Genomic DNA, 57671 nt, shown 5'->3' with positions numbered 1-57671 from the left:
TGCTTGCGATAGGTAAAATCTTCAAAGGGTTTGAGCCAGTTTAATAATGCCTGGGTGCTTTCGGGATCCACCGCATATTTGCGGATCAGCAACATGGCAGATTGTGCCGCTTTTAATTCGCAAACCAGATGATCTAACAATACCGTGTGTAAATTTTCAGGTTTAGTGGCTTCGCTCAACCAACTTTGGGGAGTTTCACAGTGTAAAAAAGAGTGAATAGGAGCTAACAACTCCTGATATTTCTCTAGCATGTCTGCCTCAGTTACGACGCTACATCAGGCCAAATTCAAAGGCCGCAACTTTACCCTATGCCCGCCCCAATTTCCACCGAAGGAAATGCACCAAAACCAAGCAACAAGCGGATAAAAATTCACCCAAATCGAATAAACCTGTTGACGATTAAGCTCTGGTCGATGAAAATCTCAACAATCGTTAACATTTTGTTAACGCCATAATAACAAGGGGTTAAAATGGTACTGAATCATTTGTGGGGCATCTACGCTCATCCCAAAGAAGAATGGCATACCATCGAAAAACGCCATGAAAGTCTGAAGTTCAGTCTTTCTCACATCGCCATTATCACATTTATTCCAGCCGTTATGGCCTGGTTTTCTGCAAAGTATTTAGGCTGGAGCATCGGTGTTGGAGACCGCATTTTCTTATCGGCCAATGAATCACTGTTACTGGGCTTTATAATCTATTCGGTGTTGCTCACCGGTATTTTTGGCCTGACTTATATCATCCACTACATGGGTAAGCATTACGACTCCAAACCCACCTGGGCACAATCTTTAGAACTGGCTTCGTATACCGCCACCCCACTATTTATGTCTGGTCTGGCAGCATTTTATCCGGAACTGTGGTTTTTCAGCTTTATTGCCATGGGAGCATTAGCATACTCTATCTATCTGCTGTATGTGGGTACGCCGATTATTATGCGCATCCCGGTTGAAGAAGGGTTTGTCTATGCCAGTTCAATTGTGACAGCCGCTATTTTATTGCTGGTTGCCACCATGATTGCCACTGTCATTGCCTGGGGATGGTTGTTTCACCCTGTCTATTATTAGACAGCTCACACCGGCCACTTTGCATGGCCGGTGGTAGTTTTAATCCAGATAATCTAACAAAGTATCCAGGCCACCAAATCGGATGGCTACACTGGCCTGCTGACGAACTACCGGCTTGGCGTGATATGCCACACCAAAGGCGGCGGCCTGCATCATTACCAAATCATTTGCGCCGTCACCCACTGCAATGGTTTGCGTCGCAGCAATATCAAATTTTTGAGCCAATCTTTGCAGCGTTTGCGCTTTCACATTCGCATCCACCACATCACCAATGACTTCCCCGGTTAATTTGCCGTCTTCCACTTTCAATACATTTGATATGGCATCAACCAGACTCAAACGCTCCTTCAGATAATCGGCAAAAAAGGTAAATCCGCCGGAAGCGATGGCCACTTTCCATTGATGGCGATGCATATAACTAATGAGTTTGGATACTCCGGGCATCAATGGCAAACGATCGCGTATCCCCTCCAGTAAACTCACATCCACACCTTTGAGACAAGCTACCCTGTTGTACAAGCTCTCTTTAAAGTCCAATTTGCCCTGCATGGCCAGCTCGGTGATTTCCGCCACCTTGTCACCCAACCCCGCCAGTTTGGCAATTTCGTCAATACACTCCACCGCAATCAGAGTGCTGTCCATATCCATAACCATTAGCCCGCCCTGGTTTAGCACCGGCGGGTTTTCGACAAAGGCGATTTCAATGTGCAGTTGATTCGCAATGTCATCTAGTTTTGCATTAATATCGGTGGCAGCTTTAGTTGTTACACAGGCCTTAGCAACAACACCTATACCCGTAGCTCTTGGACTGATTTTCCATCCAGCGAACTCAAGTTGCTCTGTCAGCGCTTCTTGCACCTTGAGCAGCTTTTCGACATTCAGCCCTTCCCCCAGCACCACCAACCGGGCAGATTGCTCGGGCAGTTTAGGTAAGATTTCACCGGTAATATCCTGATACTGTAAAGACTCCGCATTAACCGAAGCTTCCGCAGAAAACTTTAATTGAGTGTCGGTCAGGTTAAACAGTGTGGCTCTGACGTTGGCAAAAATCTCCAACAGGTGAAAATCAAAAAGGTTTTGCTGAGACAAATTCGCGAGATACAATTTTTCAGTTCCTGGATAACTTTTTGTGGAATTCTACCCTTTAACCGCACTAAAGTGATACTCTGAGATTCATAATAAATAAACATGACCCAGAACTAATCAGCCAATACACCTATGCCACTGGTAGAAATTCTCAGCGAACAACAACGTAAAAAACGTGTCTGGAAACGGGTATTTAATCTGTTGATCGCCGTCTCATTATTACTTGTAGGCTTTTACTTGTATGTTGTTGAGCGCAATTACCAAACTGAAAAGTGGCATGACTGGGTACATATCACCGGCGAACGCTTGCTCAATCAATACACCGAGCTGTTATCGGTGGCCATCAATGACAAGGATAATGAAGCAATCACCACCTTGCTGAACAGCATTGCAAGCCAACCGGGAATTATTGAAGTGGTATTGTTCGCTCCTGATGGGCAAGCGGTATTTAATGAGCAATGGCAACCGGCACAACGTTTGTTATTCGACAACCAGGCGTTATCGCCTCAGATTTATATTGCCGACCTTGTGGTGAACAACAAACCACAGGGCTTTTTGCGAATAACCCTGAGCCGCAAAACACTGATGGAACAATTACTGCCGGTAATTCAGGCCAACTACCGCCCATTTGGCTTTGCTGCCACCTTGCTGCTTATCATCGGATTTATTGTAGGTCGTAAGTTTACGCTGTGGCGTAACAGAAATTAATAGAAATTAATGACACCCACATTAACCTCGTAAGATGACTCTGTTACCGCAGAAATAATCCCTCAAAATTATCGGTGGTTTGCTTGCTTACTGTGTCGATATCCAGCTTAAACAGCGTAGCCAATGCAGAGGCAATTTCCGGTAGGAATTCGGGTGAATTGCGCTGCCCCTGCTTACCGTGTAAAGGCATGGAAGGCGCATCGGTTTCCAGCAACAAATGCTCCAGTCCCACGGCCAGCAAGGCGTTTCGGGTTTTATTAGCCCGTTCATAGGTGATAGTGCCTCCGACACCTAACATAAAGCCGGCTTTAACATAGCTCTCCGCTTCATAGCTGCTGCCGGAAAAAGCGTGAATAACACCGCTGACATCAGGATAGCGTTTCAGCAAACGCAATATGTCATTGTGAGATTTACGGTGATGCACTATGACTGGCAAGTTAAATTGTTGTGCCAGTGTCAGGTGTTGCTCAAACACCCGTAGTTGCAAAGCTGGTTCAACAGCTATGTGAAAGTCCAGTCCGGTTTCACCGATGGCGATGCGTTTAGGGTCAGTTTGGGTATCTTGCAGCAGCTGCTCCAGCGCATCCAAATCTGTACCGCTTTGCTCATTGAGAAACCAGGGATGTAAACCCAGTGCGTAGTAAAAACCCGCTTGTTGCTGTGCAATTGTTTGTAGATGTGAGAAGCGCGAAGCCTGAATGCCAGGCAGCAATAGTCCTGTCAGACCTTTGGCTTGCGCATTACGCCAAACCTGAGGGCGGTCGGCGTTAAATTCAGCAAAATCCAGGTGACAGTGACTATCAATCATTAGATAGCCGCTATGGCATCAGACGCTGCTTTTGCCAGTTGCCATCCACCAGATTAAAGCAGATTCGGTTGTGCAGACGGTCTGCGCCACCCTGCCAAAATTCGATTTCATGTGCTTTCACCCGATAGCCGCCCCAAAACTTAGGTAAGGTTAAATCGCCCTTAGAGAAGCGTTGTTTGGTTTCTTCCAGTTTTTGCAGCAGCATTTGGCGAGAAGATACAGGTCGACTCTGGGCCGATGCCCAGGCTGCCAGTTGGCTGCCTTTAGGACGGCTCAGAAAATATTTGGTGGCTTCGGCAATGCCGACTTTCTCTGCGACACCACAAATTTTCACCTGACGCTCCATATAGTGCCAGGGAAAGTGCAGACTGATCTTATTATTGTGGGATAGTTCCTGGGCTTTGCGGCTTTCGAGATTCGTATAAAAAACAAAGCCATTGGGACTCATGTCTTTGAGCAACACTATACGCTGTGAAGGTTGTCCACTGCTATCGACTGTCGCGACTGTCATGGCCGTTGGGTCGGGAATACCGGCATCAATGGCATTTTGCAGCCACTGCTCAAAGATCTGAAACGGATCCTCACCCAATTCACTGAGATCAGATTGGTTATTGCAATAATCTCGTCGAATATCAGCCAAAGACATGGTGTTACCTCGGTTTGGAGCAGTTAGTTGTCGTCGTAACCTAAACTACGCAGGGCCCGATCATCATCAGACCAATTAGACTTAACTTTAACCCATAATTCCAAAAATACTTTATTATCGAACAGGGATTCCATATCCTGACGGGCTTCCACCCCAATGCGTTTTAGCTGTTGACCGCCCTTGCCAATTACCATTGGTTTTTGCGAATCCCTTTCCACCAAAATCAGACCATTGATCTGAAATACGCCGTTTTCCGCCATTTTAAACTGTTCAATTTCTACGGTGACAGAATATGGCAGTTCATCACCGGTAAAGCGCATCAGCTTTTCGCGAATGATTTCAGCCGCCATAAAGCGTTGCGAGCGATCTGTAATGTAATCTTCCGGAAAATAGTGCTCTGACTCAGGCAGAGTTTTAAATATTTCGCTTCTCAATTCCTCTACCGCAGTACCTTGTTTGGCAGATACCGGAATAATCTTTTCAAACTTGTACTTTTCTACCAGCTGTTTGAAATGCGGTAGCAGTTCATCTTTGTCTTTGATTTTGTCGGTTTTATTAACGATTAACCAGCATGGTACGAAAGAGTGTTTAATTTTTTCCAACACCATTTCATCGTCTTCAGTCCAGCGTGTACCTTCTACAACGAACAGGATCAGGCCCACGTCCGTCAAAGAACTACTGGCAGCGCGATTCATTAATCGGTTAATGGCGCGTTTTTCATCTTTGTGTAAACCGGGAGTATCCACAAAAACTGCCTGTTTATTACCTTCGGTATCAATCCCCATTATCCGGTGACGGGTTGTTTGTGGCTTTCGCGAAGTAATACTGATTTTTTGGCCCAGTATTTTATTTAGCAGTGTGGATTTTCCGACATTGGGGCGACCTACAATCGCCACCATGCCGCAATAAGTTTCATTCAATTTCGAGCTTCCTGATGACTTTTTGAGCTGCGTCTTGCTCGGCTTTACGTCTGCTGGCTCCCTCGCCTTCTACCAGATAATTCAATTCCTCTACCTTACAGCTGACAAAAAAGCGCTGATTGTGGGATTTGCCTTTTATCTGAGTAACTTCGTATTCCGGCAACGGCATATGTTTGGCCTGCAGATATTCCTGCAATCGGGTTTTGTTGTCTTTGGGGTGATAATTAGGATCCAGCTTCTCCAGCTTTTTCTCCAACCATTTCAACACCACTTCTTCAGACTGCTGCATTCCGGACTCCAGGTATATGGCACCGATCAGTGCTTCAACAGCGTCTGACAAAATAGAATCTCGCGAAAAGCCACCGCTTTTTAGCTCGCCAGGACCTAACAGGATCACTTCTCCCAACTCCATTTGGCGGGCAATATTAGCCAGGGTTTCCCCCTTAACCAGCGTAGAGCGCATTCGGGTTAATTTACCTTCTGGCTGCTCAGGGAAGCGGTTGTACAGGTATTTCGCAACGATAAAGCCTAAAATGGAATCACCCAGGTACTCTAACCGCTCATTGTGTTCATTGGCGGCACTTCTGTGCGTCAACGCCTGCACCAACAAACCGCGATCTTTAAACTGATAACCAATTCTTTTTGTCAGTTGATTAAAACGGATATCATCCATTTACTGAATTCCACCTATCCTTTCAAATCTTACGCCAGTAGGCACAAAACCAGGTAACCAACTGCCTTCCTCACGCTCGAACTCAAAACTAATCCAAATCGCCACCGCTTTACCTACCAGGTTCTCTTCAGGCACAAAGCCCCAGAAACGGCTATCACGGCTGTTGTCGCGATTATCACCTAGTACAAAATAATGTCCTTGGGGCACAATCCATTCATTAATGGCTGTTCCCGCCTGGTCGTAATAAGCCATTTCCATTGACGGACGATCCGGGTTTTGCAGGATCTGGTGTGTCTTGCCATCAATGGTTTCACTGAACTTATTTAAACGACTAAAGTGAAACTCAAATTCACTGTTATTCTCAAACTTTAGATCCACAGGTTTCAAAGTACAAACTTCGCCATCGGCGCAAGCTTGCTGGATATAAACGCGTTTGTTGCGATACACCACGCGATCGCCCGGCAGTGCCACTACCCGCTTAATATAATCCACCATGGGATCTTCCGGGTATTTGAACACCACAACGTCACCGCGCTCAGGTGTGCCTACATCATAAAACTGCTTTCTGGCTACCGGATCTTTCAGACCATAAGTAAACTTTTCCACCAGGATGAAATCGCCCACTAACAGCGTTGGCATCATGGAGCCTGAAGGGATTTGAAAGGGTTCATACAAGAACGAGCGCAATACCAAAACAAAAGCAATCACCGGAAATATCTGCTGAGCAGTATCAACCACCGAAGGAATAGGCGCGATTTGCTTTAAGGTTTCATCGTCGATGGCGTTGCTGGTGTTTGCCCGAGCAATAGCCACTTTTTCTTTGCGCTTTGGTGCCCACAATAGGGCATCCGCCAACCAAATCAGTCCACTGGCTACCGTGAGTATCACCAGGAATATGGAAAAGTAATTCGCCATCTAACTATCAACCTTTAATACCGCCAGGAAGGCATCCTGCGGCAGCTCAACATTACCTACCTGCTTCATACGCTTCTTCCCTTCTTTTTGTTTCTGCAACAGCTTCTTCTTACGGCTGACGTCACCGCCGTAACATTTAGCTGTTACGTTTTTACGTAACTGTTTAACCGTACTTCTGGCCACAATGTGGTTGCCGATCGCCGCCTGAATGGCAATGTCGAACATCTGTCTTGGGATCAGCTCTTTCAGCTTGTCCACCAGATCACGTCCGCGATATTGGGCATTTTCTTTGTGAGTGATAATCGCTAAAGCATCAACACGTTCAGCGTTTACCAGAATATCCAGGCGCACCATGTCTGCTTCCTGGAAGCGTTTGAAGTTGTAATCCAGTGAGGCGAAACCTCGGCTGGTTGATTTCAAACGATCAAAGAAGTCCAGCACTACTTCTGCCATGGGCAAATCATAAGTAACCGCAACCTGATTACCGTGGTACACCATGTTGGTTTGCATACCGCGTTTTTCCACACACAAGGTAATCACGTTACCCAGATACTCTTGTGGCACTAAGATGTTGGCCTCTACGATAGGCTCGCGGATGCTTTGAATATCGTTCACTGCAGGCAATTTAGACGGATTATCCACCTGCAATATCTCGCCTTTGGTGGTCTCTACTTCGTAGATTACCGTTGGCGCAGTGGTGATCAGGTCCAGATCGTATTCACGCTCCAGTCGTTCCTGAACGATTTCCATATGCAACATGCCCAGGAAACCAATACGGAAACCAAAGCCCAAAGCGGTGGAGCTTTCTGGTTCATAGTACAAAGACGCATCATTCAGGCTCAGCTTTGCCAACGCATCGCGAAAATCTTCATAATCATCAGAACTGATAGGGAATACACCGGCGTAAACCTGAGGTTTTACCTTTTTAAAACCCGGTAACGCTTTGTCAGCAGGATTCTTTGCCAGGGTAATGGTATCGCCCACTGGCGCACCGTGAATCTCCTTAATACCGGCTACAACAAACCCTACTTCGCCGGTTCTTAACACATCGGTGTCTGTGGCTTTTGGCGTAAAGATACCCACTCTGTCTAACTGGTGCACCTGACCGTTAGACATAATCTTAATTTTATCGCCTTTTTTCAGCTCACCACTGACAACCCGAATCAAAGACACAACGCCCTGATAGTTATCAAACCAGGAATCAATAATCAGTGCTTTTAGTGGGCTATCAACGTCGCCTTCCGGCGGCGGAATTTGGTTAACAATAACTTCCAAAACTTCGTCGATGCCGATGCCGGTTTTTGCTGAGCAGCGAACCGCGTTCATGGCTTCGATGCCGACGATATCTTCAATTTCTTTGGCGACTCGTTCGGGGTCGGCTTGCGGTAAATCGATTTTATTTAAAACCGGTACCACTTCCATATCCATCTCAATGGCAGTGTAACAATTAGCCAGAGTTTGCGCTTCTACGCCCTGTCCGGCATCCACCACCAGCAAGGCACCTTCACAAGCTGCCAATGAACGAGACACTTCATAAGTAAAGTCCACGTGTCCTGGAGTGTCGATGAAGTTCAACTGATAAGTTTCACCGTCCTGAGCCGTGTAATTCAAAGTTACACTTTGCGCTTTAATGGTAATGCCGCGCTCTCTTTCCAGGTCCATTGAGTCCAGTACCTGAGCCGCCATTTCGCGCTCGGTAAGGCCGCCACAATGTTGGATCAGACGGTCGGATAATGTGGATTTGCCGTGGTCGATATGGGCAATGATCGAAAAGTTACGAATATGCTTTAGCTGCATTGAATAAAATACTACCTACAAAAAACGTCGGTTTCCGGGGAATCACGCAATAATTTTGACAATCTCAACCCGGAAAAAGTCAATATGGATTTTTTCAGGCGGCGATTTTACTAATTTCCGCTCAGGAAAGCGAACTTAACCGCAAATAAAGCGTTAAAAATCGTGTCAAAATTGAACAAATCCAAGATTTCAGGGGGTAGCGATGAATTTCACCGGGGTTTCATCCGCTTCGTACACCTGAATTATCTCAGGCTCTGTGAGTTCAAAGCGCCGTGTACTAATCGCCAGACGCAAAAATGCAAACCAGCCGACACAGGTAATAGCGCATAGCAGCACCAATACGATTTCACTCAGGCCGGGCAACACAGCGGTGAGCAGGGTAGCACTCAGCACCAGAATCAATATAGGCATCACATAGATAGCAAACGCCAGTTTTAATACCAGTGACTCAGGCAAACCGATTTTTACCTGTTGTCCGGGTTGCAATGGCAATTGGGTATGGAGTTTTAGGTTTTCCGGCTTTGGCGCTAAATAGCGGGCCAGTAACCCGGTGCCACAATGACTGCTTTGTTCACAATGATCACAGGTATTCTGAATCTTTGTGGATACCTCAGCGATTCCATTTTGATAACTAACAACCCGCGCGATTTCTTCCTGCATAGTGACACCCTGTTACGAGGAACGCACCGGTCCGACAGAAGAGGCAATCATATTGGCGGTTTCAGGTGGAATTTTACCAATTACCGTCACCATGATGTTGCCATTTGTGATAGACAACAGAGTGTCAGAGCCGTGGAACAGCCAACCGCCTTCTTTTACCGTACCATCATCCTTGCTGATATATACAGAGACATCCACCAGCCCATCACTTAGCATCAGATACTCCACCACTTCCCGCGAAGAAACCAGACGACGGCGATCCTTTTGAATGATCTCCATGCCTTTTGGAATAAAGTTCAGTTGCCAAGAAAATTGTAAATCGGGATTTTCCGGTAAATTGGAGACTTCCGGCAAACGTGATTGCTCGATTTTCTCAAAGTACTCGTCAGGCTCTTCGGTCACGTCCAGTGAAGTAACCTGTAATTGCTCCAGTAAATCCCCCTGGGCATTGTTCACGTCCATTTTTAGCAATAAGCCAGTTTCCTGATCCAACCAAATAGTGGTGTTATAACGGCTGCCATCTTCACTGACTATGCGTATTTGCTGCGCAGCGCGGCCCGATACACGGGTGCGTCCCACCACCACAAAACTGTAGGCCTCTGCCAGTTTAATCGGAGATTCAAAAAAAGTCAGAGGCACCGGACCATTGATATGACTACTCTGCAAGCTGAAAGCAACACTGTTCGGCTCGAAGAAACTAACCTTATCGCCGATGCGGAAGATTTCACTGCCGGGCCCATTTAACTGACTCAGGTGTTCCATGGAGACGCCATCGACAATGCCGTGTCGCCAGATATAGGGACGGGTTTCAGCATTGCCCCGAGTCACCACAAATGACAGGGTAAAATTGAGATTGTGTAAGGCATCACGAAACTTTTGCAGCCAGACTTCAGCGCTGTTGGCCGGGTAACTTACCCCGTCTATCACTCTCCCCTGAAAGGCCATGGATGGCAAAGAAATCAGCAGGGACAGCACCAACAAAACTCGAATTAACATTGATTCTCCAGGGAGTAAAAATAAAAAAGGCCGACAATATCGGCCTTATAGTATATTCGGAAGCAGCAAGCGTTGACTACAGAAACCTTATTTCTGTTCCAGCTCCTTGCTGTCTTTCTCTTTATCTGTATCAGTAACTTTTTCGTCTTCTGCCGTTTTCAACATCATGCGTTGTTGGTGATCTGCCAGTAACGCATTCAGCTTACGACGCTGCTCAGCAACATCAGCCTTAGGTACCGCCCTGTCCTGAGACAAGCTTACCGGTGACATACCACTGGGAATACCCGAAATAGCCTTAACCGGGGCGATATTTAGATCTGAATCTTGCGTGGTTTGATTAAATTGTTGATAACCCAAAATAACGGCCACAGCCACGGAGGCCGCTATGGCAAATTGCCCACCCTGACGGAATAAAGGCACAACATTTCCCCAAATCGGTGACTTTCTGTCTTTTTGGGTTTTTAGTGTAGGAGCAACTATTGCTGGCTCTTTTTCGATTGCTTCAGCCACAGCGTCAGCGATATTCAGATTCAGGGAATCTGGCAACTCGCCTCGCAAACCATCTTTAATAAGATGGTAACTCTGCCACCGGGATGCTAATTCTGCATCGCTTGCCAACTCGTCCAGCAACTTGCTGTCAGTTTGCTCGCCATCCACCAGTGCAGATAAATTTTCAATTTTAGACTGCGTCATATTGCCTCTTCGCTTTTATTTTGCTTCCGATATTCCACTGCGCTTTTTTATTCAGTCGCACAATTCCGCCACACATACTCTAATGAGCATCAAGTAGTGGCTGAATTTCCTTATCTATTGCCTCACGAGCCCGGAAAATTCGCGACCGCACTGTTCCAACCGGACACTGCATTACGCTGGCGATTTCCTCGTAGCTCATGCCTTCAATTTCTCTTAAGGTAATTGCCATTTTTAAATCTTCTGGCAATTGTTCTACCGTACTAAATAAAATCCGTTTAATTTCGTCAGAGAGCATTTCCCGCTCAGGGGTTGAATTCTCTCTCAAGGCGTCACTGCCATCGTAAAAGTCTGCTTCCTCTGCGTCAACATCATTTGCAGGCGGTTTACGCCCCTGCGCCACTAAATAATTCTTGGCGCTGTTTACTGCGATGCGATACAGCCACGTATAAAACGCGCTTTCTCCCCGGAATCCAGGGATGGCTCTGTAGGCTTTGATAAAGGCTTCTTGTGCCACATCCGCAACATCGCCGGAATTCTTCACATATCTGGAGACCAGATTGACGACTTTATGCTGGTATTTCTGAACCAACAAATTAAACGCATTCTTGTCTCCACGCTGGACTCTTTCAACCAACTCTTGGTCTGTTAACTGCTCACTCATTAGAGCCCGGTCTCCTAACTACTCTTTCCGTTACTCGCTGTTGGCTCCAACAAGCACTTAAGTAGACTGCGATGAAATAAAAAAGTTCGAAACATTTTAAAAAAATTTGAAAAAACCTGAAAAATCATCCCCATTAAAGGCTGACAGCCATTAAATTGGGTTAAAAAAGGTATTCTACAAGTTTTATAAGCGAGAAACAGTGCTCCTTCCCGGGCTTTAACTGAAAAATTGTTATTTTTGTCTGTTTAACTTGTAAGATGTTAGTATTTCGTGATTTTTCTTAAAAGAGTTGTTTCGGGTATATGAGCGAAACCAGTCAATACAGTTGTGATGTGTTAATCGTGGGCAGTGGTGCTGCGGGTCTGAGTCTGGCATTAAAGCTCAGCGAAGATCTGAACATCATTCTTGTCAGCAAAAGTAAATTATCTGAAGGCTCCACTAAGTATGCCCAGGGTGGCGTTGCCGCCGTATTTGACGAAAATGACAGCATCGAATCTCACATTCAGGACACCATGATTGCCGGTGGTGGTTTGTGTGACGAAAACACCGTGCGCTACACCGCAGAACACGCCAGAGAGTGTATGGAATGGCTGATTAATACCGGTGTCCCGTTCGACCAGGAAGAAGATTCGCAGGGCAATACCCGTTTTCATCTGACCCGGGAAGGCGGCCATTCTCATCGCCGTATTTTGCATGCCGCCGATGCCACAGGCAAAGCCATTCAAAAAACGCTGGGGCAACAAGTTAAAGAGCATCCCAATATTGAGGTGATGGAACGCTTTAACGTCGTAGATCTGATTAAAAGCAAGCAAAACAGTCAACGGGTTTTGGGTGCTTACGTCTGGAACCGCAATGCGGAGAAGGTTGAAGTGATCAAAAGTCGCTTTGTGGTATTGGCCACCGGCGGTGCCAGCAAGGTTTATCAGTACACTTCTAACCCGGATATTGCCAGCGGTGATGGCATTGCCATGGCCTGGCGTGCCGGTTGTCGGGTGGCGAATATGGAATTTAACCAATTCCACCCTACTTGTTTATATCATCCAGAGGCCAAGAACTTTTTGATCACTGAAGCACTGCGCGGCGAAGGCGCCTGGTTATGCCATAAAGACGGCACTCGCTTTATGCACAAATTCGACGAGCGTCTGGAACTGGCACCTCGGGATATTGTAGCCCGTGCCATCGACTTTGAAATGAAACGCCTGGGTGCCGATTGCATGTACCTGGACATCAGTCACAAACCGGCTGACTTTGTTATTAAGCACTTCCCCACTATTTATCAAAAATGCCGTTCTTTGGGCATAGATATCACCAAACAAGCGATTCCGGTGGTTCCCGCTGCTCACTATAGTTGTGGCGGCGTCATGACCGACCTGAATGCCAAAACTGATCTGGATAATGTTTATGCCATTGGTGAAGTGGCCTATACCGGCTTGCACGGTGCTAATCGCATGGCCAGTAATTCTCTGCTGGAGTGTGTGGTATTTGCCTGGGCTGCGGCGCAATCGATCATGGCGCAAAAACAAATCAGTCTGCCTGACGAACCGATTCAGGCCTGGGATGAAAGCCAGGTGTGTGACTCCGACGAAGAGGTAGTGATTCAGCACAACTGGCACGAATTGCGGTTGTTTATGTGGGATTACATGGGAATAGTGCGCACCGACAAACGACTCGAACGGGCACTGCGCCGCATACAGTTGTTACAACAGGAAATTCAGGAATATTATGCCAACTTCCGGGTCAGCAATAATCAGTTAGAGCTGCGCAATCTGGTGACTGTGGCAGAATTAATGGTGCACTGTGCTCTTGCCCGCAAAGAAAGCCGTGGCCTGCACTATAACGTGGATTGGCCGGACGCGTTACCTGAAGCGATGCCAACAGTTTTAACGCCGGGGCTATTGCCGGAATATCTGAATTAAGCATTTTGGTGCCCGGTTTCTGCCGGGCAACGGTGGTTGAAACCGGCAATTTGTCGGATTAATCAACGACGTTGAAGAAATTCCGTCTTACCAGACCAAAATCGTTATTTGGGCATTAAGGCTAATGCCGCTTGAGGTATTTTATCCGGGTGAATTTCAACGCCATACTTTGCCGCTTCTTTAGCAATGATGGCTCCCACCAAATCAGGCCTTTCTGGGTTTTGCTTTCTTATCTCAGCCACAACACTATCAAAAAACGACGCGAATTTACCGGGCGATACCACCAGCAATAATTTTGCAGCTTGCTCTGAATCATTCCAGAATCCATGTAAAGAGCCTCTGGGCAAAACCACCATGACTGATTAATTTTTCAGCAGCAAGATGGGTTCAGGCATTCTTGTAAGTTCGAATTTATTCGAACAATGCAGGTCGAATTTCACGACGGCGTCGGAATAAATAATATAGGGGCTCCTCTGCGTGACTGCCCCCCTGTTAATCAAGAGGTAATCTGTAAATCCCCAAAAGCATGCACACTATCGCCACTGATTAATCTGAATACAGAGCGATTAGTACTAGTTTCTGAACACAATGCGATATTCGCAGGTAAAAACACCGGTTTACGAAAGGCTATATTTGCCACCACCGGGTCACTGTCGTTATCTTTTAGTAATGTACTCAAGGCCCTGGCTTTTAACAACATACCGTGAGCAATGTGACGACGAAAACCAAAAAGTTTAGCTGCCAAAGGAAACAGATGAATAGGGTTATAGTCCCCCGAGGCCGCAGCATACTCACGCCCCGCCGAAGATATCAGATGCCATTCAGTGTTTGTCATGAGCGAGCCAGCAGCGGTGTCGCTTTCTGCTACCTTTTGCTTTGCTGCTTTTCCCTTTTGCGCAGACTGAACCACCAAATTGCTAGCCTTGCCCTGATAAACCAATTCATTGTTTGACTGTGCCTCCAATACAATATCAAACAGTACACCTTTGGGGTGTTGTCGATAATTGTCCAAACGACACTGCAATTGGTACACCTGATTCACGGGTAAAGGTTGATGTAATGTCACACTATTTTCAACATGCACCAATCCCAGAGGCGAAAAAGGAAATTGCTGATCGGACAAGAGATTCAGGTACATAGGCATCGCAGCCACTTGCAGCCAGGTAGGCGCTAAAAAATGCCGCGATTGCCAGCCAACTACCTGATTAAACAGAGCAATTTTAGTTTGCTCTGGTTGCAGTCGAGCAGTCAGAGATTCACTGGCACTGAGAGTGCTAACATCAGTTACCGGATTGCCCTTAAATAAACTGGTGAGCAGCCGAAAGCGATTTAAGGTCGGCGGAATTAACAAAGAATTATTTTGCGACACGCCGTTATTTCCTGATGAGATGATTAACTATGCGACAGAGGTGTCGCCAGTCGGTTTCACTGACGCTGTCTTTGAACAACATGATATGCTGACGGGATGAAGCCATGGAGCTCTCCAAAACCAACCAATGCCACCAGCCATTAAATCGGGAGCGAGATGATATGCGCCAGCTGATGTCAGATTGAGGTTGCAACCAGATGAGCCGTCCATCTTCTTCAAGTTGTAAAATCTGCTCATCGCCTTTATGACTGAGTTTTGGCCAAAAATAAAGGCCCAGACACAAGGTAAATAATCCCTGTATCCACTGTTGATACACAAAAATATCGGGCTTCCAGCTCCAGACAGAAGCCACTAACAACAGTAAAACCGTTACATGCAAATAACGCCGGTAACGGGAGTCACAAACCTGTATCCTAAACTTTGACACGGTTCAGAATAATACTCACCATACGCGCCAGTTCAGGGTCATCACAGCTCTGATGGCCCATAAACCAGGCATATAAATCGGGATCATCACAGGTTAATAAACGTTCAAACAGTTCTTTGTCCTGGTAGCTTAATTCTTCAAAAGCCTCGTCAGCAAAGGGCATAAATAAGACATCAAGTTCCAACATGCCTCGGCGACAGGCCCACTTCAGACGGGAAAATCGTTTCTTTTCAAATTCCATACTATTCAATATCTAATAACCACTGGCGGGATTCTAACAATTAACGTCAGGAAATGCTTGCATGTTAATACATCATCCCAATATATGATCGCCAGAAAGAACAATTTCAGATTAAGGCATTATGGCGACATTGATTCCACTCAGCACATTCGGCGTTTTAAAATTTGAAGGGCCAGAGGCAAAAACCTATCTTCAGGGTCAGATCACCAGTGATATCAGTAAACTCACCGAGGACAGTGTTCAGTTTAGTTGTCAGTGTGATTCCAAAGGAAAAGTGATCAGCAGCTTTTATCTGTTAGCTCAAGATGACGCCTATTTATTGATTGGATTTACACAAAGCCTGCAGGCCAGTCTGGCAGCATTCAAAAAGTTTGCGGTTTTCGCCAAACTGGACATCACAGATATTAGCGACGAGATTCAGCTCTACGGCCTCGATGCAGAAGGAGCTAAGCAACTGAGCAGCGTTGGTATTGCCGAGCAAATTCCAGCAGAAAAAATGCAGCTTACCCGCAGCAAGGACAACCTTGTTTTTAAACTGCCCGATAACAGTGAAAGGTTTATCTGTCTGACGTCTAAATCACTGCCAGAAGAAAGCCACCAAGGCACGGAACAAGACTGGCTAGTGGCCGATATTCAGGCGGGCATTCCTCATTTGTTGGGTAATGTCAGCGCTGAATACATTCCGCAAATGCTGAATTTGCAGGCACTGGACGCTATCAGTTTTACCAAGGGCTGTTACATGGGCCAGGAAACTGTCGCCAGAGCGAAGTACCTTGGCAAGAATAAACGCGCCGGTTATATATTGCAGGGCCAATTAACGGATAAGGTGCCGCAAGACGACACAATTGAGATGCAATTGGGAGAAAATTGGCGACGAGCCGGCACAATTGCTAATATAGTCAGCAGCGAGCAAGGCGGCACTACCTGGGTATTTGCCGTATTGCCAAATGATATTGAACATGACGCCGTGTTGAGATTTAAGTCTATGCCAGATTCCAGACTCAGCATCCACTCACTCCCCTATTCAGTCGAATAGGATTTATCCTTATAGGATCACAATGAATATTGAAAACAATCATGTAGTTACCATGCATTATCTAGTTTCCACCAGTGACGGCACTGAGCTGGACAGTTCTTTTGATGGCGAGCCATTAGTCTTTATCCACGGTATGGGCTTTTTAATTCCGGGTCTGGAAGATGCTTTAATTGGCAAAACCGCCGGTGAAAAATTCGATGTCGCAGTTGTGGCTGCAGACGCTTATGGCGAGAGACACGACGCACTGGTTCAGGTAGTGCCAAAAACGATGTTCGAAGGTATGGAAGTAGCTCCAGGCCTGCAATTCAGAGCCACCACAGACCAGGGTGAGCAATCGGTAATGGTCATTGATGTTACTGACGAAGGCGTTATTATCGATGGCAACCATCCATTAGCAGGTCAGGACCTGTCTTTCTCAGTTGAAATAGTATCAGTCAGAGAAGCCACTGCCGAAGAACTGGAGCATGGCCATGTTCACGGAGAAGGTGGCTGCGGACACCAGCACTAATCCACACAGTGCAATAATGAGTATAAAAGCCGCATCATTTAATGCGGTTTTTTCATATTAGCCCCGGCTAAATCCAGGTTAATATGAGATTGCCTTTATCAACATAAAAACAAACCGGAACAACAAAATGCGAAAAATAATGAAAAACCGGATCCTGCGATCACTGCCCTTATTACTGGGCATTGGTTTAGCGCCTTTAACGACAGTCGCACAGGAACAAGTCGCCGCTACAGCAGCGGAAGAGAGCAAGGAATGGGACGTATTAAATCCCCCCTTTGAATTACAACAAACCAATGTCAAAACAGACGAAGTCACCTGGTCCAGTCTGGATGTGACTCCGGATGGCAAACGCTTTGTATTCGATATGTTGGGCGATATCTATATATCAGATATTCAGGGCGGTAATGCCACCAGCCTGACTCAGGATTTTGCCTGGAATATTCAACCCAGCGTTTCTCCTGACGGTAAAAAAGTGGCATTTATTTCCGATCGCGGCGGAATTTCCAATCTGTGGACCATGAATATTGATGGTACAGATCTTAAAAAGCTTAGCAACGAAGACGCCAATATCCTGCACTCCCCTAAGTGGAGTCCGGATGGCCAGTATATCGCTGTGATGAAAGGCATCATGTCTTCCCGTAGTATTCCAGCCGGAGAAATCTGGTTGTATCACTACTCGGGTGGCAAAGGTCTGCCTGTTGTTAAGCGTGCCAATGGCAACAAAGAACAGAACAACATTTCCGATCCGGCCTTTTCACCGGATGGCAAATACCTGTATTTCACGCAAAACACCGTGGGTGGTCACGGCTTCTCATATAACCGCGACCCGCTTAAAGGTATTTTTGCTATCAAGCGCTACGACCTGGAAAAAGGGGAAACTGAAACCTATATTTCCGGCACCGGTGGCGCCGTCGTACCAACGCCCTCTCCGGATGGCAAATATGTGGCCTTTATTCGCCGCGTTAAAAACAAAACCGGCCTATTCCTGAAAAACAACAAAGATGGCTCCGAAACCCCATTGTTTTTGAATCTGGAGCGCGATATGCAGGAAGGGTTTGGTTCTGAGGGCTATTTTGCCTATTACGACTGGATGCCTGACAGCAAATCGCTGGTATTCTGGACCGGTGGAAAATTCCATAAAATCAACATTAAAGATCAAGCATTAGAAACCATTCCGGTAAGCGTTGATGCCACATTGCAATACGCTGACGGCATTCGCTTTGATGTGGATGTGGCGCCAGAGCAATTTGAAACCAAGATGCACCGCTGGTCGCAAAAGTCACCGGATGGCAAAAGCATTTTGTTTCAGGCACTGGGCAAACTCTATGTTAAAGACATCGCCTCAGGTAAAACCAAGCGCCTGACGGACCAGGACAGTCACGATGAGTTCTATCCTCGCTACTCTCATGACGGCAAAACCATCGTTTACACCACCTGGAATGACCTTGAATTAGGGTCGGTGCGCACTGTACCTGCCACTGGCGGGCGCAGTAAAGTCATTACTCAATACCCAGGTCACTATGTTGAACCCAGCTTCAGTACTGACGATAAGTTAGTGACCTATCGCAAGTTCACCGGTGGCTATCTGTTATCACCACAATGGTCGGTGGAACCGGGCATCTATGTGCATGATATTGCTGCCAACAGCAGCAAACGTGTCAGCAAGTCCGGTAGCAACCCGCACTTTGCAGGCGATAATAGCAGAGTGTATTTCACCGAGTCTGTCGCTGGCACCGATTATCCGGAACGTCAGTTGGTGAGTGTCAACCTTGATGGCGAAGATAAAAAAGAACACCTGTACGGTGCAGATAACATCCTGGAATACCGTCTGTCACCGGATAAAAAATGGGTGGCCTTTACTCAGCAATATAAGCCTTATGTGGCAGCATTCGCTGATATTGGAATGCGCCTGAGTATTAACGCGGGTACCAAAGATATTCCGGTGAAACAAATTTCTAAGGAAGCCGGTGAGTATTTATCCTGGTCATCAAAAAGTGATGCTGTGGGCTGGTTTCACGGTCCCTGGTACTACGAGCGCAGCCTGGACAGCTCTTTTGACTTCCTGACAGATGCAGAGTTAAGCGGCGAAGAACAAGCCAGCAAAACCAATTTATCCATGTCGCAAAGCAGCTACAAACCCAATGGTCATGTAGCACTGGTTGGTGGCACCGTTGTCACCATGCGCAATGCCGACAATCAAAAAGAGGTTTTAGAAAACGCCACGGTCCTTATCAAAGATAACCGCATTGTGGCGGTGGGCGCAGAAGCCGATGTCATTATTCCTAAAAACGCTTTGCAACTGAACGCAAAGGGAAAAACCATTATTCCTGGTCTGATTGATGCCCACGCCCATGGCAGTCAGGGCAGTGAAGAAATCATTCCACAGCAAAACTGGGAAATGTACTCGCTGTTGGCCTTTGGTGTAACCACTATTCACGATCCATCCAACGACACGACTGAAATTTTCGCGGCTTCCGAATTGCAAAAAGCCGGTAAAATCGTCGCCCCCAGAATCTACTCTACTGGCACTATCTTGTATGGCGCAGAAGCGCTGGGATACAAAGCCATAGTCAACAACTACGAAGATGCCCTGTTCCATCTTCAGCGTTTAAAAGACGTAGGTGCAATTTCAGTAAAGAGTTACAACCAGCCAGCCCGCTCTCAGCGTCAGCAGATACTGGCGGCAGCACAGGAGCTGGGCATGATGGTGGTGCCTGAAGGCGGCGGTAAATTGCAGCAAAACCTCAGCATGATGATAGATGGTCATACCGGACTTGAGCACTCGTTACCTATTGCCCGTGGATACTCTGACCTGACCCAGCTTTGGTCTGCCACTAAATTTGGTTATACCCCCACCTTTGTGGTGTCGTATGGCGGCATGATGGGGGAAGAGTACTTCTACGATCGCACTGAAGTCTGGAAAAACCCGCGCCTGTTGCGTTACACCCCCAGCTATTTGCTGGATGAGCGCTCAATCCGTCGTCCAACAGCACCGGATAATCAATATAACCATGTAGCTGTCGCCGAATATGCCAAAGAGCTACGCGATAACGGTGTGGGTGTGCATATCGGTGCCCACGGTCAGCGCGAAGGTCTGGCAGCTCACTGGGAAATGTGGATCATGAACCAAGGTGGATTCAGTGCCTGGGAAGCCTTGCGCGGTGCGACAATTGACGGTGCAAAGCACCTGGGTATGGATAAGGATATCGGCAGTATCGAAACCGGAAAACTGGCGGATCTAGTGGTCATTGAAGGTGATGTACTGAGTGATATCCGCCTGAGTGAAATGGTGCAATACACCATCATTAATGGTCGGGTTTTTGATGCGGCCACCATGAGTGAGTTTGGCAAAAAAGGTAAACGCAATAAATTCTTCTTTGAAGATGATAATGAAGCCTTTATGCCGGAAGCCACCAGAGCCGCCATCGAAGCCAAATCAGAACGTCATCATTGGGTGCATTAAGCCCAATTTAAGAAAGCTTACTAAACAAAAATCCAGTTCCCAGAGCTGGATTTTTTTATACTCGCATCGAAGTTGGCAACACCTTTATGCCAATCTTCAGGTTTTATTCTGCATTTATCCAGGAGGGCTGTGAGCCGTTTTTAACAACTTGGTATAAACCGGAACCATCGACATTGATAATATGGATATCATATAAACCTTCAACATTATCAGAGACAAAAGCTATTTTCGCGCCGTCAGGAGACCATACAGGATCCCAATCAGACAATTCATTATTGGTCAAACGCCTTTCATTTTCCCCATCAATATCCATTACATAAATTTCTCTATTGCCATCTCTGTCTGACATAAAAGCAACGTGTTTTCCATCAGGGGAAACCTCCGGATGCCAATCTTCAGCATCATTGTTTGTCAGTGTTATGATATTGCTTCCATCTCGATTTGCTATGCTTATTTCACTGGCTCCGGTTTTAGAGTGAAAAACTATTCTCCCATCAGGCATGAAAGACGCTCCTCCCCCGCTCAGCCCCTTAATTTGTTTTTGCTCACTTCCATCGGCATTCATAATCCAAATCTCTTCGTGTGTACTACCACCCTGGCTTTTTTTGTTTCTCGAGAACAGAATATGTCGGCCGTCTGGCGACCACGAAGGGGCAGCATCCCATACGTTTTTATCTGTAGTTAGCCTAACAACATTATTGCCGTCAATATTGGCCGTATGAATAGACCAGGTTTTGTAGCCATCATATTTTCCATAGAAAGCGAACTTGCTTCCATCAGGCGAAACAACCGGGTAACCATCTGACAATGTGTAACTGGCTAATTTGGTTCTCTTTTTTCCAGCAATATCAGTAGAAAAAATCTCACGACTTTTTCCTTCAAAAGACGAGTAAATAAGGGCGTAAGAATCAGCCTCTGATGCTTGAGCCTGGGAGACAAATAAAAACGACAAAGCCACTAACCTCAAAAAACTGTGGTCACGGTGGTCAAATTTGAAAATTTTGTTCATTTTAGTCCTTACGAAACCAGCATTAGTTTTGACAGCTAAGAAATCAAAACTATTACTGTTAAATTAAGCGAAGAGTTTAAATTGTTCGAACCCAAAAAGTCTCTGCTACCTGACGTGAAAAACACGCTACTGGTCTGAATAAAAAGGAAAGCGATGCCGTTGTCTTTTAGGACATTTCATAATTTTCTGTTTTGTAGAATCCAATGCAATCCAATCTATATTGTGCTCCTGCTCTTTAAGGTGAGCGAAGTTTATAAGATAGGTGTCATTGTTTGAGTTTCGAAAGCGTTATAGCTCAATACTCTGGTCTGAGATTCTCAATAACTTGTGCGTCCACCCACATGATTTCCAAATCAGGCATCTTACAGCGGCGACAAAAAAACAAATATTTACCATCAGGGGTGACATTTGCCCCTCCGTCTTCACCTTCGGTGTTAATTTCCGGCCCCAGGTTAATGGCCTCTCCCCAGGAACCATCAGGTTTACGAAAGCTGACATACATGTCACTGGAACCAAAACCACCTTCCCGTTCACTGTCCCACATCAGGTAAGATTCATCCGGGGCAATAAAAGGATGAGCAGTCCATTTTCCAGAGTTAATCTGTTTGCCAAATGGTTTAGGCTCTTCGCGCTTACCATCCACCAGGCGAGAATAGCGAATCTGGCCATCACCGCTTCGGCTCATCTCATCGAACACATAAGTGTCATTGCTTGAGGCAGTCAAACGCATAATACGGAACGCTTCAAAGGCAGGGCCCAGGCTTTGCAATTCTGACCAGCCATCTGCTGTGCGTTGCAGATAGCGGAATCCTGAAAACATGGTGTTCCCATCAGGTGAAATCGACTTACCCATATGGAAATCCACTTCAGAAAGGGTCCACTTATTGTTTTTGGCAGTAAACACAAAGCGCTTGTTTTCGCCAGTTTCCAGCATACGTCTGCCAAAGTAGTACTGCGTCATATCTGGAGTAAAGCTTCCTCCCCAATCACGATATTCATCAGAGGGAACAGCAGGAGCGAACCGTTTTGGCGTTAAACCCGGTGGTGTTTGCCCTACATAGGGGCCTCCTAAAACAGAAGTTGAATCCTCGCAATAACTCTCATGACTAAATGTCATACCTGCAAGAAGAAGTAAAATTGATGTCCCAAGTGTTTTCATTATGCATCCATTTTTATTTTAATTTGACCATCAGTACACTACAGGCCACGGCGAGAGCATGAGCGTTCATTTATTAACCATCTCGTTGCAGCCCGCTAAAAATACGGTTTCCAGATACCTTTCTTCCATCAGGGCCATGCGTGTTTTTCGACGAACACTGGCTTTTCTGCTTTTATCTGCCTTAATCATGTTTTTGGCTATGTGTCTCAGACGAGCCAGGTTTTCTGCACCATTACCTCTGAATATCTGGCAATCGTCCTCTTTCATGGCCGTATCTAAAACCCAATGCAGGCTGGATTCTATTCCCCAGTGACCTCGCACTGCTTTGGCAAACTGCTCTGTAGTCAATGCTGCTGAGCTAATGTAGTAACGATATTCCAATGATGGTTTTTCGTCATTATGCTGATACCTGACAGCCATACCCATGCTTTTTAATCCTGTCCATTGAGAAAAATCCTCCGATAATTCAGAAGCATCAAGAACATGATATTCTCTGGCTTCAATACGCCCATGACCCTTTTCTATCTTAAGTGATTCAGAACCAACTCCGCGAAACGCCAGCTTTAATGCATCGTAAAGCTTTTTTTGATTGCCCTTAACCGCCAAAAGATATTCAGCGCCCTTGTTAACGATGGTCTTCGCTATGGCTTTTTGACAACCCATTGCATCAATCGTAATAAGACAACCTTTAATATCCAGCAGGTTAAGTAATTCGGGGATAGCGGTGATCTCATTGGATTTGGTGTCCGTCTTTATTTGCCCCATCACAACGCCATTTGCTGTCGCAAACGCACTCACCATATGGATCGCGGACTGGCGGTTCTCTCTGTTATAAGAGCTACGCAGTGTTTTTCCGTCTATGGCAACGACTTCACCATCGGTCAGGGTATTAACCTTTTGCATCCAGCCAATAAAGCTACGTTGTAACTGTTCCGGCTCAATACTGGAAATGATACGTGCAATGGTGTCATGAACAGGCAACCCTTCCCTGAATAAACCCAACCCCTGCAACCAGTTTAGTCTGGCATGACCAAAATCCTCAATGTCTTCCCAGCCTTCGCATCCGGTAATAACACCGCAAATGGATAAGAACAAAACATCGTACAAAGGATAGGTCACTTTAGCAGACTGGCGGGGATCGGTGACATCGGAAAAATGGTCAGCGAAAACATCAATATTCATCAAACTGGCTCCCAAAAGGGAGTATAAGATCACAATGATATGAACAGGTCCAGGAACATAAACGAAAACAGACTCAACTGCTCAATTTATGTTCGCGATCTCACCGTGCACTACAGGCAGATCGATAGAGTTAAATGAAAATCAGTTGGTTATACGATAAATTGAGGTGAGTTACAGGCTTTGTGCGCGCTAGTGTGTATTTGGAGTGGGCATATTCAGCTCTTCGCGTGATGGATAAAAAACTAGTAAACGAATACCGAGTTTGTGATGTGGATTTATTCAAAAATACGTATAAAACGAAAATTTCTTTCTCGATCTAAACAGAGATGGAATTTAGATAGTGCCTCGATATTGCTACTTCGAAGGAAAACTCCCCTTCCCCCGATAGCCTTAGACGGAAACAACAGAAGCCTCAAGCGCAGAGCCTGCCGATTCAGCCTATCTCGTGAAAAGGGCCAGATTTGTCCAGACTTTGTACTTAGCTTCGAGTGCCTTAGTACCAAACTTAAGATGACTCTGATTGTCAGAACTTTTGCCGCCCCCTAAAATCCATGTTTCTTTTAACTAAATTATTGTTATTTCCGCTAACTAATACTCAATTTAGTTAATCCATGCATCCAGCATTTTTTATAAAAGTATGAAATATATGGATTTTTTATGGTGGCACATCATATGCTTGTTATTCGCATTTGGGTTTAACGACTGTTTGTAATTTGGGTTTTTGGGAGAAGATCATGCCGGTAATACTAGAAGATAGACCAAGAGAACAGGTCAAAGAGGAAGTAATTGATGTTCTGATTTACAACTACAGTAGAGGAGTTTTTTCGAATGAAGCATTTGAGCGCAGACTCGACGCTGTCATTGATGCCAGCAGCAACACCGAGATGATGAAGGAAATTGAAGACTTAGACGCCGCTCCGGATAACCTGATTAAGCAACAAAGAGAAGAACGTTTTAATGTTAACTATTGCCATGAAGCAACTGAAGATGAAGATTGGATTATCAATGTCATGGGCGGAAGTGATCGAAGTGGGCAATGGGCCGTTCCTAAAAAACTTAATATTGTGAGTATCATGGGGGGCTCGACGATTGATTTTACTGACGCCCAATTCAGCACCCCCAAAGTTACCATCAACTCCATCGCCATAATGGGCGGCGACACCATTTATGTGCCAGAAAACGTCAATGTAGTTTGCAAAATTTTCTGCTTAATGGGGGGAATTGATAATAAGGCGCCTTCCGTTGCAAACAGAAACGCTCCAACCATTACCATAACTGGCTTCGCTCTTTTTGGCGGCTCTACTATTGAAGTTAGAAAAACAATCAAAGAGAAGTTTATTGCCTTTGCCAATCAAATGAAAACAGCGTTTGGCAAGGAACATCGCTGGTAAGATTTTTTGTGGCCTTAATCACAAATGCAACATTAGGTTCACATTCGCAAAAACATTGTTGTTGCCAATCTTCTGGTTGTCTCTGCCCTTTTAGCATATTTCGCAAAAAGGGCCAGATTTGTCCGGACTTCGAACTCAGCATCGAGTGCTTTTGAGCCAAATTAAAGGTGGGTGTCACCTTTAGAAATTCAGATACCTTTAGAAACTCTAAGAGAAAACTACATCAGATCACTTTTGTTTAAGTCCCGCGAATTATGAAAAGTCGCCAGACCCATGTAGGTTGGGCTTCAGTCAGACGGCAGTTGTTGAATCTGTCTACGGCGTCGAAAAAACGACCAACGGGGTTGGATTTGGTATTGCTGTTGGAATAAATTCCAACCTACAATCAACTTTCCAATACTAAAAAACCCGGTTAAAAGAACCGGGTTTTTACAAGCAAATTCGATGATGTTTACATCTTATCCAGGGTTTCTATACCCAGCAAATCCAGGCCGGTTGCAATGGTCTTTGCGGTAGCGGCTGCTAACATCAAACGACTCATCTTCACCTCTTCTGCCACATCAGATTTAAGCATAGGACACGCTTCATAGAAGGACATAAACAAGCTAGCCAACTCATACAAATAGGTACACAGAACATGAGGAGTGGCTTCTGATACAACCTGGTCCAGTGCTTCAACGAACTGACCCAGCTTTAATGCCAATGCCAGCTCTTGCTCTGCCTGCAGATTTACCGGGGCAGAAATCGTTTGCAGCTCGATACCGGCTTTTCTGAATATACTGACAATACGGGTGTAGGCATATTGCAGGTATGGTGCAGTATTCCCTTCAAAACTGAGCATGGTGTCCCAGTTAAAAATGTAGTCGGTGGTACGGTTTTTACTCAGATCAGCATACTTAACCGCGCCGATACCGATTTTGGCAGCAATGTCTTTACACTCATCTGCAGTCAGATCAGAATCGCGTTCAGCCACCAGCTTTTCGGCACGCTCAATGGCTTCATCCAGCAAGTCAGCTAATTTAATAGTGCCACCGGTACGGGTTTTGAACGGCTTACCGTCCTGGCCCAGCATCATGCCAAATGGGCAGTGCTCATAAGTGGTTTCCGGACGGCTAAAGCCCGCTTTGCGTCCCACGATTTCGGTTTGCTTAAAGTGTAGTGCCTGTCTGGCATCAGTGAAAATCAGGTTGCGATCTGCGCCTAAATCAAATGAGCGATAACGCATAGCAGCCAGATCCGTAGTGGAATATAAATAACCACCACCGGATTTTTGTACGATATAAACCGCAGGGTTGCCTTCCTTATCGGCCAGCTCTTCAATAAACACCACAACAGCGCCCTGGTCGTCAACCGCCAGCCCCTGCGCTTTCAGTTTACTAACCACATCAGCCAGTTGATCGTTGTAGGCACTCTCGCCCATAACATCGTCGCGACTTAGCGTAACACCCAGTTTGTGATACACCTCTTCACTGTGCGCGATAGAGATATCGATGAACTGTTGCCACAACGCCATACATTGGTCATCGCCACTTTGCAGCTTTACAACCTGAGAGCGAGCGCGATCTGCAAAACCCTCTTCTTCATCAAAACGCACTTTGGCTTCGCGATAAAAATCTTCCAAATCTGACAGTGCGGTTTCAGCCATTTGGTTGTCTTGCAACTTATCACTGAAGTGCGCCAGCAACATACCAAATTGCGTTCCCCAGTCACCCATGTGGTTTTGACGGATCACTGTGTGGCCTAAAAACTCCAAAGCGCGCACCACGGCATCACCGATAATCGTTGAACGCAGGTGACCTACGTGCATTTCTTTCGCCAGGTTAGGAGAAGAATAATCCACTACCACTTTCTGGGACTCAGGTAATGCAACACCGAGTTTTGCTTCGTTGTTGATGCTGGAGACGCGGCTGGCAATAAAATCCGGGCTTAAATGAATGTTAATAAAACCAGGACCGGCTATTTCCAGCTTTTGAGCAATGCCAGCAAGGTCTACTGCATCCACGATAGACTGAGCGATATCACGAGGCTTTTGTTTCAGGCTTTTGGCCAGCGCCATAGCGCCATTAAACTGATAGTGACCAAATCCGGCGCGGGTACTTTGAGTTAACGGCGCAGGTGCGTCTTCTGGCGCGCCAATGGCAGCAAGCGCAGCTTTAAAACGGGCTAAAAGTTGTTGTTGAATATTCATTTGTTCACTCAGTTCTTAATGTTCACGAGTTTGATGGAAAACCACATCAGGATGACGTTCCTGAGTAATAGACAGGTTGACCATAGTAGGCGCAATGTAAGTCAGGTTATCACCACCATCCAAGGCCAGGTTGGCCTGTGTTTTACGGCGTAACTCTTCCAGGTGCTTCTCTTGTTTCGCTGAAACCCAGCGAGCCGTTGTCACATTAACGTGCTCATACAAGGCGTCCACATTGTATTCCGCTTTAAGACGCGCTACGACCACATCAAACTGCAGCACACCGACTGCACCCACGATTAAGTCATTGTTCATTAGCGGTCGGAATACCTGTACTGCGCCTTCTTCGGACAGCTGAATAAGACCTTTTAACAATTGCTTTTGCTTCAGCGGATCACGCAGACGAATGCGTTTAAACAGTTCCGGAGCAAAGTTGGGAATACCGGTAAACTGTATCTTTTCACCCGAGGTAAAGGTATCCCCTATCTGGATAGTACCGTGATTGTGTAATCCGATTATGTCACCGGCATAGGCTTCTTCCAGTACCGAACGGTCACCCGCCAGGAAGGTTACGGCATCCGAGATGCGCACGTCTTTACCGATGCGGGTGTGGTGCATCTTCATGCCCTTTTCATATTTACCCGACACGATGCGACAGAAGGCAATACGGTCGCGGTGTTTGGGATCCATATTCGCCTGGATCTTAAAAATAAAGCCGGTAAACTTGCTCTCGTCAGAAGACACTTCCCGTTCGTGGGTTTGACGAGACTGTGGCTTAGGAGCCCATTCCGTCAATCCATCCAGCATGTGGTCAACACCAAAGTTACCCAATGCGGTACCGAAGAATACCGGTGATAATTCGCCACGCAAAAACTCTTCCTGATCGAATTCATGGCTGGCCCCTTGCACCAGTTCCAACATTTCTCTTAGTTCTTCGGCGTAACTGCCAATGGCTTCGTCCAGTTCCGGATTGTCCAGCCCCTTAATGATGCGGCTGTCCTGAATAGTATGTCCCTGACCGGTTTTGTACAGAATGGTTTCATCCCGCAACAGGTGATAAACACCTTTAAACTCCTTGCCCATGCCAATCGGCCAGGTGATAGGCGCACATTTAATGTTTAGTACATCTTCTACTTCATCCAACAATTCCAGCGGGTCGCGAATGTCACGGTCCAGCTTGTTCATAAAAGTGATGATGGGAGTAGTACGCAGACGGGTAACTTCCATTAGTTTAATGGTTCTGGCCTCAACACCTTTGGCGGAATCGATAACCATCAGACAGGAATCTACCGCGGTTAATGTGCGATAAGTATCTTCTGAGAAGTCTTCGTGTCCAGGTGTGTCCAGCAGGTTAACCAGGTTGTCACCGTAAGGAAATTGCATTACCGAGGTGGTCACAGAGATACCACGCTCTTTTTCCATTTCCATCCAGTCGGATTTAGCATGCTGACCTGATTTTTTGCCCTTGACCGTACCCGCTGTTTGCAGCGCGTTTCCGAACAACAATACCTTTTCGGTAATGGTGGTTTTACCGGCATCAGGGTGAGAGATAATGGCAAAAGTACGTCGCTTGTCGACTTCTTTTTGATAGGTCATTACAGGTTAACATTCCGAACGGTTAAATTGGCCGGGAAGTATACCGATTTCGCCCTAAAAAGCCAGTTAAGCGGGGGATAAAGGGCTATTTTCCCAGTTCAATTTTCATGATTAAGGCGTCTTCTTTTCCGTCCGCCAGAGGATAGTAGTTTTTGCGGGTTTCGATTGTTTCAAACCCCATGTCTTGATAGAGCGCAATGGCAGGCTTATTGGACACCCGCACTTCCAACCAGGCATCAAGGGCCTGCCTTTTATTACACTCTAACAGAAAGTGCTTAACCAGCTCTCGGCCAAGCCCCTGCCCTCGACTCGTCTGTGCCACTCCGATATCCATCAAGGTAGCTTCAACCGCGGCTAACAAGCCAACATAATAGCCCTGAACCACGTCATTCTCATCCACAAGCTGCCAGGCAAAATAAGGAGCCGTCAGGCAATCTGCAAAGACTTTTCTGGACCAGGGAAAGGCATGACAGGCAGTTTGCAACTTAAAAGCTGCGTCGTAACTTTCCGGTGAAATTTGCTGAAATTGTAGATGGTTCACGACAGATTTTTTTGAGCTTGTGACAAGTGCTGCCAAAGTCGCTTTTTAGCCTCTGGAGATTTGAGCGCTTGTTCCGAATACACCTGCTCTGAAGTCTTTGCGAATTCGGATTTATCGCAAATAACGCCCCTGTACTGCACCGGCTCATCATAAGCTTTAGTAACGTAGGGAATGCCCAACAGATTGAATGCCTGCTCAATATCAGCTTGCAATGTCCTGGAAGTGCATTGCAATAACCATTCGTTCAACACCTTAGGTGCTGGCTCGGCTTGAGGTAGGCTTTGCTCTGTAATTTCAGGTGTATCTTGCTGTACAGGCTTTTGCTTTGTTAAATCCCCGGAGAGCCTTTTCAGTAAATCAGAGGCAGTTTCTTTTGAGGCGGCTGCTGGAGCCGGTGCTGACACTTCCATATTACCAGACTGCGAAGACTCGCTGAGGTCGATGTCCAACGATTCAGCGACTTCAGAACTGAGTGCTGCAGCATCTGACAGACTCCAAGCGTCTATGCCCAATTCTCGCAATGTGTATTTTTGAAACTCTGAATGAGATTGAAAGGATTCTTTGGCCTGGCTCATGCTAGTTGCTCTCCAGTGCTAAAGTTGCTGTTTTAAAGCAGGTCGAGTCGCAAGAAAAGTGGCAGGGGTGGAGGGACTCGAACCCCCAACCATCGGTTTTGGAGACCGCTGTTCTACCAATTGGAACTACACCCCTGTCGTGTTTAAGACGCTGAAAGTGTCCTAACACTGGACGCGGCATTATACTGAGAGTTTTCCAAAGGTAAAGGCTTTTGTGATGCAAGTTAATCTGTTCGCTGACTTATTGTTCAGACATCTTGTCTAACAGTTGTTCTCTCAGGGTTTCAATGTCTGCATCTGTCAAATCGTAACGCTCCAGAATCGCATCTTCCACCGCTTCCCATTCGTTATCTGATGTGGAGTCAGTTTTCTCCACATGGACACCATGACGTGCCAGTTTCAGAATACTCATTAAATCCAATCCGGTGTCAGATAGCTCCCCGGATGTATAAAGCCCTTCAACATCTTGCTGATAGTAAATGGTTTCCACCATGACGGCGGGCAACTTCCATTTCTGCGCTAATACGGCACTCATAGTAGTGTGCGAAGTGCCAAATCTGTTGCGTTCTTCATCAGCGGCGGCAAGCCAGCCTTGCTGCTCGGCCATGGCCATAACTTGGCCATACTCGGGAAACTCCATCAGCATTACCGGGATACCTGCGTTGTGGAATAGCCCCAGCATATAGGCGTGATCTTTTAATGTGGTTTTATCTAACAGGTCTGCGGCGATAGAGGCCCCATTAGCAATTTTTGAGGCCGTATCCCAAAACGCCGCCAACTGCTCAGTCTCACCAACCGCCGTTTTTAACGCCACAGACTTAACCAGCGGCAACAAACGTTTTAATCCCAGCGTCATCACCGCTTGTTGAATAGATTGAATTTCGCGACTGCGACGAAACACCGGGGAGTTCACCACTTGTAACACGGCTGCGGAAATACCTACATCGGCAGTAATGATGGCGGCAATTTTGCTCACATCAGGCTCTGGCTTTTTGCTCTCTTCGCCAATTTTAATCAGGGTTTCCGGCCTGGGCGGAATAGTCACTTTTTGCAGAATAGCTTTTTCTTGAGCAGTAATAGTGATCGCCATAAATCTCAGTCCTGCATAGATTTATTGATGTGATTATAGGCGTTATGCCACAACTCTGCGGTAAAATCTACTACCGCTAACATTTGTTGAGTTCGGGAAATTGTTGTATCAACATCAGACTGAACCTGTCGTGCGTAGTGTTGCAGAAATAAGCTTTGCTCAGTCTCATCAAACCTGTTCACCTGAATACAGGCAGCTAAATCAAAATAGCGATTGCCCAATGCGGCGTATTCCCAGTCCAAAATGGTGAGTCCATCTTGCCGCTGAATCAAATGGGAGGCATGTAAGTCATTGTGACAAAAGCACAACTCGTTGTGCTCTTCAAAAAGTGCCAATAACTCCCTGATTTTACCTGCGTAATCAAAATTATCGAGATTCCCCAACTCCATGTAGCGCTGCCATTCAGCCTTTAAATCGAGGGACTCGCAATCGACTTTTAACGCGTGAATTTGTGCCATGGCCTCAGCAAGCTTTTGACCATCGACGAAATCGTGATTGGGTTTTTCTCGCTGCTCCCCCACCCACTCTTCCAGCCAAAAGGACTCGCAATCTGACAATGCTTCAGGTTTTGGTGCCAGATTTTGTGCAGCTATTTGGCGTTGCAGAAAGAATTGTTTCGGTCTGGAAACCACCTGCAATTGGTTGGTTTGAAATACTTTAAGGAACCATGTTTGCTGCGTATCTACACGGTAGTGCAGATTGGTACCATGGGAAGCGTAAGGAACTAATTGGAATTTGCTGGTATTGAGGGCATTTTCCAGAAATTTTGTAATAGCAGAAACTGACATTAACTTGTCACTGCACGCTCATCAATTTGACGGTAAGAACGCCAGTTAAAGAATCCCCATACAGAAATGATTGCAACGCCAAGGTACATGATGGAGGTTTGCCATAATTGTTCGTCATAAAAGAGTACGCCATTAGCCGCATTCAGTGCTATCCAGTATAACCAGCTTTCTATCTTACGATAAATCGTCAGGATGGTGGCATAGATGCTAAATGCAATCACAATGGCTTCAATAGTGGGTTTGCCGCTCTCAAAATAAGACGGCAGCAACAAACTGATACCACAGGCAAATAGCCCTACAATAATGCTTGAGATTAACAACTTACGTTTATCTGAATAAGTAAAAACACTGATGCCATCGGGCTTTTTTTCTTCCAGCCAGTTGGACCAACCCCAAACAGACATCAACATAAATAATATATTTAACACCACCTGGCCGGGTAAGTGAGCGCCGATTAAAATGAAGGTGTAAAGAAATGAGGTGAGAAACCCCGCTGCCCAACACAAAATAAGGCCTTTGGCACTTAACACCACGTAGGTCAAAAAACAGCATATTGCCAATATTTCGGTAACGGGATGGGTGGCAATATCAATCAGCATGCTTATATTCTTATTGTTATCCGCTTAAGTGGTTTATTGTCAGAATCCGTACCCTTTGCTAATTTCGTTAGCTAACAACCCTGTCTTCTAACCGCCAGTTTAGATAACCTTTTACCGAAAACACAACATAAATTAAAAATAAAACCGTGGTCAGGAACAACTCCTGTTGAAAACACAACCAGGCAGTAAAGCTATTTATGAAAAACCAGTACAACCAATTTTCCAGTATTTTCTGGGTCAGCATATAGGTGACAAAAGCACTGTATACCGCTATGGCCACATCCAGGAACAGGATGGCTTCGGAACTGAGAAACTGTACTATCTGAAATAACAATACCGACACCCAGAACAAGCCTAACATGACTTCAATATTGCGGGTTAGGCCCCACCGTTGAACCTGATTAGGCTCGGTTTGATCCATCTTCCGCCAGGTCAACCAACCATAGACAGCCATTAGCAAGTACCAGGCATTGAGTACTGACTGAAAAAACAAACTGGTTTCCCAAAAAATCCAGGTGTAAAGCGCCGTGCTGGCCAAAGCAAATGGCCAGCACCAGAGCTGTTGTCTGGCAGCAAAATGCACATATAACAACGAGCACAGCACCGCCACAACTTCCGCAAAAGACTGCGCTATTAGCTGTTGCCAAAGCAGCTCCATCACAATTCGAGATCACTGTTTAAAAATTTACAGACAAACACCGCCTTATTGGTTTCCTGAAAGGTTTGCAGTATTTCGGATTTCAACACGGCCATAACCGCATTAAATTCCCCTGTCATTTGTGTGCTCATGGCATTGGTTTTAACCATCACCTGTTGTGCCTGAGCCAGCCGCTCTACCGTGGCTTTAATGATTTCCAGATAACCATCGGCCAATGGGTACAAACTGACTTCCACTGAAATATTCATGACGCCTCCTTAAAAACGATAATCGACTGTGACGCCCAACTGACGCCCGTTGCCAAACTGCAGATAGGGTTCCGGGGTTTCGTAAAAGTCACGCGGATCATTACTGAAACCACCAAACCCTCTGACAAATACCTCTTTGTTGAAAATGTTTTTACCCCAGATGGACAGTGTCCAGTCCTGCCAATCGCGGGTTAAATTAAAGTGCCACAAGGTATAATCGCCCGACTCCACTTCATGACCGTCAGAAAATCGATAGCTGGCTTTGCCATCCGCTTCTACCGTTAAACGCCAGTGTTCAGCAAAGTCCAGATTAAAGCCTATATTATACATATAGCTAGGAGATTGCGCCTGGTCCTGCTCATCGATGTATTCACCTTTCGCGTTGGTATACCCTTCAAAACTGGCATCCAGAAGTCCCAAGTTCGAGAAAATCTCAAAATTTTCCGTCAATTGGTAGTAACTTTCAACTTCCAGACCGAAGTTCTTACCAATATCGGCATTAGCAATAACATCAACAAAGCTCACCGCATTGTTGTCGGTGTTGGGTTCAACTACAAAGTCACTAATTTGGGTGTTTTCTCGTTCCATGTAGAAGAGTGAAAAGCCCACATATGCGGCATCATCAAAGTATTGCTTGGCACCGAACTCATAGTTCCAGGTGTATTCACCTTCGAAGTAGATATCTTCCTGAGGCACCCGAGGGTCGGTATTAAAACCGCCTAACTTGTAGCCGCGATTAACACTGATGTAGGACATTACATCTTTAGTTAACTGGTAATCCAGTACAGCGCGTCCACCTACAAAGGTATCGTCTTTGCTATCGACAAAACCGGCGTTATCACTGTAATCAATGCTGGCCTCTTCAAGTCTTAAACCCAGGGTCAGGGTTAACTTGTCAGTCAACTGAGGGTAAATTTCACCATAGATAGCTTTGTTATCCAAAGCATAATCACTGCTGAAGTCAGTGTCCGCATAAGTATATTCTCTTAGCAAATCCTCATCAGTAGACTTGAAGTAAAGGCCCACTACCCAATCGGTTTCAATACCAGAGAAATTTAAAGGCTCTGCGGACATCAGTCTCAAATCCAGACTATCGGTGTCGCGCTCTCTGAAGTAATGATCGGTAGATGAATATTCCCAGGGATGAAAACCAACATAGGTCCAGTCTTCATCATAGCCGTAGTCTAAATCAGAGTCGCTGGTAGCCAATGTTGTTTCCAGAGTCACCTTGTCCATTTTCCATTGCAGTTTAGTGCTGAATGCCACGGTTTCCTGTCGATCAAACCCAGGTTCATCCGAAATCGTGGTGCGAATGTTATCCAAAGAAAAGGCATCATAGCCATTGTCTACATCGTAATAATGCAGCGCGAAATCAAGGGTAATATCGTCGGTTGGCAAATAGCGCACTTTCAGGCGTGAAGAAAACTCATCAACATTATCGGTGTCGTCGCGATCCAGATAATCATTGCGTATGTAACCATCGCTGACGTAATGCTGCACTGCGGCGCGATATTGCCACTGCTCGTTAATAGCGTTGCCATAAGCAGCAGCCAGATTGTAGCTGTCTTTTTGCGCTACCGAGACACTGGCTTTGCCGCTCTCGATTCCATCCGGGTCGAAGGTTTTTAACTTGATGACGCCCGCCAGTGAAGAAGAGCCGAAAGCAGTACCCTGAGGGCCTTTTAGCACTTCCACCTGTTCAACATCAAATAAAGTTGCAATCGCCATAGTGCCTGAAAAGTCCAGATCATCTACGAAAAAACCTACCGATGGATTATAGGGTTCAGTGAATTGGCTGCGCTCACCAATACCGCGAATTTGCACAAAACGGGCTCTACCGGCACCACTATTAAAATTCACGTTTGGTGCACTGTCTAACATCTCACTTAAAAACTGCGCCTGACGTTGTTCAATATCTTGCGCAGATAAAATGCTGGTACTGGCTGGAAGTTCGTTTTCAGATAATCCGCGAAAGTCAGAGGTAATAACAATATGTTCAATAGATTTGGATAAGAGGTCAGCGTCCTGTGCCCAGGCTGAAGGCCCTGTCGATGCGGCAACGGCTAAACTGACTAATGACGTTTTAAAAAATGTATTCACGGTAGGATCTCTTCCTGTTTAAACATGAAAAGATCCGGCATTTCGGCTATATGATGAGAAACAATATATGTTGTACCATCCCTACGCCGGTATTATCCGGATCAGGTCTGGGGTTTTGATTTGCAAGCAAATCAATCTCAGCGCTTTTTTGCACCCCCTGGCTGCACAAAAATGATCAGAATTTGTACTCTGCATCATAATTTGCAAGCGCATGGTAACACTGAATCAGTGGGATACCAGCCATTTTTTTATGAAGCTAATTTATGATGCCGAACTCATGGGCAATTTTCATACCTATTTTATTTAAAATCTCCTTATTTATTGAATTTTGCAGCATTTTTTTGCTAAAAGATGAACTGTTAGCCTAAAAATGGACTTTACAGCGTCGATACATAACTGAGCTATTAGGCGAAAAAGCCAGAAAATGCTCTTTTCGCCCAAGAGCTACACACCTCTCCGTGTACCTTATACATGTGAACAGGGAGAGTTCAAATCTGATGAAATCGAGGAAATATAGATGAAAATGTTGAGTACAAAAACAGCAATATCATGCTTGGTGTTAGCTTCTTTGGTAGGAAGTGTGAATGCTCAGGAAACAGCAAACTCTACTGCTTCAGTAACCATTCAAAACTCATTTACTTTAGCAGAATCGCAAGCGCTTAACTTCGGTACTATTACGGTACAGGGTGAACAGGATACTGATGCAACATTAGATGGTACCGTTCAGGCACAGGTGACTGTTTTTGCAAACGGCAGTACACCTACTTCAGGCTCTACGGGTACGACTGATACTGACGCCGGTGATAGAGATGCTTCAGCAACTATCATCACAGCGGGTCAGCCTGCTATCTTTGATATCTCTGGTGCAGCGGCCTTTACAACATTAACCATCTCTGTTCCAGCCGATGATTCAGTGACACTTTCGGCGCCTTCAGCACCACCTTCAAACGGCACATTCACCATTACTGGCGCGGATCTCTACGATAACGCCAATGGTACAGACATTACTGTATCTTCTGATGCTGGCACCATAACTACTGATGCCGGCGGTGCGGCTCAGTTTGCCTTTGGAGCAATACTAAACACTGAAGATGCAACGGGTGCAAATACCACTTCGTACATCGATGAAACGTATACCGGCAGTTATGCTATTACGGTTTCATACTAAGTGATTCGGGTGCGAGACCAGTTCTCGCACCTTATCCAGCCCGAATTCACTTGTGACCGACCAGAGCACGATTATGTAGAACAAGTATCGTCAAGCTAAGGTCAACACGCTCTAATTATTAAAAATATAATTATCAATTAATTAGCGAGTCATTGAGTCACCTTTTAATGCGTACCCTGATAATGTTCGGCTTAACATTTTGCATCACCAATGCAGTTGCTTCAGAGCAGAAGCAAGAGCCAGGCTTCTATCAATCACAAAAATTTCGCACCCTGGTAAACAACATTCAGACTAAATATGACGCCATGGTTACTGTGCAGCTGAGGGATGACACAACCGGCAATGAACGATTTGTCGAGGGAGAAGAACTCTTTGTCACTACGCAAATTGGTGATTACCTGTTTGGGGAAATGTTCGCCAAAAAGAATAGTTCCAATGTCAGGTTTGCATTAAGCAGTTTTGTTGAAATTTTAGACTTCCCGATTGAAATTCAGAACAAGCCTTTCAAAGCTGAAGGATGGTATGTCGCTGAAAACAATCACTTTGCCCTGTCCCGGGCGGATCAAAACGAGTTATGGGTCACCATTAATGAAGAAACTTACCTGGTTCCTGATGACGCCTACGAGTTAACTGAAGACGAAATTTACATTGACGCCGACACCCTTTCAGTGTGGTTTGAAATCAAGATGAGTTTTGATTTTATTGACCTGATGGTGGTTTTAGCGCCGAAACAACCCCTTCCCATTCAGCGTCGCCTGGAACGGCAGAATCGCAATCTCAATAGAAATCAGCGGAGCCCTTTGCCTGTCTTACCACCAAAAGAAGATACCGGCTATACCGCAATATCGCCGCAAACACTGGATGCCTTAGTCAGCGTCAGTTATAACAACGACCAGCTCTCAACCTTGTATAGTCTGCAAGGCGGCCGTGACCTGGCCTATTTCCATTCTAACTTTTTTCTCTCCGGCACTGATAATGACCCTCTGACGGACGCCCGTTTGGTGTTTTCCAAAGAATCAAATCAAAAAGATCTGTTAGGTCCGTTGAATGCCGCCAGACTGGAAATCGGGGATATCACGGGCACGAGAGTGGGCGGGGCCACAACCGGCGCGCAATCCAGAGGGGTTGCTATCTCAAATGTGGCTTCCAACGCCTTAAATGACATTGATTTTACCAATCTGGTGGGTGACATTGCGCAAGACTGGGACGTTGAACTATACCGCAATGGTATTTTACTTGATCAACGTTTACGGGTGCAGACTGGCCGATACGAATTTAATGATGTGCCTTTGATTTATGGGGTCAATGATTTTGAGTTGGTGTTTTATGGTCCTCAGGGCCAGGTCAGAACAGAACAAACACAATACATCATTGAAGGCAATCTGCTGGGTAGCAACGAAATTCAATATGACCTGTCGTTAGAAGATGTGGGAAGTTCATTTTTAAATGTCGGAAGCAACGAGAGTGACTCTGCGATAAACCCCGGATACCGGTTGAGTGGAAAATACAGCTTTGGCCTGTCGGATTCCCTTTCAGCCCGAGTGGGCCACACCAATGTGTTCGGTGGCGACAGCGACTCTAATACTTATTCTGCAGGTGGCAGCCTGACTATCAACAATGATTTTTTACTCGGAAGTGATCTAACCTACAATGATGCAGGCACGGCCAATATCAATGTAAGTGCCCGCACCAATGTCTATGATCAGTCTGCCAATCTCAACGTACAATACAGCGAGACAGGCTTAGATACTGATAATAAAGCCACCCAGTCAGATGTCCGTTTCACCGTTGCAGGCCCACTTTGGCAAGGTACAAGTCAACAATTGACCCATTCCACCCGCCTGAACTACAGCAACAAATTTGACGGCGATCAGCTTGCCTCAATCAGTTCCAATCTGGCCTACAGGTTGCCGGGTTACTCCATTAATACCAACCTTGATTATGCCCAAATCAAGACTGCGGAAGAGAATATTGATTCATTACAAGGGGGCATCAGTGCTCAAACTAATTTTGGTGACGTATTTACCCGATTTTTGATCAATTATTCGCTACTGGATGACCCCAAACTGCTGTCCGCAGGCACCCAATTTAGCTGGAGCCTTACCGACAATATCAAAAGCCGGCTAAACCTGGACTACAACTTTGACCAATCAGTAAGCCGAGTTCGCTGGCAAGCCAGCCTCAATCAGGACAGTTACAGTCTGGCAACAAACCTGGCCTGGGATGATCTCAGTAAATTCTCTATGAGTGTGCAAACGCGATTTAGCTTCGGCTATGCCGGCAATGGAACAGGTTATTTTTTGTCCAGTAAACAACTAAGCAGCCGGGGCTCTCTGGTGGTCAGGGTTTTCCATGACGAAAATGCCAATGGTATATATGAAGAAGGAGAACCATTACTGGAAGGCGTATCCGTTAATGCCAAACAGATTTACGGTAAAGCCAGCACCAACGAAACCGGCGTTGCGGTGTTAGCCGCGCTGTCAACAGCCCGCGCGACCGATATTCAGTTGGATGTATCCACATTGCCGGACGCCTTTATGATCCCTGCTATCCCGGGTATTTCCATCACCCCAAGACCCGGGTTTGTTGATACTTTTGACTTTCCGGTAGTTTATGGCAGCGATATCGAGGGCATCGTCAGTATCTATGCTGACGACGACGAAGAAAGCGCCGCCTACGCCACCGTCGAGCTTTTGAATAGTGATGGCGATGTTATTAAACAAATAGACGCGGAATACGACGGGTACTACTTGTTTTCCGAAGTGCACCCAGGCGATTACACTGTGCGGGTATCTCCTACTTATTCTGAAAATAAGAACTTAGTTCAGCCAGACGTGCAAACCGTGACACTGGATCACGAAGGCGACCTTGTCTCAGGTCTCGACTTTGGTTTAGCACGAAAGCAATATGAGACTGGCTACACCATGAACCTTGGACGATTTAATTCGCTCACCATGCTCAAAGTTTTCTGGCAACTAAGGAAAAAGCGTCTCAAGTCATTCATTCAAGGCTTAACCCCCTTTTACTGGCGCGACGATATAACCAATGAATACCAACTCAATGTAGGCTTTTTTGAGTTGATTGATGAACCCGACAACTTATGCAAATTACTCATTACAGCGGATTTAAACTGCCAGCCTATTGACTTACAGGTATTGCAAAAGTGAATTCCATTTCAAACTCAGGTTGCATCCACAACACAAGGCTTTATATTGGAAATCCACTGTTTATGAATAATACAGGGGCGCACTGGCGCATCGTGACGCAACTTCGCAGACAAGGATATCAACAACCGTGAAAAACTATGTCATCAAACTTACTATTTTGGCCTTTGGCTTTTTGAGTCTGGCAATCAGAGCTGATCTGAATTTATTACAGCCTTTAAATTTCGGTACTGTGGCTGTAGTCAATAATGCTACGACACAATCAATCACCATTGATGAATTGGGCAATTACAGTATTTCTTCAGGACTAAGAACCTTAGAGCCCGGTGAGCCGGCCATATTTGAGGCCAGTGGATTCCCTGGCAACCTGCAATTATTCATCAGTTCATTGATTACTCAGGCAAATACGAACTCGGTGATTTATTCACCGGAACAATTTACCCTAACTCAGCTACACACTCAGTCATCGGTGATCACCGCTGGCGACGGTACCGCTGAAATTATTGTTGGTGGCACAATGGTGACATCGGGCTCAGGCACCCTCAACTTCGTTGACACCACCTACACCTCTGATTTACGCATTACAATTAATTACTAAACCCGGAAAACGTTATGAATCCAGTTAACCTGATTACGTCCTTATTATTCATTGTTTCACTGTTAGCCTCCGGCTTTGTTTCTGCGAGTCTACTGATAACACCAACCCGCGTTGCCTTCGAAGAGCGGGACCGAAGCGCCAGGGTAACAATTTTAAACTCCAGCAATAAAGAGCAAAGCTACCGCCTTGAATTGTTTGATCAGAAAGCTTCTGAAAGCGGCCCATACGTGCAACTTACCGAAGACGAGAAAGAGAACTTTCCCTCAGCACAAAGTTTTCTGCGCTTTTCTCCCAGACAGGTCACTCTGAAACCAGGCGAACGTCAAACGGTTAAAGTCATTGCGCGTCGAACCAAGGATTTAATGGATGGCGAATATCGTTCTCATCTGCAATTCACGGCCCTGCCACCCAAAGAAGAAAATGAAAGCTCAGGGCAAATGCAAATCAAGCTCAACTTACTGCTTAGCTATAGTATTCCAATCATTTTGCGTAAGGGAGCAAAAGATGTTCAGGTTGAAATCAATGAAGTAACGCTACTAAGTCCCGGGGAGAACCAAAACAACTGGCAGGCCTCTGTGAATCTTAGCAGAAGCGGTTTACACAGCCCCACCGGGAGATTGCTTGCCTACCTGGTGAACGACAAAGGGGTACACAGACAGGTGGGCGTACTTAACGGTCTGAACATCTTCACAGAATTAAACAAGCGACAGGCAAATATTATTTTGCCGGATTTTAAAGCATCCCGGCAGGATGCGCTGAAAATAATATACGAAGGGCAACAAGAGTATGCAGATACCCAGTTTGCCACCCGACAAATGCCAATTACCGATGTTGTTATTGTGGAATCTAAGTGACCAATAGTATGAGCGTTACTCATAAAATGTATAACGTGGTTCATTTATTGCTTAAACACTAAATAAAATTACAACAACAAAAAATTGACTCATACCAATTCCAGGAACGTCAAGGGATGGTAAAAACATATGTGCGCTAAAAAGGACAATCAAAACCGGACTAAAGGGTACTTAGCTGCCGCGGCCTCCATGTGCCTGTATATAACAGGATGCTCCACTAATGGGGGCCCAAACTCGGATGCCATTAACTCCCAAATCAGCCTGCAAAGTCGTTCGGAAATCAACAAACACATTCAGGAATGGGAAGAACTCAAGCCCGGTATTAAGCGCTTAGTGGCACTGGAATCCGATTTGAAATTTCTGATAGCGGAACTTGCCAAAGCCAACGACATATCAGACTCGCCAGTAAAACAACAGCCTGTGTATTCTCCTGCTGTGGCACTCAATAACAAACCAGAAACACCCGCCAGGGAAAGAGCCCCCGTTGCAGCTGCCAGCTTTTTCATCGATGAACCGTCAGAACAGATAGCAAAGCCAGTGAAAAAAGTTGAAGTGCCGCAACGCAAAGAACCTAAGCCTGTCAGCTCTCCTTTCAGCGAAGATCTGACTGACATAGCACAGACAGAGCCCAAAAGTGAAGTGACTGAGACAGCTCCCCCGCCGCCCACAGTTTCGCGCCCCCAACCCAGCCGGGACTTTGTAGCCAAATCGCCTATTTTTAGCCAAACCACAACGCAGTCATCTTCGATTGGCGGACCAGACAGATGCACACCGCCTGGTAACAGAAAAGTGGAAGGTAATGTTGCGCTACATCTGGCTTCTTACAGTAAAAAAGGGAACTTACAGCAAGGATGGGATTCGCTATACAATAAATTTAAAGAGGTATTGTGTTTGAGAAGCGCACGCTCTGAACTGGTCAATGTGCAGGGTAAAGACTATTACAGCTTGCGGGTTGGTCCTTATGCGTCACAGGATGAGGCCATTAAAGATTGCAGGATTTTAACCAGTAAAGGGCAATATTGTGCCTTGTCGCAATTTTCAGGTACCCGTATTAATTAGCGACTGTTGCACTTTGCTGGCGAACATTACTGTCGACATTGGCCGGCACACACACTGGCAAAAAGTGCCCTGAAAACGCAACCGCCCCGACCTGGTACGACCCAGGACGGCGAACGAGACCAAAACACTGATAACGAAAGCAGAAAGTATTTTCTGCTCTATTATCAGGGCAGATTTAACCTGCTCATTTCTTGTGCTGTGGCTTCTTCCAAATCTTCTAACGTGCGCCCATGAGGAGTAGGCAGTCGGGTTTCCGGGTCCACCATAACAAACACAATATCATCGGCAATACATATAGTTTTCTTTGTGGCTTTGTTGCGTACCAGGCAAGTTACCGTCAGTGAGGTTCTGCCCACTTTTTTGGTAGCGAGTCCAAACTCGACAACGTCACCTACGGCTGCAGAGGATTCGAAGCTGATAGCCCCCATATGTTTGGTTACCAAAAACTTGGTATCCAGCTGACACATAGCATAAATTGCGGCTTCTTCATCAATCCATTCTAACGCTCTTCCACCAAACAAGAAGTTGGCAAAATTCAGATCATTGGGCATCACCAAACGGCGGGAAAAAAATCTCATTCGTATTCCTACACTGAATTAAATACACTAGTCATTATTATACTTAATTTCGCAGTTTTTACATGGACGAACCCCTTACAGAGCTGATAAATAGTCGTTTTCAGGCAATTCATCAGCGCCAGTTACTGGTGATTTCTGGTGATGAGGATTGGTGCCTGCAACAAATGGATATTTTACTCACCCACATTCAACCAAATGCCGGGACATCGTTAGAAGTTTTGACTTGTGGTGTTGAGGGAAACTTGCCATGTACACATACCCAAACCGACAACCAAAAATTTCGCCAACTTCTGGGACAAGAATTTGACTGGTTAATTTACAACGCCTGGCAAGGGACTCGCGCAAGTGCACTGGCAGCTTTATCAGGCACCATAAAGCAAAATGGACTAATGATTTTGTTATGTCCGAACTTTAAACATTGGCCTGGCTACAAAGACAATTATCTGCATAAACGCATCTCTTATGGTGAATTGGAGCAGTTTCAGCACAGTAGTTTTATCTGTCACCTGATTGAGCAAATCCAAGTTTCGCCCGATACTCTGCTCCTCACACCGCAAGGTCTGACTGGCCAAAACGCTATGCTTACTGCCAGCAGTGATGCTGAGAAGGACAGAATCACACAACAGCGCACTGTTATCGAAAAAATAAAAAAAGTGGTTACCGGTCACAGCAAGCGTCCATTGGTTATTACAGCCGATCGCGGCAGAGGTAAAACAGCCGCGTTAGGGATTGCCGCTGCTGAACTGGCGAATGAACGCCAATGCAAAATCCTGGTAACCGCACCACAAAAGGCCTCGGTAGAAACACTATTTCAACATGCGCAACATCTTCAGAACAATACCACAAAGCAGCTGGAGTTTATTGCTGTCGACGATCTGGTATTGAATGAACACGAGGCTGATCTAGTAATTGTGGATGAAGCCGCTGCACTGCCAGTAGAATTGCTAAAACGGCTCACCCGACAATTCGCCAGAATCGTTTTCAGCTCAACTATCCACGGTTATGAAGGAAGTGGGCGCGGCTTTGAGATACGCTTTGCTCCCTGGCTTAAACAGCAGCGTCCCGGCAGTCACTTTATGCAGTTGACTCTGCCATTTCGCTGGCAGCCGAATGATCCCCTGGAGCAGTTCTGGTGGCAAAGCCTGCACCTCAAACGCTTTAGCTCCCCTTCCCTTAAATCTGAACCTGATTACCATGACATCCAGATAAAATTATACTCGGGCGCTGAGCTTATTGCCCATCCGCCACTGCTCAACAGCGTATTTTCAATGCTGATTGAGGCGCACTATCAAACCACACCGGATGATTTTATGGCCATGCTGGATGCCCCCGAACAGCGTCTGTTTTTGGCGTTTTGCGGCGAGCCGGTGGCTGACAACTTATTGGGTGCACTCTGCGGAAATCTGGAAGGAAAGTTGTCGGACTGTGAGCTTAAATCCGGGGTGATACGAGGCCAACGTCGCGTTCAGGGGCACATGTTGGCACAACAGATGGCGTTGGGAATGGGCCAGAGCCAGTATCTTGAATACAGCTATTTTCGGATTATTCGCATTGCGGTAAACAATCATCACCGGCGATGCGGTGTTGGCAAAGCCATGCTGGCGCATTTAGAGCACTGGGCAAGATCACAAAACCTGGACTATCTGGGTAGTTCTTTTGGCGCATCTGCGGCACTGATGGGATTCTGGCAAAACAGTGGGTTTTATCCGGTCCTAACCGGTTTTCACCGCGACAAAGCCACCGCAGAATTTAATCTAACCGTATTAAAACCGGTTTCAACATCAGGCGAATTTCAAACCTTAAAACGACAGCAATTGGCTAATTTGAATCTATTGTTGAGATTCCATGCTTCCCAATTGTATCAATCGCTGGAAAACAGGCTGTTACTCACATTGCTGCAAGCCTGTGGTTCTGAGTCCAAAATACCTGAACTAAATACTGAAACCCTTGCCGCCTGCAAACTTTTTTGTGACGGTAATCGCAGCCTGGAACTCAGTGCACCGCACTTATCGGATTTGCTGGAAACCATGATAATGACAAGGACTCCTTATCACCCAAATCTGGCGTTGTTGATGGATCTGTTGCTTAAACGTTTACCCAACAAAACATTAATAATCCAGCACCAATTGAGCGGTAAAAATCAATTGCTCAACACACTGAAAGACAGAGTAAGCTGGGCTATCAAACTAATAGAAGCTAAAGCTTGCTCTAAATAGCCAACTAGCAATAGTCGCTACGTAATAAGCTGTATAGGTTCATATCGTGAAAGGCGCCGTTCCAAAAGCACTTTTCGCGCATCACACCTTCAAACTTAAAACCCGCCTTTTCAGAAACCGCAATAGAGGGAATGTTGCTGGGCAGAATGAGCGATTCGATACGGTTTACTTTGATGGGAAACTTATTACTGAAAGCATAGTCCAGTATCGTTTTCACCGATTCACTGGCGTAGCCTTTTCCCCAGTATTGAGGCGACAAATCATACCCCAGGATTACACTGGCATCGTACTGGTTCCAACTATTAAATCCGCAGCTCCCAATCAGTTGAATACTGCCCTTTTCCCTGACAGCCCAACGAATACCTGTATTGGTTTCAAATCGCGATTGAAAATAATTGATAAGGTGGTCGGCTTCTTTAATATCTTTGAAACGCTCAACATCATAATGAGCCGTTACCTTGGGGTCGGAAAACATCTCAAACACGGCCTTTCTGTCAGTTTTTTTTAACTCGTTAAGCAGTAATCTGTCACTGGTGAGAATAGGAAATGGTTTTGTGCTCATTTTATCTGTTTTTCTTATATAAGTTGGCGCGCCATAAAGAGCGTGTTGACCTTTGCGGTACAACTTTGCATAAATAAACATGTTCTAACAGCAACCATAGCGCGAGAAAAGAGGATTAACAATAGATACCCCTACCCCATTTCCGCCGTATCACCCTTAATTCGGATTCTTTATTATCCAGCACTGCACACTTGACCAGCAACAAATGTCTTTTGTAAACGGATTGTTAAATGATATATTGAGTTACAAATTGAACGATAAATGCACTATAGTGAGTCCTTCTTTAGTGGTTAAACGAAGCAGGGGGCAGTCATGCGCACCAAAAAACCGATAATAAGAAACAAACAAACGCTGGTTGATAATGAAGAGCAGTACAATGCAGAACAGGAATACGATGTGATCGTTAAATCCCCTGCCAGCACTTCAAGAAACAAAGATACCGCAACAATCCCCACGCAATTTAACTACTACACTGAAAAAGATATCTCCAAGATACTTTCCAATCTCGACTCCCTGCGCAGCAATGTTTACCCTCCGGCAGAAAATGACAATGAAACCGAAGCTAAACTACAAAGTTTCCCCTCGGTGTGTCTGATCGGTTTAGGCCGATGTGGCTCTAATATCGCACTGGAAGTGGCTTCATTAGTGCACAACGCGCGTAACTTCTACATGAATGAATTTAATGTAGAGCTTAAAAAAGCCAAAGAGTCAGATAACAAACCAGTAAAATGGCTGCAAAGAAATTTAAAGCTCAACTCCAAAAATTCCGCCCAGCCCGTGTTCCTGATTGAGCCGCTAGTGATGCTCGGTGATCTGGACAAGGATATTGAAGGCCGTATCCGCTTTTCTTCAAAGGGTGCCGAAAGCAACTTTTTAGATGAATACAAAAAACTAAAAATCATGGACCTTTCCGAAGTACATGCCGGGGGTGCTGGTAATGCCCCAATTCTTGGACAATATCTGGCTAAGATTATTCTCAATAAAGATACCCAGCACTTCTCCAATAACGATTGGAAATTTATTCACTCCTACCTGATTGACTCCTGTGGTATCAAAGCGAATCAATCGAGACTGTATTTTTATATTTTTAGTGCCGGTGGTGGTACCGGATCTGGTATGGCTTCAGAGTTTGGTCTGGCTCAGCAATACTCTTACATGAGTAAAACTTTTGATGTGAAACCAGAGCGGGATATAGCCAGCCAGAATCAGTCCTTTGTATTTGAACCTATTTTCACCAGCGGCATTTGTATTCTGCCCAACATAACAGATAAAAGTATGCAGATGTCCGAGGCATTGCATATCAATGCCGGACGCCTGTTGTGTAAGTATTTATCTGAGGAATGGGACTTTTCCTACAACCTGGATAGCGATGATGGTCATACTTCTGAGGTAATGAACCGCATTCGTCCCTGGAATGCCATGATGCTGATTTCGAACGATATCATGCGTTATGCCGAGGAAAACGATAACGGCGGCACCATTAACGAAATAGACGTTAATGCCATGGAAAAACACGCCAACCAATATATCAGCCAACAGATATTCAATATCCTTACGGCTCAGGCCGTGACCACCGACTACGATGAAAATTATTTCCATCGCGCTGGTATCGATATCGGTGAAACTATTCGCTTGGATGCAAACGACCTGTTTATGAGTCTCGCAGGTCCGGTAGCTATTGCCTATGCAGAATCTGTAGTTGCCCCTGAGGATAGTGATGGCAAGCGTCTGGATATTGATGATTTATTTTATCGCTCCATCGACCTGCCCCACTACAACAAACAGACACAAGCGATAGAAGGGATTAGCTTGTTGCCAATTGAATCGGGCCGCTATAAAAAAGTGCTGAAAGATTATAAAGATGGCAACTTTAATCCGGAGCAAATTAGAAAATTACACTTCTATCAAAACTGTTCTTCAGTGGTGTCCATTGTATCTTTGCCTAAGGACTTTAAGTTGTCCTATATGGATCTCAATAAATTGAAGGTCCACTTAAACTCATTATTCCCCAATACCACTCTAAAACGTTATGCGCTGGTAATTGGTGCATCGGCAAATCTGTCGCTGACCACATTGATTGCTAAGAGCCCTTGTTTAAGTGATGACTTTTTAACTCTGATAGTGGCATACATAAAACGCTGTTTCGCCAAAGACAATTATCGTTATGACGAAACTATCGACAGAGCTATCGTTGACTTTATTCGGGCAGAACACTTTGACGAAGTACGTCTAATGGACATGTTGGTAGAAAATGAAAACCCGGCAAAGATCCTGGATACCAATTGGTATGCTATCAAGCCTATGTACGAGAAAAAATACAAAGAGCTTATTCGGGAACAAAGCAAGTTTACATCCATTAACGACATTCGTCTGACTGCAGATAATGTCAAAAAAGCCATCATGTACTTAAGAGAGATCTACCGTCACCGCATCAGCAAAACACGAATTATTTCTCTTAATGAAGAATTTGAGGAAACTTATACAGCGCCTGTTAAACACAGTCGGCAGGAATCATTTTTTGATGAGCCAGACATTACTGACGTTGAATAAATCCAACTTCATAAATTAACATTAGCCCGCTTTAAGCGGGCTTTTTTATTAACTTGGCAAAGCGATTCGCCAGTTGCTGTAAACCATCTTCGGTAATGACTTCCACATTATCGCTGTCAACCGATTTACCGTCTACAAAAAGTACAGTCCTGGGATAACCATGGCCCCCCAGTTCCTCAACCAATTTCTGATGTTCATCTGACAAGAATTCGCCTTTAACTTCCTGCACCATTAAGCCATAAAGCGTTACCTCATGCTCCTTAAGAAGCTCGGAAAACTGAGGTAAATGATGAACCTGGCGCTCGGTGCAATCCGGGCACCAATTTGCCGTGATGTTTAAGACAAATGTTACCCTGTCTTTTTGTAGCTGTCCTAGCTGTTCAATAGTTATGTTGTTCAATTTTATGCTCTGTGTATGTTTTTCTGGCGATATTATGCTGCAAGTTTTCAGCAGAAGTAATAGGCATGACGTTTATTGCTGCAATATCCGCGTTTTTTGAAGAATCTTTTCTTCACTTGGTGATAAAGTTATCCTGGTGGCAATTAAGGTAAAAACAACATGAAAACAATAAAGTACCTTCTTTCTTTATCACTTTGTTTAAGCTTGCTGACAGCATGCAGCGGGGGCGGTAGTAATGATAACGTTAGCAACAGTCCTGGCAGCAACAACAATCCGGTAAACACCAGCCCGGTTGATAATAGTCCTGTAGATAATAGTCAACCCAATACACCACCCACGGATTACGATATATCGATATTGATGATCGGTAACAGCCATACCAGCACGGCTGACTTACCAGCTTTATTACAAGACTCGTTGCAAGCTTATGCACCGGATGGAAACATTCTGGTTGAAAAGGCTGAAAAATCATTGTTCCTGTCTGAACACGTACAGAATTCTACTACCATGGCTCATTTTGAAAGTCGAAATTGGGATTATGTCATTCTCCAGGCTCAGAAGTATTCCATGAGTCGAAGCTATGAATATTCCACCCAAGCAGCGCAAACCTTGATTAGCAAAACCAAACAACAAGGCGGAACTCCCATTTTGTTTCCTGAATGGGGACAGCTAAATTCTTCAGGCGAAGCTTCTTATGTTTATAGCATTCATAGCGATATTACAGAGCAAAATCCCGCTTGTATCGCCCCGGTTGGCTTTGCCTGGGATTATGCGTTAACTTTTCATCCATCCTTGTCCTTACATGCAAGAGACGGTAATCACGCCAACGAAACAGGCGCGTACTTAACTTCAATGGTACTTTTCCAGAGTATTACCGGGCATCCCGCGGAACTCTTGGGCGAGATGCCAGGTTCCGAAATAGAAAGTAATACACAACTCTTTTTACAACAGATGGCATCTCAGGCAATTGTTGATCATCCACCCTGTGAATCATTAACGGATTAATTGGTTGGCCTAATCTGCAGATTTTCTGACAATCTCCTATACTAATTGGCAGAGCCTTTAAAATTACTGGTTATGAATAAATTCCCCGCTTTTGAGCGTTTCTCGCAGCGTTTAACCATCGCCAGAATTCTGCTTGTGTGTTGTCTTTTTGTATTTTCGGGTACGGTTAAGGCGGAGTTTTCTGCACAAAATATTGTTTGGATGACAGAGGAGTATCCACCCTACAATTATCATAATATTGATGGGGAACTAATTGGCCTGAGCGTTGAACTGTTAGAGGCAATAATGGCTAACATGCACACCCCTTTTGACAAAAATAACGTCTTGGTTATCCCCTGGGCCAGGGCATACAGAGAAGCACTTCAAAACCCCAACGCCGCAATATTTACCATGACTAAGTCGACACACCGAGAGTCACTGTTTCAGTTTTCCAGCCCGATATTAATCTCGAAAATATCTGTTATTACCCTAAAAACACCACAGAATTATGAATCAGTTGAAGAAATAAACTTTATGAATGTTGGTGTAGTACGTAACGATATAGGCGAGCAGTTATTAAAGAAATACGGACTAAACAATCATTCTACAGTGAAGCTACCTACTTCACTGGAACTGATCAGAATGCTGCTGTTAAAACGAGTAGACATAGTGGCGATCGATGAAAACATTGCAAAATTTGAATTTGCTCGTTTGGGTAAAACAGAGAATGACTTAACAATTCACTTTACGATGGAAGAACTCACCACTCATTTTGCATTTAATAAAGCAGTACCAAAAAAATATGTTGATGAATTTTCTGCCAGTTTTGAGCAAATCAACGAAAACGGGCAATTCACTCGAATCGTTAAAAGTTACACGATTTTGTCAGAGTAACCCTCGAATAACTCAGAATGAGCAAAGTAAAAAACTGTTACATTAGCTTCGAACAATTATTAGTGACAATGTCAGTTTTGATCTTTATTATCGTATTACGATAATTTTTTGATTCAAAAGTGGAATTGCTCATGAACAAATTGTTGTTTGCTTCTTTCGTTTTATTAATAACAAGCGGCTGCAGTAACCGCGCTTTATACGACAACCTGCAATCTCAGCAACATCAGAAGTGCATACAAGACTCAACCATACATATCAAGGACTGTGAATCTATAAAAGAACAATCCTATGACGAATACAAACGGCAAAGAGAAGAACAGCTCGGAAAAGATAATTAATAAGATAAGCGTAAATGAAGATTTATAAATCTGAGCTAACTGTGACTGGTATCCTCAGTTAGCTCATTAAGAATTACATAAATGGTTCTTTATATAGAATTATTACAGCGATCACCAATATTGCTAAAGAAATAAAGACCTTGATCGAATCATTCAACACCCTTGAAACTGCATCAGACATGTTTACCTCACATGAAAAAACCGTTTTCAGATCGCAATAATAATCCTAAATATCAATCTCAGCACTAAAATAAATTGGCTAATAATCAACCAGTTACAAACGCAATAAAGATCACGTTAAATAGCTATACGGCAAGTGCCGAAATCCCATCCCTTTACCTTATCGGGAACTATTTTCGTCGCAATAAATTACGACCTACAATCATATGCTGCCCGATGGGTTGTAGGTTCGATTTGAGCTACAGGGAAGTAGTGAATGCCGATTTTGCAGGAGCAAAAATCTGCCAATCTGACAGCGATGGTTGAATCTGGTTCTTTTGTCGCAATAAATTACGACCTCCTCTCACATGGGGGTGAGGCCGGTATCTTTAGGCGCGCAGCGCCGCCCGGCCGAACGACTGCACATGGATGTGCAGGCTGGCAGCCACTTCAGGGACGATTGTTACTCGTACACTAATCAGCAAACAAGACTCAGCATGATACCCGATGGGTTGGGTATCTCTGGTAGATTAGCGCAGCTAATCGCTATTTAGAAAGGAGGCTGCCCGACATGCTTGCCAGGAATGATAAAATTTGAAGCCGCAGAAACGAAAAAAGGCCACCCAATTGGGTAGCCTTCTTTCTAAATAGGAGCCTGGCGGTGTGCTACTCTCACATGGGGAGACCCCACACTACCATCGCCGCTAATACGTTTCACTGCTGAGTTCGGAATGGATTCAGGTGGTTCCGTATCGCTATGGCCGCCAGACAAAAACTGGTAACAAAACTGGGAAAAATCTGATAAATCGTATGAATTCTTTTTGTATTTCTTAAGGTAAGCGCGTTCTACTCTTAACATAGTGCGTCTACATCGTTTGTCGGACTCAAGTCCAACCTACAACACCAAATAATACCGGGTGTTGTATGATTAAGCCTCACGGGCAATTAGTACAGGTTAGCTTAACGCCTTACAACGCTTCCACACCCTGCCTATCAACGTCTTAGTCTTAAACAACCCTTCTGGACAGTTAAACTGTCAGGGATGACTCATCTTGGGGCCGGCTTCCCGCTTAGATGCTTTCAGCGGTTATCCGTTCCGAACTTGGCTACCGGGCAATGCGATTGGCATCACAACCCGAACACCAGCGGTTCGTCCACTCCGGTCCTCTCGTACTAGGAGCAGCTCCCCTCAATCATCCAACGCCCACACCAGATAGGGACCGAACTGTCTCACGACGTTCTAAACCCAGCTCGCGTACCACTTTAAATGGCGAACAGCCATACCCTTGGGACCGACTTCAGCCCCAGGATGTGATGAGCCGACATCGAGGTGCCAAACACCGCCGTCGATATGAACTCTTGGGCGGTATCAGCCTGTTATCCCCGGAGTACCTTTTATCCGTTGAGCGATGGCCCTTCCATTCAGAACCACCGGATCACTATGACCTACTTTCGTATCTGCTCGACGTGTCTGTCTCGCAGTTAAGCCAGCTTATGCCATTGCACTAACCTCACGATGTCCGACCGTGATTAGCTAACCTTCGTGCTCCTCCGTTACTATTTGGGAGGAGACCGCCCCAGTCAAACTACCCACCAGACACTGTCCCACACCCGGATTACGGGTGATGGTTAGAACATCAAACATACAAGGGTGGTATTTCAAGGATGGCTCCACGCTATCTGGCGACAACGCTTCAAAGCCTCCCACCTATCCTACACATGTAGGGTCAATGTTCAGTGCCAAGCTGTAGTAAAGGTTCACGGGGTCTTTCCGTCTAGGTGCGGGTACACAGCATCTTCACTGCGATTTCAATTTCACTGAGTCTCGGGTGGAGACAGCATGGCCATGGTTACACCATTCGTGCAGGTCGGAACTTACCCGACAAGGAATTTCGCTACCTTAGGACCGTTATAGTTACGGCCGCCGTTTACCGGGGCTTCGATCAAGAGCTTCGCTTACGCTAACCCCATCAATTAACCTTCCGGCACCGGGCAGGTGTCACACCGTATACGTCCACTTTCGTGTTAGCACAGTGCTGTGTTTTTAATAAACAGTCCCAGCCATCTGGTCACTGCGGCCTCCAATCGCTTAAAGAGCAAGTCTTATCACAATCAGAGGCGTACCTTCTCCCGAAGTTACGGTACTATTTTGCCGAGTTCCTTCACCCGAGTTCTCTCAAGCGCCTTAGTATTCTCTACCTGACCACCTGTGTCGGTTTGGGGTACGGTTCTTATATACATACGTTTAGAGGTTTTTCCTGGAAGCCGGGCATCAACTGCTTCGCGACCGTAGTCACTCGTCTCGTGTCTCAGCCTTAAGAGTCCGGATTTACCTGAACTCTCAGCCTACACACTTTCACATGGACAACCAACGCCATGCCAGTTTAGCCTTCTCCGTCACCCCATCACTGTATATAAAAGTACGGGAATATTAACCCGTTTCCCATCGACTACGCATTTCTGCCTCGCCTTAGGGGCCGACTTACCCTGCCCTGATTAGCATGGGACAGGAAACCTTGGTCTTCCGGCGTGGGGGTTTTTCACCCCCATTATCGTTACTCATGTCAGCATTCGCACTTGTGATATGTCCAGCAAACCTCTCGATTCACCTTCATCCACTTACACAACGCTCCCCTACCCAGCGTGCATCCTTAAAGCAACTCATCTTTTTCTTCCGACTATTGTTGGAACGCTTTACCAGCGGGCGCTTCGCGCGTCGCTGTTAGCTCTACAGATAAATAACTTTAAGTGATGCACGCTGCCGCAGCTTCGGTATATTGCTTAGCCCCGTTACATCTTCCGCGCAGGCCGACTCGACTAGTGAGCTATTACGCTTTCTTTAAAGGGTGGCTGCTTCTAAGCCAACCTCCTAGCTGTCTTAGCCTTCCCACATCGTTTCCCACTTAGCAATATTTGGGGACCTTAGCTGGCGGTCTGGGTTGTTTCCCTCTCCACGACGGACGTTAGCACCCGCCGTGTGTCTCCCGGATAGTACTCATTGGTATTCGGAGTTTGCATGGGGTTGGTAAGTCGGGATGACCCCCTAGCCCAAACAGTGCTCTACCCCCAATGGTATTCGTCCGAGGCGCTACCTAAATAGCTTTCGGGGAGAACCAGCTATCTCCCGGTTTGATTGGCCTTTCACCCCCAGCCACAGGTCATCCCCTAACTTTTCAACGTTAGTGGGTTCGGTCCTCCAGTTGATGTTACTCAACCTTCAACCTGCCCATGGCTAGATCACCGGGTTTCGGGTCTATACCTTGCAACTAAGCGCCCAGTTAAGACTCGCTTTCGCTACGGCTCCCCTATGCGGTTAACCTCGCTACAAAATATAAGTCGCTGACCCATTATACAAAAGGTACGCAGTCACAGAACAAGTCTGCTCCCACTGCTTGTACGTATACGGTTTCAGGTTCTGTTTCACTCCCCTCGCCGGGGTTCTTTTCGCCTTTCCCTCACGGTACTGGTTCACTATCGGTCAGTCAGGAGTATTTAGCCTTGGAGGATGGTCCCCCCATCTTCAGACAAGATAACACGTGTCCCGTCCTACTTAATATGTGCTTTATGTTGCTTCGTGTACGGGGCTATCACCCTGTATCGCTCAACTTCCCAGAAGATTCCACTACAACATAAACCATCGGCTGTTACCCGTTCGCTCGCCGCTACTAAGGCAATCTCAATTGATTTCTTTTCCTGAGGGTACTTAGATGTTTCAGTTCCCCTCGTTTGCTTCTGCAACCTATGAATTCAGTTACAGATGACCCTAAGGCCGGGTTTCCCCATTCGGACATCGTAGGTTATAACGGGTTTTATCACCTTACCTACGCTTTTCGCAGATTTACACGTCCTTCATCGCCTCTGACTGCCAAGGCATCCACCGTATACGCTTAGTCACTTAATCATACAACCCCTGTATCACTCAATGTTGCCATCAGTAATGCAAGAATTGTTGCTTGACTGTAACTCGCCTATGTCAGATAGAGTAAAACGCTATCGTTTACCCTAAATTTTTAAAAAATACATACTTGGTTGATATTGCATGCGTTATCGAAACAACACATCAATATCGATGATTTATCAGCTTTTCCAGTTTGTTAAAGAACAGTTTAAGGTCGACCCGAGGGTCAAAAAAACCTTAACAGATAAACTTAAAAGTAAACCTATCTGTTAAGGCTTCGTCGGAATGAATTCCGACCTACAGTAAAGAAGAAGTGGTGGAGCTAAGCAGGATCGAACTGCTGACCTCCTGAATGCAAATCAGGCGCTCTCCCAGCTGAGCTATAGCCCCATTTCTTGCTTCGTCCTTAAGCTTTATATCGCGTTTTTCTTCCTCACTCAGTCGGTTACATACTGACAACGTATGCGCCCTCCTTCGCTTGTCGAAAAGCCTTATCTAAAACTTAATGACTGGCAATAAATACGCCGAAGAATGGGATGATCTAAAACTTTTCTAATCGAGGCAAAGGAATGCGTTGTGTGCGAAGCAGCACATGAGCATTTCTTTAACGAAGAGTAGAAAAGTTTTGGTAGGCCTGGGCAGACTTGAACTGCCGACCTCACCCTTATCAGGGGTGCGCTCTAACCAGCTGAGCTACAGGCCTTCATTGCACCTGAGCCAACGGCTTAGGCTTTCTTCGGTCTTCTTTACTTTACTTTTTTAAAGAACAAATTAAGGTCAACCCGAGGGTCAAAAAAACCTTAACAGATAAACTTAAAAGCAAACCTATCTGTTAAGGCTTAGTCGGACTGAAGTCCAACCTACATACAATAAAACAATCTGTGTGAACATCGAATTGAATTCAATTCGACACCTTTACGTAAGGAGGTGATCCAACCCCAGGTTCCCCTAGGGTTACCTTGTTACGACTTCACCCCAGTCATGAAACACAAAGTGGTAATCGCCCTCCCGAAGGTTAGACTAACTACTTCTTTTGCATCCCACTCCCATGGTGTGACGGGCGGTGTGTACAAGGCCCGGGAACGTATTCACCGCAGTATGCTGACCTGCGATTACTAGCGATTCCGACTTCATGGAGTCGAGTTGCAGACTCCAATCCGGACTACGACAGACTTTAAGGGCTCCGCTCCACATCACTGTCTCGCATCCCTCTGTATCTGCCATTGTAGCACGTGTGTAGCCCTACACGTAAGGGCCATGATGACTTGACGTCGTCCCCACCTTCCTCCGGTTTGTCACCGGCAGTCTCCTTAAAGTGCCCAACCAAATGCTGGCAACTAAGGACAAGGGTTGCGCTCGTTGCGGGACTTAACCCAACATCTCACGACACGAGCTGACGACAGCCATGCAGCACCTGTGTCAGAGTTCCCGAAGGCACCTATCCATCTCTGGAAAGTTCTCTGCATGTCAAGTGTAGGTAAGGTTCTTCGCGTTGCATCGAATTAAACCACATGCTCCACCGCTTGTGCGGGCCCCCGTCAATTCATTTGAGTTTTAACCTTGCGGCCGTACTCCCCAGGCGGTCTACTTAGCGCGTTAGCTTCGCTACACACAGAAATGAATCCGCATACAGCTAGTAGACAGCGTTTACGGCGTGGACTACCAGGGTATCTAATCCTGTTCGCTACCCACGCTTTCGCACATGAGCGTCAGTTTTTGGCCAGAGAGCCGCCTTCGCCACTGATGTTCCTCCAGATATCTACGCATTTCACCGCTACACCTGGAATTCCACTCTCCTCTCCAAAACTCTAGCTATACAGTTCCAAATGACTCTCCCAGGTTAAGCCCGGGGCTTTCACATCTGGCTTATATAGCCGCCTGCGTGCGCTTTACGCCCAGTAATTCCGATTAACGCTCGCACCCTCCGTATTACCGCGGCTGCTGGCACGGAGTTAGCCGGTGCTTCTTCTGTGAGTAACGTCACAGCTAAAGGGTATTAACCTTCAACCTTTCCTCCTCACTGAAAGTGCTTTACAACCCGAAGGCCTTCTTCACACACGCGGCATGGCTGCATCAGGGTTTCCCCCATTGTGCAATATTCCCCACTGCTGCCTCCCGTAGGAGTCTGGGCCGTGTCTCAGTCCCAGTGTGGCTGATCTTCCTCTCAGAACAGCTAGAGATCGTCGCCTTGGTGAGCCTTTACCTCACCAACAAGCTAATCTCGCTTAGGTTCATCCCAGGGCGAGAGCCGAAGCCCTCTTTGGTCCATAGACGTTATGCGGTATTAGCCATCGTTTCCAATGGTTGTCCCCCACCCCGGGGCAGATCCCTAAGTATTACTCACCCGTCCGCCACTCGTCAGCGATAGCAAGCTATCCTGTTACCGTTCGACTTGCATGTGTTAGGCCTGCCGCCAGCGTTCAATCTGAGCCATGATCAAACTCTTCAATTAAAATCGAAAATATAAATTTTTTGGGTCGACATCAAAATCAATCGATGCCCACACAGATTGTCTTATTGCTGATTGTTAAAGAACGA

The 57671-nt window shown here is 45.7% G+C and carries 48 protein-coding genes, 3 tRNA genes, 3 rRNA genes and 1 riboswitch (1 of these 55 running past the window's edge); of the genes, 16 read left to right on the top strand and 38 right to left on the bottom strand.

Annotated elements, in window-relative coordinates:
• On the bottom strand, positions 1-251 hold the start of the coding sequence (miaE, locus tag ACXAD8_RS00270) for a tRNA isopentenyl-2-thiomethyl-A-37 hydroxylase MiaE (RefSeq protein ID WP_475223858.1). It extends 538 nt beyond the left edge of the window; 251 of the gene's 789 nt are visible here — the first part of the coding sequence; the start codon lies at positions 249-251; its stop codon lies off the left edge, out of view.
• 219 nt (positions 252-470) lie between these two features.
• Between miaE and ACXAD8_RS00265 the strand changes: the two genes are divergently transcribed.
• Entirely contained in the window at positions 471-1067 is a 597-nt protein-coding gene (locus ACXAD8_RS00265; RefSeq protein WP_475223857.1) for a Yip1 family protein, read from the top strand.
• Positions 1068-1106: 39 nt separating this feature from the next.
• On the opposite strand, the gene serB is transcribed toward ACXAD8_RS00265, so the two are convergent.
• Positions 1107-2171: a phosphoserine phosphatase SerB gene (gene serB / locus ACXAD8_RS00260; protein WP_475223856.1), complete on the bottom strand. Its 1065-nt coding sequence runs from the start codon at positions 2169-2171 to the stop codon at positions 1107-1109.
• A gap of 114 nt (positions 2172-2285) precedes the next feature.
• Here serB and ACXAD8_RS00255 point away from each other — a divergent pair, with 114 nt between their 5' ends.
• The gene (locus tag ACXAD8_RS00255; protein ID WP_475223854.1) at positions 2286-2861 is read left to right on the top strand and encodes an AhpA/YtjB family protein; all 576 of its coding nucleotides are present in this window, start codon (positions 2286-2288) and stop codon (positions 2859-2861) included.
• A 43-nt stretch (positions 2862-2904) separates the two neighbouring features.
• On the opposite strand, the gene ACXAD8_RS00250 is transcribed toward ACXAD8_RS00255, so the two are convergent.
• The 10 genes from ACXAD8_RS00250 to rpoE all read right to left on the bottom strand — a co-directional run bounded on the left by ACXAD8_RS00250 (position 2905) and on the right by rpoE (position 11630).
• Positions 2905-3669 carry a TatD family hydrolase gene (locus ACXAD8_RS00250; RefSeq protein WP_475223853.1) on the bottom strand — a complete coding sequence of 255 codons (765 nt, stop codon included), beginning with the start codon at positions 3667-3669 and terminating at the stop codon, positions 2905-2907.
• A 10-nt stretch (positions 3670-3679) separates the two neighbouring features.
• Positions 3680-4315 carry a pyridoxamine 5'-phosphate oxidase gene (pdxH, locus tag ACXAD8_RS00245; RefSeq protein WP_475223852.1) on the bottom strand — a complete coding sequence of 212 codons (636 nt, stop codon included), beginning with the start codon at positions 4313-4315 and terminating at the stop codon, positions 3680-3682.
• Between the two features lie 23 nt (positions 4316-4338).
• On the bottom strand, positions 4339-5214 hold the full coding sequence (era, locus tag ACXAD8_RS00240) for a GTPase Era (RefSeq protein WP_475232833.1): 876 nt from the start codon (positions 5212-5214) through the stop codon (positions 4339-4341).
• Positions 5215-5227: 13 nt separating this feature from the next.
• On the bottom strand, positions 5228-5908 hold the full coding sequence (gene rnc, locus ACXAD8_RS00235; RefSeq protein ID WP_475223850.1) for a ribonuclease III: 681 nt from the start codon (positions 5906-5908) through the stop codon (positions 5228-5230).
• A complete protein-coding gene (gene lepB / locus ACXAD8_RS00230) occupies positions 5909-6823 on the bottom strand; it encodes a signal peptidase I (RefSeq protein WP_475223849.1) in 915 nt (304 codons plus the stop codon). It abuts the gene before it with no gap.
• Positions 6824-8620: a translation elongation factor 4 gene (gene lepA, locus ACXAD8_RS00225; protein WP_475223847.1), complete on the bottom strand. Its 1797-nt coding sequence runs from the start codon at positions 8618-8620 to the stop codon at positions 6824-6826. It abuts the gene before it with no gap.
• 189 nt (positions 8621-8809) lie between these two features.
• A complete protein-coding gene (locus tag ACXAD8_RS00220; RefSeq protein ID WP_475223845.1) occupies positions 8810-9280 on the bottom strand; it encodes a SoxR reducing system RseC family protein in 471 nt (156 codons plus the stop codon).
• Positions 9281-9292: 12 nt separating this feature from the next.
• A complete protein-coding gene (locus tag ACXAD8_RS00215) occupies positions 9293-10276 on the bottom strand; it encodes a MucB/RseB C-terminal domain-containing protein (RefSeq protein ID WP_475223843.1) in 984 nt (327 codons plus the stop codon).
• 87 nt (positions 10277-10363) lie between these two features.
• Positions 10364-10969, bottom strand: a complete 606-nt coding sequence (locus ACXAD8_RS00210; RefSeq protein WP_475223841.1) for a sigma-E factor negative regulatory protein — start codon at positions 10967-10969, stop codon at positions 10364-10366.
• Between the two features lie 79 nt (positions 10970-11048).
• A complete protein-coding gene (gene rpoE / locus ACXAD8_RS00205; RefSeq protein WP_475223839.1) occupies positions 11049-11630 on the bottom strand; it encodes an RNA polymerase sigma factor RpoE in 582 nt (193 codons plus the stop codon).
• 302 nt (positions 11631-11932) lie between these two features.
• Here rpoE and nadB point away from each other — a divergent pair, with 302 nt between their 5' ends.
• Positions 11933-13546, top strand: coding sequence for an L-aspartate oxidase (nadB, locus tag ACXAD8_RS00200; RefSeq protein WP_475223838.1), 1614 nt, complete (start codon positions 11933-11935; stop codon positions 13544-13546).
• A 104-nt stretch (positions 13547-13650) separates the two neighbouring features.
• Here the strand turns inward: nadB and ACXAD8_RS00195 are convergent, their stop codons facing one another.
• From ACXAD8_RS00195 to ACXAD8_RS00180, 4 genes are all read right to left on the bottom strand, one after another.
• Positions 13651-13902, bottom strand: a complete 252-nt coding sequence (locus ACXAD8_RS00195) for a hypothetical protein (protein WP_475223836.1) — start codon at positions 13900-13902, stop codon at positions 13651-13653.
• Between the two features lie 140 nt (positions 13903-14042).
• The gene (locus tag ACXAD8_RS00190; protein ID WP_475223834.1) at positions 14043-14915 is read right to left on the bottom strand and encodes a MaoC family dehydratase; all 873 of its coding nucleotides are present in this window, start codon (positions 14913-14915) and stop codon (positions 14043-14045) included.
• 4 nt (positions 14916-14919) lie between these two features.
• Positions 14920-15342: a protein YgfX gene (locus ACXAD8_RS00185; RefSeq protein WP_475223832.1), complete on the bottom strand. Its 423-nt coding sequence runs from the start codon at positions 15340-15342 to the stop codon at positions 14920-14922.
• On the bottom strand, positions 15329-15583 hold the full coding sequence (locus ACXAD8_RS00180) for an FAD assembly factor SdhE (protein WP_475223830.1): 255 nt from the start codon (positions 15581-15583) through the stop codon (positions 15329-15331). The genes ACXAD8_RS00185 and ACXAD8_RS00180 overlap by 14 nt, the downstream gene beginning before the upstream one ends.
• Positions 15584-15704: 121 nt before the next feature.
• Between ACXAD8_RS00180 and ygfZ the strand changes: the two genes are divergently transcribed.
• The 3 genes from ygfZ to ACXAD8_RS00165 all read left to right on the top strand — a co-directional run bounded on the left by ygfZ (position 15705) and on the right by ACXAD8_RS00165 (position 20590).
• The gene (gene ygfZ, locus ACXAD8_RS00175; RefSeq protein ID WP_475223828.1) at positions 15705-16619 is read left to right on the top strand and encodes a tRNA-modifying protein YgfZ; all 915 of its coding nucleotides are present in this window, start codon (positions 15705-15707) and stop codon (positions 16617-16619) included.
• Between the two features lie 22 nt (positions 16620-16641).
• Entirely contained in the window at positions 16642-17127 is a 486-nt protein-coding gene (locus tag ACXAD8_RS00170) for an FKBP-type peptidyl-prolyl cis-trans isomerase (protein ID WP_475223826.1), read from the top strand.
• Between the two features lie 127 nt (positions 17128-17254).
• Positions 17255-20590, top strand: a complete 3336-nt coding sequence (locus ACXAD8_RS00165) for an amidohydrolase family protein (protein WP_475223824.1) — start codon at positions 17255-17257, stop codon at positions 20588-20590.
• A gap of 103 nt (positions 20591-20693) precedes the next feature.
• Here the strand turns inward: ACXAD8_RS00165 and ACXAD8_RS00160 are convergent, their stop codons facing one another.
• From ACXAD8_RS00160 to ACXAD8_RS00150, 3 genes are all read right to left on the bottom strand, one after another.
• On the bottom strand, positions 20694-21599 hold the full coding sequence (locus tag ACXAD8_RS00160) for a TolB family protein (RefSeq protein WP_475223822.1): 906 nt from the start codon (positions 21597-21599) through the stop codon (positions 20694-20696).
• A gap of 295 nt (positions 21600-21894) precedes the next feature.
• On the bottom strand, positions 21895-22758 hold the full coding sequence (locus ACXAD8_RS00155; protein WP_475223820.1) for a TolB-like translocation protein: 864 nt from the start codon (positions 22756-22758) through the stop codon (positions 21895-21897).
• 66 nt (positions 22759-22824) lie between these two features.
• The gene (locus tag ACXAD8_RS00150; protein ID WP_475223818.1) at positions 22825-23940 is read right to left on the bottom strand and encodes an ISAs1 family transposase; all 1116 of its coding nucleotides are present in this window, start codon (positions 23938-23940) and stop codon (positions 22825-22827) included.
• Between the two features lie 734 nt (positions 23941-24674).
• Between ACXAD8_RS00150 and ACXAD8_RS00145 the strand changes: the two genes are divergently transcribed.
• Positions 24675-25331: a LiaF domain-containing protein gene (locus ACXAD8_RS00145; protein ID WP_475223817.1), complete on the top strand. Its 657-nt coding sequence runs from the start codon at positions 24675-24677 to the stop codon at positions 25329-25331.
• Positions 25332-25782: 451 nt separating this feature from the next.
• Here ACXAD8_RS00145 and argS read toward each other — a convergent pair whose 3' ends face one another.
• The 11 genes from argS to ACXAD8_RS00090 all read right to left on the bottom strand — a co-directional run bounded on the left by argS (position 25783) and on the right by ACXAD8_RS00090 (position 35711).
• Positions 25783-27519 (bottom strand): arginine--tRNA ligase, encoded by a 1737-nt coding sequence (argS, locus tag ACXAD8_RS00140; protein WP_475223815.1) that lies wholly within the window; start codon positions 27517-27519, stop codon positions 25783-25785.
• Between the two features lie 15 nt (positions 27520-27534).
• Positions 27535-29112: a peptide chain release factor 3 gene (gene prfC, locus ACXAD8_RS00135; protein WP_475223814.1), complete on the bottom strand. Its 1578-nt coding sequence runs from the start codon at positions 29110-29112 to the stop codon at positions 27535-27537.
• Between the two features lie 85 nt (positions 29113-29197).
• Positions 29198-29653 (bottom strand): ribosomal protein S18-alanine N-acetyltransferase, encoded by a 456-nt coding sequence (gene rimI / locus ACXAD8_RS00130; protein ID WP_475223813.1) that lies wholly within the window; start codon positions 29651-29653, stop codon positions 29198-29200.
• A complete protein-coding gene (locus ACXAD8_RS00125) occupies positions 29650-30228 on the bottom strand; it encodes a hypothetical protein (RefSeq protein ID WP_475223811.1) in 579 nt (192 codons plus the stop codon). Before ACXAD8_RS00125 ends, rimI begins: the two co-directional genes overlap by 4 nt.
• Positions 30229-30287: 59 nt before the next feature.
• Positions 30288-30364, bottom strand: a tRNA-Trp gene (locus ACXAD8_RS00120).
• Positions 30365-30469: 105 nt separating this feature from the next.
• Positions 30470-31318, bottom strand: coding sequence for an HDOD domain-containing protein (locus tag ACXAD8_RS00115; RefSeq protein WP_475223809.1), 849 nt, complete (start codon positions 31316-31318; stop codon positions 30470-30472).
• 5 nt (positions 31319-31323) lie between these two features.
• Positions 31324-32106, bottom strand: coding sequence for a phosphotransferase (locus ACXAD8_RS00110; RefSeq protein ID WP_475223808.1), 783 nt, complete (start codon positions 32104-32106; stop codon positions 31324-31326).
• Complete coding sequence (pnuC, locus tag ACXAD8_RS00105; protein ID WP_475223806.1) at positions 32106-32705, bottom strand: nicotinamide riboside transporter PnuC; 600 nt, start codon at positions 32703-32705, stop codon at positions 32106-32108. Before pnuC (ACXAD8_RS00105) ends, ACXAD8_RS00110 begins: the two co-directional genes overlap by 1 nt.
• A 67-nt stretch (positions 32706-32772) precedes the next feature.
• Positions 32773-33363 (bottom strand): nicotinamide riboside transporter PnuC, encoded by a 591-nt coding sequence (gene pnuC, locus ACXAD8_RS00100; protein ID WP_475232831.1) that lies wholly within the window; start codon positions 33361-33363, stop codon positions 32773-32775.
• Complete coding sequence (locus ACXAD8_RS00095) at positions 33363-33611, bottom strand: YkoF family thiamine/hydroxymethylpyrimidine-binding protein (RefSeq protein ID WP_475223805.1); 249 nt, start codon at positions 33609-33611, stop codon at positions 33363-33365. The genes pnuC (ACXAD8_RS00100) and ACXAD8_RS00095 overlap by 1 nt, the downstream gene beginning before the upstream one ends.
• 9 nt (positions 33612-33620) lie before the next feature.
• Complete coding sequence (locus tag ACXAD8_RS00090) at positions 33621-35711, bottom strand: TonB-dependent receptor (protein WP_475223803.1); 2091 nt, start codon at positions 35709-35711, stop codon at positions 33621-33623.
• A 61-nt stretch (positions 35712-35772) separates the two neighbouring features.
• Positions 35773-35879, bottom strand: a riboswitch (TPP riboswitch).
• A gap of 349 nt (positions 35880-36228) precedes the next feature.
• Between ACXAD8_RS00090 and ACXAD8_RS00085 the strand changes: the two genes are divergently transcribed.
• The 5 genes from ACXAD8_RS00085 (at position 36229) to ACXAD8_RS00065 (ending at position 42554) form a co-directional block, all read left to right on the top strand.
• Positions 36229-36879, top strand: coding sequence for a hypothetical protein (locus ACXAD8_RS00085; protein ID WP_475223801.1), 651 nt, complete (start codon positions 36229-36231; stop codon positions 36877-36879).
• Positions 36880-37046: 167 nt separating this feature from the next.
• Entirely contained in the window at positions 37047-40046 is a 3000-nt protein-coding gene (locus ACXAD8_RS00080; protein ID WP_475223800.1) for a hypothetical protein, read from the top strand.
• A gap of 127 nt (positions 40047-40173) precedes the next feature.
• On the top strand, positions 40174-40641 hold the full coding sequence (locus ACXAD8_RS00075) for a DUF4402 domain-containing protein (RefSeq protein ID WP_475223798.1): 468 nt from the start codon (positions 40174-40176) through the stop codon (positions 40639-40641).
• 14 nt (positions 40642-40655) lie between these two features.
• A complete protein-coding gene (locus ACXAD8_RS00070; protein ID WP_475223797.1) occupies positions 40656-41495 on the top strand; it encodes a fimbrial biogenesis chaperone in 840 nt (279 codons plus the stop codon).
• A 129-nt stretch (positions 41496-41624) separates the two neighbouring features.
• Entirely contained in the window at positions 41625-42554 is a 930-nt protein-coding gene (locus ACXAD8_RS00065) for an SPOR domain-containing protein (protein ID WP_475223795.1), read from the top strand.
• 164 nt (positions 42555-42718) lie between these two features.
• Here the strand turns inward: ACXAD8_RS00065 and ACXAD8_RS00060 are convergent, their stop codons facing one another.
• On the bottom strand, positions 42719-43132 hold the full coding sequence (locus tag ACXAD8_RS00060; RefSeq protein WP_475223793.1) for an acyl-CoA thioesterase: 414 nt from the start codon (positions 43130-43132) through the stop codon (positions 42719-42721).
• A gap of 62 nt (positions 43133-43194) precedes the next feature.
• Here ACXAD8_RS00060 and ACXAD8_RS00055 point away from each other — a divergent pair, with 62 nt between their 5' ends.
• Positions 43195-45348, top strand: a complete 2154-nt coding sequence (locus tag ACXAD8_RS00055) for a GNAT family N-acetyltransferase (RefSeq protein WP_475223791.1) — start codon at positions 43195-43197, stop codon at positions 45346-45348.
• A gap of 4 nt (positions 45349-45352) precedes the next feature.
• Here the strand turns inward: ACXAD8_RS00055 and ACXAD8_RS00050 are convergent, their stop codons facing one another.
• Positions 45353-45910 carry a GNAT family N-acetyltransferase gene (locus ACXAD8_RS00050; protein ID WP_475223789.1) on the bottom strand — a complete coding sequence of 186 codons (558 nt, stop codon included), beginning with the start codon at positions 45908-45910 and terminating at the stop codon, positions 45353-45355.
• 312 nt (positions 45911-46222) lie between these two features.
• On the opposite strand from ACXAD8_RS00050, the gene ACXAD8_RS00045 reads away from it, so the two are divergent.
• Positions 46223-48460, top strand: a complete 2238-nt coding sequence (locus ACXAD8_RS00045; protein ID WP_475223787.1) for an FtsZ/tubulin family protein — start codon at positions 46223-46225, stop codon at positions 48458-48460.
• 31 nt (positions 48461-48491) lie between these two features.
• Here ACXAD8_RS00045 and ACXAD8_RS00040 read toward each other — a convergent pair whose 3' ends face one another.
• The gene (locus ACXAD8_RS00040) at positions 48492-48860 is read right to left on the bottom strand and encodes a TlpA family protein disulfide reductase (RefSeq protein WP_475223786.1); all 369 of its coding nucleotides are present in this window, start codon (positions 48858-48860) and stop codon (positions 48492-48494) included.
• Positions 48861-49019: 159 nt separating this feature from the next.
• Between ACXAD8_RS00040 and ACXAD8_RS00035 the strand changes: the two genes are divergently transcribed.
• Together ACXAD8_RS00035 and ACXAD8_RS00030 are read left to right on the top strand one after the other, a co-directional pair.
• Positions 49020-49865, top strand: coding sequence for a hypothetical protein (locus ACXAD8_RS00035; protein ID WP_475223784.1), 846 nt, complete (start codon positions 49020-49022; stop codon positions 49863-49865).
• A gap of 72 nt (positions 49866-49937) precedes the next feature.
• A complete protein-coding gene (locus tag ACXAD8_RS00030; RefSeq protein ID WP_475223783.1) occupies positions 49938-50738 on the top strand; it encodes a substrate-binding periplasmic protein in 801 nt (266 codons plus the stop codon).
• Positions 50739-51888: 1150 nt separating this feature from the next.
• Here the strand turns inward: ACXAD8_RS00030 and rrf are convergent.
• The 5 genes from rrf to ACXAD8_RS00005 all read right to left on the bottom strand — a co-directional run bounded on the left by rrf (position 51889) and on the right by ACXAD8_RS00005 (position 57585).
• Positions 51889-52004: ribosomal RNA gene (gene rrf, locus ACXAD8_RS00025) — 5S ribosomal RNA — on the bottom strand.
• 155 nt (positions 52005-52159) lie between these two features.
• Positions 52160-55136 (bottom strand): 23S ribosomal RNA (locus tag ACXAD8_RS00020).
• A 311-nt stretch (positions 55137-55447) separates the two neighbouring features.
• Positions 55448-55523 (bottom strand) — tRNA-Ala (locus ACXAD8_RS00015).
• 236 nt (positions 55524-55759) lie between these two features.
• Positions 55760-55836 (bottom strand) — tRNA-Ile (locus ACXAD8_RS00010).
• A 217-nt stretch (positions 55837-56053) separates the two neighbouring features.
• Positions 56054-57585: ribosomal RNA gene (locus ACXAD8_RS00005) — 16S ribosomal RNA — on the bottom strand.
• Together the 16S, 23S and 5S rRNA genes with 2 tRNA genes alongside form the textbook arrangement of a ribosomal RNA operon.
• Positions 57586-57671: the final 86 nt, after the last annotated feature.

The organism is Planctobacterium sp. AWH2_060, from assembly GCF_056158425.1.
Note: the sequence above shows the minus strand (reverse complement) of the source record. Positions and strands in the feature narration are given on the sequence as shown.

Bases quoted from the DNA above. Each gene is read 5' to 3' on its own strand.
- ACXAD8_RS00265 (WP_475223857.1), top strand. From the start codon at position 471: ATGGTACTGAATCATTTGTGGGGCATCTACGCTCATCCCAAAGAAGAA.
- ACXAD8_RS00255 (WP_475223854.1), top strand. From the start codon at position 2,286: ATGCCACTGGTAGAAATTCTCAGCGAACAACAACGTAAAAAACGTGTC.
- ACXAD8_RS00250 (WP_475223853.1), bottom strand. From the start codon at position 3,669: ATGATTGATAGTCACTGTCACCTGGATTTTGCTGAATTTAACGCCGAC.
- pdxH (WP_475223852.1), bottom strand. From the start codon at position 4,315: ATGTCTTTGGCTGATATTCGACGAGATTATTGCAATAACCAATCTGAT.
- era (WP_475232833.1), bottom strand. From the start codon at position 5,214: ATGGTGGCGATTGTAGGTCGCCCCAATGTCGGAAAATCCACACTGCTA.
- rnc (WP_475223850.1), bottom strand. From the start codon at position 5,908: ATGGATGATATCCGTTTTAATCAACTGACAAAAAGAATTGGTTATCAG.
- lepB (WP_475223849.1), bottom strand. From the start codon at position 6,823: ATGGCGAATTACTTTTCCATATTCCTGGTGATACTCACGGTAGCCAGT.
- lepA (WP_475223847.1), bottom strand. From the start codon at position 8,620: ATGCAGCTAAAGCATATTCGTAACTTTTCGATCATTGCCCATATCGAC.
- ACXAD8_RS00220 (WP_475223845.1), bottom strand. From the start codon at position 9,280: ATGCAGGAAGAAATCGCGCGGGTTGTTAGTTATCAAAATGGAATCGCT.
- ACXAD8_RS00215 (WP_475223843.1), bottom strand. From the start codon at position 10,276: ATGTTAATTCGAGTTTTGTTGGTGCTGTCCCTGCTGATTTCTTTGCCA.
- ACXAD8_RS00210 (WP_475223841.1), bottom strand. From the start codon at position 10,969: ATGACGCAGTCTAAAATTGAAAATTTATCTGCACTGGTGGATGGCGAG.
- rpoE (WP_475223839.1), bottom strand. From the start codon at position 11,630: ATGAGTGAGCAGTTAACAGACCAAGAGTTGGTTGAAAGAGTCCAGCGT.
- nadB (WP_475223838.1), top strand. From the start codon at position 11,933: ATGAGCGAAACCAGTCAATACAGTTGTGATGTGTTAATCGTGGGCAGT.
- ACXAD8_RS00195 (WP_475223836.1), bottom strand. From the start codon at position 13,902: ATGGTGGTTTTGCCCAGAGGCTCTTTACATGGATTCTGGAATGATTCA.
- ACXAD8_RS00180 (WP_475223830.1), bottom strand. From the start codon at position 15,583: ATGGAATTTGAAAAGAAACGATTTTCCCGTCTGAAGTGGGCCTGTCGC.
- ygfZ (WP_475223828.1), top strand. From the start codon at position 15,705: ATGGCGACATTGATTCCACTCAGCACATTCGGCGTTTTAAAATTTGAA.
- ACXAD8_RS00170 (WP_475223826.1), top strand. From the start codon at position 16,642: ATGAATATTGAAAACAATCATGTAGTTACCATGCATTATCTAGTTTCC.
- ACXAD8_RS00165 (WP_475223824.1), top strand. From the start codon at position 17,255: ATGCGAAAAATAATGAAAAACCGGATCCTGCGATCACTGCCCTTATTA.
- ACXAD8_RS00160 (WP_475223822.1), bottom strand. From the start codon at position 21,599: ATGAACAAAATTTTCAAATTTGACCACCGTGACCACAGTTTTTTGAGG.
- ACXAD8_RS00155 (WP_475223820.1), bottom strand. From the start codon at position 22,758: ATGAAAACACTTGGGACATCAATTTTACTTCTTCTTGCAGGTATGACA.
- ACXAD8_RS00150 (WP_475223818.1), bottom strand. From the start codon at position 23,940: ATGAATATTGATGTTTTCGCTGACCATTTTTCCGATGTCACCGATCCC.
- ACXAD8_RS00145 (WP_475223817.1), top strand. From the start codon at position 24,675: ATGCCGGTAATACTAGAAGATAGACCAAGAGAACAGGTCAAAGAGGAA.
- argS (WP_475223815.1), bottom strand. From the start codon at position 27,519: ATGAATATTCAACAACAACTTTTAGCCCGTTTTAAAGCTGCGCTTGCT.
- prfC (WP_475223814.1), bottom strand. From the start codon at position 29,112: ATGACCTATCAAAAAGAAGTCGACAAGCGACGTACTTTTGCCATTATC.
- ACXAD8_RS00125 (WP_475223811.1), bottom strand. From the start codon at position 30,228: ATGAGCCAGGCCAAAGAATCCTTTCAATCTCATTCAGAGTTTCAAAAA.
- ACXAD8_RS00115 (WP_475223809.1), bottom strand. From the start codon at position 31,318: ATGGCGATCACTATTACTGCTCAAGAAAAAGCTATTCTGCAAAAAGTG.
- ACXAD8_RS00110 (WP_475223808.1), bottom strand. From the start codon at position 32,106: ATGTCAGTTTCTGCTATTACAAAATTTCTGGAAAATGCCCTCAATACC.
- pnuC (WP_475223806.1), bottom strand. From the start codon at position 32,705: ATGCTGATTGATATTGCCACCCATCCCGTTACCGAAATATTGGCAATA.
- pnuC (WP_475232831.1), bottom strand. From the start codon at position 33,363: ATGGAGCTGCTTTGGCAACAGCTAATAGCGCAGTCTTTTGCGGAAGTT.
- ACXAD8_RS00095 (WP_475223805.1), bottom strand. From the start codon at position 33,611: ATGAATATTTCAGTGGAAGTCAGTTTGTACCCATTGGCCGATGGTTAT.
- ACXAD8_RS00085 (WP_475223801.1), top strand. From the start codon at position 36,229: ATGAAAATGTTGAGTACAAAAACAGCAATATCATGCTTGGTGTTAGCT.
- ACXAD8_RS00080 (WP_475223800.1), top strand. From the start codon at position 37,047: ATGCGTACCCTGATAATGTTCGGCTTAACATTTTGCATCACCAATGCA.
- ACXAD8_RS00070 (WP_475223797.1), top strand. From the start codon at position 40,656: ATGAATCCAGTTAACCTGATTACGTCCTTATTATTCATTGTTTCACTG.
- ACXAD8_RS00065 (WP_475223795.1), top strand. From the start codon at position 41,625: ATGTGCGCTAAAAAGGACAATCAAAACCGGACTAAAGGGTACTTAGCT.
- ACXAD8_RS00060 (WP_475223793.1), bottom strand. From the start codon at position 43,132: ATGAGATTTTTTTCCCGCCGTTTGGTGATGCCCAATGATCTGAATTTT.
- ACXAD8_RS00055 (WP_475223791.1), top strand. From the start codon at position 43,195: ATGGACGAACCCCTTACAGAGCTGATAAATAGTCGTTTTCAGGCAATT.
- ACXAD8_RS00050 (WP_475223789.1), bottom strand. From the start codon at position 45,910: ATGAGCACAAAACCATTTCCTATTCTCACCAGTGACAGATTACTGCTT.
- ACXAD8_RS00045 (WP_475223787.1), top strand. From the start codon at position 46,223: ATGCGCACCAAAAAACCGATAATAAGAAACAAACAAACGCTGGTTGAT.
- ACXAD8_RS00035 (WP_475223784.1), top strand. From the start codon at position 49,020: ATGAAAACAATAAAGTACCTTCTTTCTTTATCACTTTGTTTAAGCTTG.
- ACXAD8_RS00030 (WP_475223783.1), top strand. From the start codon at position 49,938: ATGAATAAATTCCCCGCTTTTGAGCGTTTCTCGCAGCGTTTAACCATC.